The organism is Aeromonas media (assembly GCF_000819985.1).
Lineage (GTDB): Bacteria > Pseudomonadota > Gammaproteobacteria > Enterobacterales > Aeromonadaceae > Aeromonas > Aeromonas media.
The window spans coordinates 1-57,186 of sequence record NZ_CDBZ01000066.1 but is presented as its reverse complement, the minus strand read 5'-3'; the positions used below and the strand labels follow the sequence as shown (position 1 = coordinate 57,186).

The window sequence follows — 57,186 nt, the reverse complement described above, 5'->3', positions numbered from 1 at the left end:
GTGGCGGTCGGCGCCACGTCGTCCGCTTCGTTCGGATCGATAAAGCCGGAGATGATGTCGGACAGACGCAGTTGCTCGGCTTCGTACTTGTCGTACTGTTCGAGCAGGTAAGTGATGGCTTCAGGGTACTCGGCAACGGAGCTTTGTACCTGATTGATACCGTCCTCGATCCGTTTGGCGATGTCGATTTCGCCTTCACGGGTCAGCAGTTCGACGGTACCCATTTCCCGCATGTACATGCGGACGGGATCGGTCGTGCGACCAATCTCAGATTCAACAGATGCCAGAGCTTGGGCCGCTGCTTCGGCAGCGTCCTCATCGGCGGTACCACCTTCGGCCATGATCAGATCATCGGCGTCCGGGGCGTTTTCCACTACCTGGATACCCATATCGTTGATCATCTGGATGATGTCTTCGATCTGGTCAGAGTCGACAATGTCTTGCGGGAGGTGATCGTTCACCTCGGCATAGGTCAGGTAGCCCTGTTCTTTACCTTTGGCAACGAGGAGTTTAAGCTGAGACTGCGGGGTTTGCTCCATAGAACTCATCCGGTTGGTGTTGCTAGGTTGCGCGTACAGTGCGCTGCTGCGCAAATAGCCAATTCTAATAGAAAACCGCCAGACATGCTATGTCTGGTTGCGGCGTCGGTCATGAGAAACCCCTGCCCGCAGTATTGTCGGGGCCAGGCGGTTATAAAATGTTTGCTTTTAATCCCGTCGATTCGGGCAACGGTATTCATATTGGGACTAATCACTCAAATATCAAGCCCCGCTCTCATTTCTTTTCTCAATCTGTACCTCTCTGATCAGCATCATCAGCTCCTGTGTTTCCTCAGAGCTTAGCCTTTCCTGAGCCACCTTGGCCTGCAATTCTTCGATTCGTTGCTTCAGAAACTGGTTGATGAAACCGACGAAGGTATCCTGCAATTCTCCCAGAATATCCGGCTCCTGGTCGAGCTTGATCTCTTCAAACAGGTCGTGCATGGCCAATTGAGCCAGGATTTCCCCCTCCTTGGTGCCACGCCAGTGCTCCAGCAAGATGCCGGTCGTGATCCCTGGCTGAGTCAGGATCTGCTGATGCAACTGCAACAGGAACTTGATGCCCTGCACCCGCAGTCCAGCCAGTTCCGGCATGGCCGGCAGTTCGGCCGTCACCGCCGGATATTGCACCATCAGAGCCAGTGCCCGGCGAATGGGGGTCAGCTTGGCGGCCTTGGGCTTGCTGACTTCGCCCTTGGGCTGGCTATTGCGGGCAAACAGCTCGGCGATCCGCTGCTTGTTCTCCCCCCAACGCATCATGCTGGAGAGCCGGGTGATCAATCCTTCCCGGGTAAAGCCCTCCGGCACGCGACGGATCAGTTCGGCAGCCTTGTTGGCCACTTCAAACTTGCCCGCCTCACCAGAGAGGGCGGCATCACGCCCGAGACGCTCGAACATGAAATCGGCGAAGGGCTGGGCCTCGTCCAGCAAGGCCTCAAACCCCTCCTTGCCAATCTGGCGCACTAGCGAATCCGGATCTTCTCCATCGGGCAGGAACACGAACTTGAGTTCGCGCCCGTCCTGCAGATGGGAGAGTGCGTTGTCCAGCGCCCGCCAGGCCGCCTCACGGCCGGCGTTGTCACCGTCGTAACAGCAGACCACCTCGGCCGTGGTCCGAAACAGGGTGTGGATATGGTCGCTGGTGGTGGCGGTGCCCAGGGCGGCCACCGCATAGTCGATGTCGTACTGACCGAGCGCCACCACATCCATGTAGCCCTCCACCACCAGGATCCGGCGAGGATCCTTGTGTGCCTGCTTCACCTCGTAGAGGCCGAACAGTTCACGCCCCTTGTGGAAGATGGGGGTTTCCGGGGAGTTGAGGTACTTGGGAGTGCCGTCCCCCAGCACCCGGCCACCGAAGCCGATGACCCGGCCCCGCTTGTCACGGATGGGAAACATGATGCGATCGCGGAAGCGATCATAGCTGCCTGGGCCGCTGTCGCGGGGGATCAACATGCCACCGGAGATAAGCAACTGCTCGTGATCCCGGCTGGCGCCAAAGCGCCGACGCACCTGATCCCAGTCTCCCGGGGCATAGCCTATGTTGAAGCGCTTGACCACTTCACCGGTCAGACCACGCCCCTTAAGGTATTCCACCGCCTGCGGCGCGTTCTTGAGATTGCTCTCATAGAAGCGGGCAATCTGGTTCATCAGCTCGAACAGATCCTTGCTGACGGCAGGCTGAGAGCTTGCAGAGCCGCCCAGACTCTGCTCGCGGGGTACCTGCATGCCTTGCATGCTGGCGAGCTCTTCGATGGCGTCCGGGAATTCGAGTCCGTCGTACTCCATGACAAAGCCGATGGCATTGCCGTGAGCACCGCAACCGAAGCAGTGGTAGAACTGCTTCTCCTGACTGACGGTGAAAGAGGGGCTTTTTTCGTTATGAAAAGGACAACAAGCCTGATAGTTCTTGCCAGCCTTCTTCAGCCGCACTCGCGAGTCGATCAGCTCGACTATGTCTGTGCGTACGAGCAGATCATCGATAAAGGATTGTGGGATCCTGCCTGCCATAACCGTCCTGTTTCACTGCAGAGAAAATAAAAAAGCCGCGCATTCACAGGGAAGCACGGCTTCTTTCGACTAACAAGAGAAATGCCTGTTACGCCAAGCGGGTTTTCACCTGAGCACTGACGGCGCCGACATCGGCACGCCCCTGAATTTTCGGCTTCAAGACAGCCATGACTTTACCCATATCCGCCATGACGGCAGCCCCACTTTCGGTGATGGCTTGCTCGATCAACACGGCAATTTCCTCTGCGGTCAGCTGTTGCGGCAGGAATTCCTGCAGCACCAGAATCTCGGCGGACTCTTTGTCGGCAAGATCCTGACGACCGGCAGCTTCAAATTGGCTGATGGAATCGCGGCGCTGTTTGACCATCTTGGTCACGACAGCGAGGATATCCTCATCATTGAGCTCGACACGGGTATCGACTTCACGCTGCTTGATTTCTGCCATCAACAAACGGATCGCTCCCAAGCGAGCCTTGTCTTTGGCCAGCATGGCAAGTTTTTGTTGATCCTTGAGTTGATCCTTCAGAGACACGGCATGCTCCCCCGATTAGTACAGGCGGATACGACGTGCGTTTTCGCGGGACAGCTTCTTGGCGTGACGCTTGACGGCAGACGCTTTGGCACGCTTGCGAATGGTAGTCGGCTTCTCGTAGAACTCACGGCTACGAACTTCAGACAGGATACCGGCCTTTTCGCAAGAACGCTTGAAGCGACGCAGAGCAACGTCAAACGGCTCATTTTCACGGACTTTGATTACTGGCATGTGCCTTTCACCTCAGTGATATATGGTTAGCTGACCTTCAATCGATCAGCATGTCTTAAAATGGTGCGAAATTATACTCTGGACAGGGAATGAAAGTAAACCCGCAGAGATCGCTCTGGTTTAAAAAACCCGCGAAGGTTACCATAGCCGTCTCATTTTAGCAGTGAAATTTTTTAGCAATGCGTGTATTGGGCATAGAGACATCCTGTGACGAAACCGGGATCGCGATCTTCGACGATCAAAAAGGGATCCTTTCCCACCAGTTGTACAGCCAGGTCAAGCTGCATGCGGACTACGGTGGCGTCGTCCCCGAGCTCGCCAGCCGGGATCACGTCCGCAAGACGATCCCCTTGATCCAGGCAGCATTGCAAGAGGCGGGACTGGGTAAAGATGACATCGACGGCATCGCCTACACTGCGGGACCGGGTCTGGTTGGCGCCATCCTGGTGGGGGCCACCATAGGCCGCTCCCTCGCCATGGCCTGGGGTAAACCCGCCGTGGCGGTGCACCATATGGAGGGCCACCTGCTGGCTCCCATGCTGGAGGAGCGGGCCCCCGAGTTCCCCTTCGTGGCGCTGCTGGTCTCCGGCGGTCACTCCATGCTGGTGCGGGTCGACGGCATAGGTAGTTATCAACTACTGGGAGAATCCATCGACGATGCCGCTGGCGAGGCCTTCGACAAGACAGCCAAGTTGATGGGACTGGACTACCCGGGCGGCCCTCTGCTCTCCCGTCTGGCCGAGAAAGGCACCACGGGACGCTTCACCTTCCCCCGCCCCATGACGGACAGACCCGGGCTCGACATGAGCTTCTCCGGCCTCAAGACCTTTGCCGCCAACACCATAGCCGCCAATGGTGACGATGAGCAGACCCGTGCCGACATCGCCCGGGCGTTTGAGGATGCTGTGGTCGACACTCTGGCCATCAAGTGCCGCCGCGCCTTGAAAGAGACCGGGCTCAAGCGCCTAGTCGTGGCCGGGGGCGTCAGCGCCAACCGTCATCTGCGCGCCCAGCTGGCCGAGCTGATGGAGAGTCTCAAGGGCGAGGTGTTCTATCCGCGCACCGAGTATTGCACCGACAACGGCGCCATGATCGCCTATGCCGGCATGCAACGCCTCAAGACGGGCGTGTTCGAGCCGCTGGTCGTCAAGGCGGTGCCGCGCTGGCCGCTGGATACCCTGGATCCCGTGTGATCCCAAGGATCCTCTCGCAATGAAAAAGGGGCCTCTGGCCCCTTTGTTGTGACTGTCCTCGGCATAACAGCCGTCAGCTAGTTCGGATCAATTGGTTCTAAACAGGGCCTCGATGGAGAGCCCCTGTCCCAGCAGGATCTCCCGCAGGCGGCGCAACCCCTCGACCTGGATCTGGCGCACCCGCTCCCGGGTCAGGCCAATCTCGGCCCCCACGTCTTCGAGCGTCGCTGGCTCATAACCGAGCAGGCCGAAGCGGCGAGCCAGTACCTCACGCTGCTTGGGATTCAGCTCTTCCAGCCAGTGGACTATGCTGCTGCGCATGTCATCTTCCTGGGACTCCAGCTCTGGCCCCATGCCTCGCTCATCGGACAGGACATCGAGCAGGGCCTTGTCGCGATCGCCGCCGATGGGAGTATCCACCGAGGTGATCTTTTCGTTGAGCTTGAGCATGCGGTTCACATCGTCGACCGAGCGATCCAGCGCGAAGGCGATGTCTTCGGCGGTGGGTTCATGGTCTAGGCGGTGGGAGAGTTCGCGCGCGGTGCGCAGGTAGACGTTCAGCTCCTTCACCACATGGATCGGCAGCCGGATGGTGCGGGTCTGGTTCATGATGGCCCGCTCTATGGTCTGGCGGATCCACCAGGTGGCATAGGTGGAGAAACGGAAGCCGCGCTCCGGGTCGAACTTCTCGACCGCGCGGATGAGACCGAGGTTGCCCTCTTCGATGAGATCCAGCAGCACCAGGCCGCGGTTGTTGTAGCGCCGGGCAATCTTGACCACCAGGCGCAGGTTGGATTCGATCATGCGCTTGCGCGCGGCTTTGTCACCGCGCAGGGCACGACGGGCGTAGTAGACTTCCTCTTCAGCGGTGAGCAGGGGGGAGAAGCCGATCTCCCCCAGATAGAGCTGGGTGGCGTCCATCACCTTGTTCAGTTCCGGCACCATGAGCTCATCGGAGATGATCTCCTCAGCCTCGGCGGCAACCTCCTGAACCTCTTCTTCCTCCTGGGCCTCCAGCTCTTCGTCGAACTCTAACTCTGCATCCTGCATTACCAGTTGTTCTTGGCTCATGATATGTCTCCCTGACCTGAACCAGAGTAAGACCTAGCTCTCTGGGTTAACGCTTTGGCAAATAGCCCATAGGGTTGATTGACTTGCCTTTGTACCGGATTTCAAAGTGCAAGCGCACATCCGGCGCATCCGTGCTACCCATGTTGGCGATGACGGCTCCGCCTTTGACGGAGTCTCCCTCCCTGACCCTCAGCTCGTCGTTGTGGGCGTAAGCAGAGAGGTAGTCATCGTTGTGCTTGAGAATAATCAGCTTGCCGTAACCCCTGAGTGCACTACCCGCGTAGACCACTTTGCCGCCGCTGGCGGCGTAAACGGGTTGACCCTTCTGGCCGGAGATGTCGATGCCCTTGTTGCCCTGTTCCGCAACGGAGAAGCCTTCAACGACCCGTCCTTTCGCTGGCCAATGCCAGGAGAGAGTTGACTGGGAACTGATGTTTTTTTGTTCTTTCGCCTGAGCGTATGCTGTTGACGGTGCAGGAGCAATCGTTTTCTGAGCAATAAACGGTGTGGTCGTACCTGCCGGTGCTGTCGCCATGGGTTTTGGTCCAGAGCTGGTCACCGACGGTGTGGTCGCCGCTACCATCTGGCCGCCTGCCGCCGCACTCGAGCCTACGTTGAGTACCTGGCCAACATGGAGTGAATAGGGTGCCTGCAGGTTGTTGCGCTGTGCCAGAGTCTGATTGGACACATTGAACTGGCGGCCTATGCTGCTCAGGGTATCGCCACGACGCACCTCATAGGTACCGTTGCCGCTGGTGACAGGGCGGCTCATTGCCATGCCTGTGCTGACCACAGCGCCGGAAGAGCCATCCAGCCTGAGCTGCTGGCCCGGATAGATGTTGTAGGGGGGGCTGATCCCGTTGAGGCTGACCAGGGACGCGACATCCATGCCCGAACGGAATGCGATGGAGTACAGGGTATCCCCCTTCACCACTGTGTAACTGCCACCCTGCATGCCCGAATTGGCCATGTTTTGACGAGTCGGGATGGTCGAGGCAATGGGGTCATTGCCCAGACTCTGTACCGGGGCAGCAGTCTTGCTGGAAGAGCAGGCAAGCAGTAGCCATGACAATACGATGACACTGCTTCCTTGCCAAACACGCGAACGCATAGTGGATCCTTAACGACTAAACCAGAAATAGGCCGTAATGGCCAAACCAATACAGAGCCAGCCGAGCACATCCACATAGTGCATCAGCTTGCGCTCCATCTTCTCACCCCCCCATCGCATCAGACCCGCTACCAGGAAAAATCGCATGCCTCGGCCGATCAGCGAGGTCAGGATAAAGGGCAGCAGTGCCATGTGGAGCAAGCCTGCAGTAACGGTAAACACCTTGTAGGGGATCGGCGTGAAACTGGCAATAAAAATCACCCAGATCCCCCACTGCGCAAACCACTGCTCGGCCAGCGCAATCTTGTCTTCATAGCCAACCGAGATCACCAGCGGCTGGACCACGGGTTCCCACAGGGCATAGCCAAGGGCATAACCAAACAGCGCCCCCAGCACCGAGAAGAGGGTTGCCAACCCGGCGTAGTGCCACGCCTTGTGCGGCTTGGCGAGCGCCATGGGGGCCAGCATCACGTCCACCGGAATAGGCCAGAACACCGACTCGATAAAGGCGGTGATGGAGAGATACCAGGGGGCGTGCTTGTGACGGGCCCACTGCATCACCAGTACGTACAAACGGGAAAACAACTTCACTCCACATCTCCGTCAATCAGGGGAACAAAACGCACCGGCTCCAGGATCCGGCTGGTCAGCTGGGAGCCGGATCGCTCGATCAGCTGCAGAGTCTGCTGGCTATCCCCCACCGGCAGCACCAGACGCCCGCCTTCGGCCAGCTGATCGGTCAGGGCCTTGGGCACCTCGCTCGCCGCGGCCGTCACCAGGATGGCATCGAACGGTCCCTTGTTGGGCCAGCCCAGCCAGCCGTTGCCGTGCTTGGCCGAGACATTGTGCAGGTCGAGCTGGCGCAGCCGGCGCCGGGCCTGGAACTGCAACGACTTGATCCGCTCCACCGTGTAGACATGCTCCACCAGGTGGGCCAGCACTGCGGTCTGATAGCCGGAGCCAGTGCCGATCTCCAGCACATGGGCCGGATCGTTCTGGATCAGCAACTCTGTCATCCGCGCCACTATGTAGGGCTGGGAGATGGTCTGGCCATGGCCGATGGGCAGGGCCGTATTGTCCCAGGCCTTGTGAGCCATGGCTTCATCCACAAACAGCTGGCGCGGCACTTTCGCAATCGCCGCGAGCACGCGGAAATCACGAATGTCCTGGGCAATCAGTTGATTCAACAGGCGCTGTACTATCACAACGTCATCCCTGCAGATCCAGCCAGGCACCCAGACTCGCCAGACTGTCATAGGCAGTCATGTCGATGGTCAATGGGGTGATGGAGACATAACCCTGCTCGATGGCGGCGAAATCAGTGCCGTCTCCCGCATCCTGCTGGCTGCCGGGGGGGCCTATCCAGTAGATGGGCTGGCCACGGGGATCCTCGCTGCGGATCACCGACTCGGCGGGATGGCGGTTGCCAAGGCGGGTCACCCTGATCCCCTTGATCTGTTCGAGGGGCAGGTCCGGCACGTTGACGTTGAGGATCTGATCGGCAGGCAGGGGATGTTTCATCAGCCCCTTCACCAGCAAGGCCGCATAGTGGGCCGCCGTGGCGAAGTGGGTCTTGCCCACCAGGGAGATGGCGATGGAGGGGAAGCCAAGGTGGCGTCCCTCGGTGGCCGCAGCGACCGTGCCCGAGTAGATGACATCATCCCCCAGGTTGGCGCCGTGGTTTATTCCGGCCACCACCATGTCCGGCTCCGGGCGCACCAGCTCGTTGACCGCCAGGTGCACGCAGTCGGTCGGGGTGCCCTTCACCGCATAACTCTCGCGGCCATTAAAGCCGGTTTCGCCAAGGCGCGTAACCCGCAGCGGCACTTCCAGCGTCAGGGAGTGACTCGCGCCGCTGCGGTTGCGATCCGGCGCCACCACAATGACTTCGCCGCAGGCAGTCAGCGCCTCGCTGAGGGCACGAATGCCCTCGGCATGTACTCCATCGTCATTACTGACCAGAATTCGCATCGGTTGGGTTCCTGAAACCGTGATCGGCCTCTTCGGCCTGCATTAACTCGCGCACCACGCTGGTGGCAAAGGCACCGGCCGGCAGGAAGAAGGAGAGGGTCAGCACCTCGCCATCCTGCTGCCAGCTCATCTGCTCCGGCTTGAGCAGCAGTGGACGCCTGTCCTGATCCAGTCCGGCCTTCTCCAGTCCGTCACACCATTCGGCGTAAGGGGCCAGCACTGCCTGTTCAAACTCGGCGGCGGCACCCTGGCTCGCCAGTCGGCCACGGCCCCACTGGGGGGCGGTGAGCTGCACGTCGCCGGAGGCGAGGCGCGCCTCCAGCTCGGGAGTCAGCACCTCTTCACTGAAGATGGAGTGGCTGCCCCTCAGCATCACACAGTCACCGGCCAGCAGCTGGTGTGCCAGCCCCTGTTCGATGCGGGCGCTGACAATGGCGTTGAACAGCATGCTGCGGGCGGCGGAGAGATAGAGGGAGCGCTTGTTGCGATCCTTGATCCGCTTGCCGGCAAACATCGCCTTGGCCGCGTCCAGGTTGTTGCCATCCCGGCCAAAGCGCTGCTCGCCGTAGTAATTGGGCACGCCCTGAGTGGCGATGGCCTGCAGCCGGGCTTCCAGATCGCCTGCCTGTTCCAGACCGGTGAGGCGCAGGGTGAAGTGGTTGCCCTTGAGGTAGCCAACTCGCAACTTCTTGTTGTGGCGCTTGGCCTGCAGGATCTGGATGCTGTCGCTCTGGATGACAGAGAGATCCGGTTCGCCCTTGCCCGGCAGATGAATGCCGAACCACTGCTCGGTCACCGCGTGGCGATCCTTGAGACCCGCCCAGGTCACCGCATTGCGGTTGACACCGGCCGCATCGGCCAGCAGGCCCGCGACCCAGGCGGTGTTCTCGCCGGTTTTGCGCACCCGCACGAAGATGTGCTCCCCTTCCCCGCAGGGTTCGAAGCCGAGATCTTCATTCACCACGAAGTCGGCGGCCTCGGCCTTGAGGATACCGCGGGCGACCGGCGCCCCGTGCAGATAGCTCAGCTGTTCCAGCATCATTGTTTCACCAGTAAGACGACGGCTTCGGTGGCGATCCCTTCCTTGCGCCCCGTAAACCCGAGTTGTTCTGTGGTGGTCGCCTTGACATTCACCCGGTTCAAATCACATTGCAGATCGGCCGCCAGCACGGCGCACATAGCCCCGATATGTGGCGCCATCTTGGGAGCCTGGGCGATGATGGTCACATCCAGGTTGCCGATGGCATAGCCCGCCTGCTGTACCCGGGCAAAGACGTCCCGCAGCAGGATGCGGCTGTCGATCCCCTTGAACTCGGCGGCGGTATCGGGGAAGTGACGGCCGATGTCACCGGCGCCTATGGCCCCCAGCAGGGCATCGCTCACCGCATGCAGCACGACGTCACCGTCGGAGTGGGCCAGCAGGCCCTGCTCATAGGGTACCGGGACGCCACCCAGCATGCAGGGGCCAACCCCGCCAAACTTGTGCACGTCAAAACCATGTCCAATTCGCATCATGCCTGATCCCCCCTCAATACACAGAAATCTGTCTCATCAAAACCATGTCCAATGCGGATCATGCGGGCCCCTCTGCGGGTCAATCGGGTCGCACCTGCTGGCGCGCACTCTGTTGTTGTAAAAAGAGCTCGGCCAGGGAGAGATCTTCCGGGCGGGTCACCTTGATGTTGTCGGCACGCCCCTCCACCATCTTCACGGTAAAACCGGCGCGCTCCATGGCGGAGGCTTCGTCTGTGATGAGGGCCCCCAAGGCCAGCCCCTCCTCCAGCGCCCGCTTCAGGGTGCCGGTGGGAAACATCTGCGGCGTCAGGGCATGCCAAAGCTGTTCGCGCTCGACGGTAGCCACTATGTTGCCAGCCCCGTCTGTGCGTTTCATGGTGTCGCGCACCCGGCTACCGAGGATGGCGCCATCGCACGCCATGGCACTGGCTATCAGGGCATCGAGATCCCCCTGGGTCAGACAGGGGCGGGCGGCGTCATGCACCAGTACCCACTTCCCCTCTACCACATGCAGGGCGTTGAGCACCGAATAGGCACGCTCGCTCCCCCCTTCCACTCGCAGCACCCGCGGGTCGGCCGCCACGGCCAGTTGCTCGAACCACTCATCGTGCGGCGCCAGCGCCACTATCACCCGGGCTATGCCCGGATGGGACAGTAAACAGCCGAGCGTATGCTCCAGGATGGTCTTCCCTGCCAGTGTCAGGTACTGCTTGGGGCAGTCTGCTCCCATGCGGCTGCCGATACCGGCGGCCGGAACTATGGCGGTCAGCCCGCTGTGGCAATCAATCATCGTAGGGGACGCCGTCCGGCTCCGTTGCTTGGTCTTTGTCTTTGGGAATGATCCGGTAGAAGGTCTCGCCCTGCTTGATGTAGCCAAGATCGTTGCGCGACAGCTCCTCGATGGCCTCAAGGCCCGAGGTCAGATCGTCGATCTCCCGGTAAATCAGGTTGTTGCGGTCCTTGAGAACCAGATTGTCCTGCTGTTGCCGCTCGATGGCATTGGAGAGCTCCCGATAATCGGATAGGCCGTTTTTCCCCAGCCAGAAGTCATATTGCAGCCCTCCCAACAGGAGGAGCAGGATAAGAGTGAGTAGCCGCATGCACTGAGTCTCCTTCAAGCGGCCTAGTTTCCCATATTCGCAGGCAAGACAAAAGAAAGCCGGTGTGCCAGACGGGGCGGGGGACTAAAAAAGATGACGGGCCGAGCAGACGAGGGCCAAAAAACCGCGCAGTTCCCAGGACGGGCGGCCTTGGCGCCAGATTGGCGGCAACCATACGAAAACCGCCGCAGATCAGCGGCTGGCCTGACAATGGGGTGGCGACAGATACAAAAAAGCCCCGCCAGAGTGGCGGGGCTTTTCAACAGCTTAAGAATTGCAGGCAGTAATTACTGGCCTTTGACTTCTTTCAGACCGCGGAACGGAGCCTTGGCACCCAGGGCTTCTTCGATACGGATCAGCTGGTTGTACTTGGCAACACGGTCAGAACGGCTCATGGAACCGGTCTTGATCTGGCCAGCAGCGGTACCCACGGCCAGGTCGGCGATGGTCGCGTCTTCGGTCTCACCGGAGCGGTGGGAGATGACGGCGGTGTAGCCAGCGTCCTTGGCCATCTTGATGGCAGCCAGAGTTTCGGTCAGGGAACCGATCTGGTTGAACTTGATCAGGATGGAGTTGGCGATGCCGTTGTCGATACCGCGCTTCAGGATCTTGGTGTTGGTTACGAACAGGTCGTCACCCACGATCTGGATTTTCTTACCCAGTTCAGCAGTCTGGTAGGCGAAGCCTTCCCAGTCTGATTCGTCCAGGCCATCTTCGATGGAGACGATCGGGAACTTAGTGGTCAGGTCTGCCAGGTAGTCGGAGAACTCGTTGGAGGTGAAGATACGACCTTCGCCCTTCAGGTTGTACTCTTTCTTCTCTGCGTCATAGAACTCGGAAGCAGCGCAGTCCATGGCCAGGGTGATGTCGGTGCCCAGCTTGTAACCGGCAGCGGCAACGGCTTCGGCGATCACTTCCAGCGCTTCGGCGTTAGATTTCAGGTTAGGAGCGAAACCGCCTTCGTCGCCCACTGCAGTGGCGTAGCCCTTGGACTTCAGTACCTTGGCCAGGTTGTGGAAGACCTCGGCACCCATGCGGATGGCTTCTTTCAGGGTCTTGGCGCCAACCGGCTGGATCATGAACTCCTGGATATCGACGTTGTTGTCGGCGTGCTCACCACCGTTGATGATGTTCATCATGGGCAGCGGCATGGAGTAGACACCCGGGGTGCCGTTCAACTCGGCGATGTGGGCGTACAGCGGCAGGCCCTTGGCAGCAGCAGCGGCTTTGGCGTTAGCCAGGGAAACGGCCAGGATGGCGTTGGCGCCGAACTTGGATTTGTTCTCGGTACCGTCGAGGTCGATCATGATTTGGTCAATAGCGGCCTGGTCCTTGGCATCTTTACCCAGCAGAGCCTGAGCGATCGGGCCGTTTACGGCTTCGATGGCTTTCAGCACGCCTTTACCCAGGAAACGGCTCTTGTCGCCGTCACGCAGTTCCAGCGCTTCGCGGGAACCGGTGGACGCGCCAGACGGAGCGGCTGCCATACCAACAAAACCACCTTCCAGGTGAACTTCGGCCTCAACGGTCGGGTTACCACGGGAGTCGATGATTTCACGACCGATCACTTTAACGATCTTGGACATGTGTATTTCCTCAGGTTTCGTAAAAAAACAACAAAAATATGCCAAAAAAAGCGGCTGCGGCACAGAGCCCCAACCGCATTTATTTTCAATTACTTCAAATTACGCTTCTGATACTCGCCTGCCGCCTTAACAAAACCGGCGAACAGGGCGTGGCCATCACGGGGAGTCGAGGTGAACTCCGGGTGGAACTGCGCAGCCACGAACCAAGGGTGATCCGGAATCTCGATAATTTCCACCAGCTTCTTGTCGGCGGAAAGACCGGTCACCTTCAAACCGGCCGCTTCGATCTGCGGCAGCAGCTTGTTGTTCACCTCGTAACGGTGACGGTGACGCTCGTAAATGGTCGGGCTGCCGTACATCTGGCGCACCTTGGAGCCTTCCACCAGGTGGCAGAGCTGGGAACCCAGACGCATGGTGCCGCCCAGGTCAGACTTCTCGGTACGGGTCTCGACGTTGCCCTCTTCATCCACCCACTCGGTGATGAGGCCGACAACCGGATAGGCGCAATCTTTCTTGAATTCGGAGGAGTGAGCACCGGTCATGCCCGCTACGTTGCGAGCAAATTCGATCATGGCAACCTGCATGCCGAGACAGATACCCAAGTAAGGGATCTTGTTCTCACGGGCATACTGGGCGGCCAGGATCTTGCCTTCCACGCCACGCTCACCGAAGCCACCCGGCACCAGGATCGCGTCCAGACCTTCCAGCAGCTCGGAGCCACGGGTCTCGATGTCCTGGGAGTCGATGTACTTGATGTTGACGGAAAGACGCGTCTTCAGGCCGCCGTGCTTGAGTGCTTCGTTGACGGACTTGTAGGCATCCGGCAGGGATACATACTTGCCGACCATGCCGATGGTCACTTCTGCAGTCGGGTTGGCTTCTTCGTAGACCACCTGTTCCCACTCGGACAAGTCGGCTTCCTTGCACTCCAGGCCGAAACGGGCGATGAAGTAGTCATCCAGATTTTGGGACTTGAGCAGGGCCGGGATCTTGTAGATGGAGTCGACGTCCTTCATGGAGATGACGGCGCGCTCCGGCACGTTGCAGAACAGGGCGATCTTGGCACGCTCGTTGGCCGGGATGGCGCGATCGGAGCGGCAGATAAGCACATCCGGCTGGATCCCGATGGAGAGCAGCTCTTTGACGGAGTGCTGGGTCGGCTTGGTCTTCACTTCGCCGGCGGCGGCCAGATAAGGCACCAGGGTCAGGTGCATAAACATGGCATTGTCGCGGCTCACTTCGGCAGCCAGCTGACGAATGGCTTCGAGGAACGGCAGGGACTCGATGTCGCCCACTGTGCCGCCCACTTCGACGATGGCCACCTGATGGCCTTCGGCGCCGGCAATCACCCGCTCTTTGATGGCGTTGGTGATGTGCGGGATGACCTGGATGGTGGCGCCCAGATAGTCCCCACGACGCTCTTTGCGCAGCACGTCGGCATAGATGCGGCCGGTGGTGAAGTTGTTGCGACGGGTCATCTTGGTGCGGATGAAACGCTCGTAATGGCCCAGATCCAGATCGGTCTCAGCCCCGTCCTCGGTTACGAACACTTCACCGTGCTGGGTCGGGCTCATGGTGCCCGGATCCACGTTGATATAGGGGTCCAGTTTCATGATGGTCACATCCAGACCACGGGCTTCCAGAATGGCTGCCAGAGAAGCTGCGGCAATGCCTTTGCCGAGGGATGAAACAACGCCACCAGTTACAAAAATATATTTTGTCGTCATGCTGAACCTGAAAGAAGTTTAGGGAATTTTAAGGGGTGCTTCGGGGATGAAGCAGGACGGGGAAACAGTATACCAAAACCCCCTCTCCCAAACAATGAACAAAAATCTATCAGGCTCGCCGCTCCCTCGTCTTGCGCCAAATCAACTTTGCTCGGTTTCCTTGGCCCGGCACCAGGCTGCATCCAGCTTCTCCAGGGTGCAATCCGTCATTTTCAGCCCTTCCGCTGCAATAAACTGCTCAACCTGACGAAAACGTCGTTCGAACTTGGCGTTCGCACCCCGCAGCACCTGCTCGGGATCCTTGCCCAGATGGCGCACCAGGTTGACGGTGGCAAACAGCAGATCACCGAGCTCGTCGCTTACCCGTGCCTCGTCCACATCGACCATCAGCGCTTCTTCCATCACCTCCTCAATCTCCTCGTGGATCTTGTCCACTACCGGCCCGAGCGTCTTCCAGTCGAAACCGACGGTGGCGCAGCGCTTCTGGATCTTGGCGGCCCGGGTCAGGGCCGGCAGCGAGAGGGGGATGTCATCGAGCACGCTCTCTTTATCCAGCGCGGCCCGCTCCTTGGCCTTCTCCGCCTCCCAGTTCACCTTGACCGCCTGCTCGTCACCGAGGTCCGCATCGGAGAACACATGGGGGTGGCGGCGAATGAGTTTCTCGCTCACCGCATCGACTATGTCGGCAAAATCAAACAGTCCCTGCTCCTTGCCAAGCTGGGCGTAGAAGACCACCTGGAACAGCAGATCCCCGAGTTCCCCCTTCAATCCATCCCAATCCTGAGTCTCGATGGCATCGGCCACCTCGTAGGCCTCTTCCAGGGTGTGGGGCACTATGGTCTGGAAGCTCTGCTTGAGATCCCAGGGGCAACCCCCGTCCGGGGAGCGCAGTTGAGCCATGATGTCGAGCAATTGAGGGAGGTCGTAACGTTGGGACATGGGATCTTCGCTTTCGATTCGTTCAAGAAGGGTCATAAAGCACAACCGGCCACGGGGGCCGGTCACTATTTATCGGGTATCAGAGGCGCTTGGCACTGATCACGTCGTTGAGCTGGCTGAGCTTGGCCAAGGCCCGGTTGAAGGCGTTGATGTTGTAGATCTCCAGCTCCATGTCGATCTCGGCAGTCTGCTCGCGCACGTTGGAGCGCGAGCGCACCCCCATGACGTTGATCTTCTCGTTGGCCAGCACGGTCGTGATGTCACGCAGCAGGCCGGATCTGTCGTTGGAGAGGATGCGGATGGTGAGGCCATAACCGCCGGAGTAGTTTTCCCCCCAGACCGCATCGATCAGTCGCTCCGGGTTGCGGCGCGACAGCTCTTTCAGCTGTTCGCAATCCTCCCGGTGGATGGAGACGCCACGACCCATGGTGATGAAACCCTGGATGGAGTCCCCCGGGATGGGCTGACAGCAACGGGCGATGTGGGTCATCAGATTGCCGACCCCTTCCACTACGATGTGATCCTTGGCCTTGGGGCGGAAGGGCGCATTGGCCTTCTGCTCCAGCTTCTCCAGCAGGCGGCGGTCTTCTTCCTCCGCCGTCGGCTTGTTGTAACGAGTGTCGAGGTAGTTGAGCAGCTGGTTGATGCGGATGTCGCCGCTGCCGATGCCGGCCAACAGATCTTCCAGCTCCTCCGCATGGAAGCGCTCCAGCACCACCTTGTCCACCTTGGAGAGCGTCAGGTTGTGCCTGTCCAGCTCCTTCTCCAGCAGCTCCTTGCCGGCGGCGATGTTCTTGTCCCGATCCAGCTTTCTGAACCAGGTCGCCACCTTGGCCCGCGCCCGGCTGGAGCGCAGGAAGCCTGCATTGGGGTTCATCCAGTCGCGGCTCGGGTTCGGCTCCTTCTGGGTGATCACCTCCACCTGATCACCGGTCTGCAGCGTGTAGGTAAAGGGCACTATGCGGCCATCCACCTTGGTCCCGATGCAGCGGTGGCCGATCATGCTGTGAACGTGATAGGCAAAATCGAGCGGGGTAGCCCCCGCCGGCAGGTCGATGACGTCCCCCTTGGGGGTGAACACATAGACTCTGTCCTCGAACACCTGACTGCGCAGATCGTCCAGCAGGGAGCCGCTCTCGGAGAGATCCTCCTGCCAGGCGAGCAGCTTGCGCAGCCACTCGATCTTGTCTTCGAAGGTACTGGTCTTGGCTGCAGCCTGGGCCCCTTCCTTGTAGCGCCAGTGCGCCGCCACGCCGAGTTCGGCATCCTGATGCATCTGCTCGGTGCGGATCTGGATCTCCACCGTCTTCCCCTCCTCCCCCACCACCACTGTGTGGATGGACTGGTAGCCGTTGGGCTTGGGGTTGGCGACATAGTCGTCAAATTCGCGGGGAATATGATGGAAATGGGTGTGGACGATGCCGAGCGCCGCGTAACAATCCTGCAGCCGCTTGGTGATCACCCGCACCGCACGCACGTCGAACAGCTCGTTGAACTCGAGGTGTTTCTTCTGCATCTTGCGCCAGATGCTGTAGATGTGTTTCGGGCGGCCGTAGACTTCGGCCTCGACGCCGGCCTCGGCAAGCGCATCGCGCAAGGACTGTACGAACTCGCGGATGTAGCGCTCTCGATCGAGTCGTTTCTCATCGAGCTGCTTGGCGATCTGCTTGTAGGTATCCGGGTGCAGGTAACGGAAGGCGAGATCTTCGAGCTCCCACTTGAGCTGACCTATGCCGAGGCGGTTGGCAAGGGGCGCATAGATGTTGGTGATCTCCTGGGCCATCAGCACCCGGGTCTCTTCATCCGCCAGCTTGGCTTCCCGCAGGCAGGCGATCCGCTCCGCCAGCTTGATGACGACAGCGCGCACATCCTCCACCATGGCGAGCAACATGCGGCGCACGTTGTCCACCTGCTCCGGGGAGGTCTCGCTGCGGTGCAGGGTCTGCAGAGAGCGGATGGCCTCCATCTCCAGCACCCCTTCCACCAGCTTGGCGATCTTGGGACCGAAGTCCTCGTTCACCTTCTCCTGCTTGATGAGGCCGGCTTCGACGAAGGGATAGAGAATGGCCGATTTGAGGGTGGCGAGATCCATGCTGAGCATCAGCAGTATGCCCACCATCTCGACGCCACGCACCAGCAGGCGGTTGGTGAGCGCCTCGTCGCCAAGCGTCAGACAGTACTGGTAGACGGTTCGCAGTTGATTCTTGTCGCTTTCACTCAGGGTAAGGGAACTGACCCACTCCTCCAGAGTGAAATTGTCTTTCAAATGAATTTCGCGCACCGCAACCATGGTATCAATCCTTAAAATTGTGGGGCCGAAAGCCGATGCTTTCTGCCATCCCCTCATCAGCTGATGACTGCCTCAAATGGGGATGCGCGGGAGAGTTTTCAAGGCATGTTGCCGATCCCGGCAACAGGTTTCTCTCGCACATCAGGCCCATTTTTGCAGATCTAGATTACCCTAATCACCCCTGCGCAAACAGCGCTACCGGCATCGTAAGGCCGACAAAACGCAGCACCGGCAATCCGAAAACAGCCTGCTCAATCCCGTTCAAACAGCGCCATGGACTCCAGATGACCGGTGTGGGGGAACATGTCCAGCATCCCCAGGCGAGCCAGTCGATAACCCCCCTTCACCAGCACTTGGCTGTCCCGGGCCAGGGTGACAGGGTTACAGGAAACATAGACCACCCGCTTGGGCGAAAGTGCCGCCACGTGGCTCATGACTTCCAGCGCCCCGGGCCGGGCCGGATCCAGCAACACCAGATCGAAGCCTTCCCGCGCCCAGGACATGCCGACGATGTCGCCGCTCAAATCCGCCTTGTAGAAACGGGCGTTGTCGATGCCGTTGCGACGGGCGTTCTCCTCGGCACGGGCCACCATGGCAAGCTCCCCCTCGACCCCCACCACTTCACGGGCCTGACGGGCCAGCGGCAGGGTGAAGTTGCCGATGCCGCAGAAGAGATCCAGCACCTTGTCGTCCTTGGTCGCCCCCAGCCACGCCAGCGCCTGGGTCACCATGCTCTGGTTGATGGGGCCGTTGACCTGAATGAAGTCGCCAGGGGCGAATGCAAGAGACAGGCCATCGAGGGTGTAGCTCGGCTGAAATTGTTGGCGCAGGGGTTCAATGCGCTCATCCGCCGCCTGCAGATAGAGGTCTATCCCCTGGGCCTCGGCAAATGCCACCAGCAGGGCGCGATCCGCCTCGTTGGGGCGACCAGTGTGGCGCAGCAACATCATGATGCCCTGTTCGGCCTGGATGAGCTCCGCATGCCCCAGCTCGCGCTGGCTCTTCAAGCGATTGAGGCACTCGCGCAGGGGGGTGATGAGGGCAGAGAGGGGATCGGCCAGCACGGGGCAGCCCGCCACCTCCACCAGGTCATTGGATTGACGGCGACGGAAACCCACCCGGGTGCAGCGACCGTTCTTGTCAAACTTGATGGCGAGACGGCAGACCCGGCGGTAGGCGCGGGACTCCCCTTTGAGCACGGGCTCGAGCGCCGGCGCCTTGATGTTGCCAAGGCGCTCGAACAAGCTGACCAGCCCGGCCTCCTTGACCGCCTGCTGATCCGCTTCGCCGAGGTGCTGGGCACTGCAACCGCCGCACTCGCGATAATGGGGGCAGAAGGGATCGATGCGATTGGCCGCCGGGGTCACTATCTGTTGCAGGGCGGCGTGGGCATAGTGCTTCTTGTCATCGACGATGCGAGCCTTGATCAGCTCACCGGGGAGTGCCCCTTCGACGAAGATGGCCTTGCCCTGATGACGGCCGACACCGACACAGTGGTGGTCCAGACTGTCTATCGTAAATTCAATACGTTGGGGCTGGGTGGATTTCTTTTGGGGCTTGAAAAACTGGGCCATAAAACTTGGTGCCTATAGGTGGCTATGTCATGATTGTGGAATCTGCAGCAGGCCATTGTCCCACAAGAATAATAGTATGACCAAATGCGGCCTGAGGGCCCGAGCTGCGGCCTCTGCCCCATTGCCCAATCTGACCATAAGTGGCCCATTGATATGACAGGATACGGCCTGAGCGCCCTTACGGTGACATCGACTGTATTGCCAGCCCTCCCCCTGCGCCCACAGGCCCCCGGGGCCATGGTCTTCATCATGTTTGCCGGCGGTTTATCAGCATGACCAAGTACGGCCTCAGAGCCCGTGTACTGGCATTTACCATATTGCCAACCCTGATCATCGGCGGCCTGATCGCCGGTTACTTTACCTTCCACCGCTACCATCAGCTGGAAAACAACCTGATCGATCAGGGCATCAACATCATAGAGCCCCTAGCCATCGCCAGTGAATACGGCATGACCCAGCACAGTCGCGAATCCCTCAAGCGGCTGATAGGGCTGACCCATCGCAAGAACTCCCCCTTTATCAAGTCCATCGCCGTCTTCACCCAGGACAACCAGCTGTTCGTCACCTCCAACTACCACAGGGACTTCAGCCAGCTGCGCCTGCCGGACGGCAGCGCCATCCCGGCCCTGACCAGCGTCACCTTCAACGGCGATGACATCATATTGCGCACCCCCATCCAGGCCGAGACCAGCCTGGACGGCTTCCCCCTGCCGAGCGACCTGGAGCCGCCGGTCATCGGCTACATCTCCATGCAGCTCGCCACCGACAGGGCCATAGTCCTGCAATATCGCGACGCCTTCTTCGCGGTGATCATAGTGCTCATCGGCCTCGCCATCAGTACCCTGTTCGGCTTCCGTCTGGTCAAGAGCGTGACCCAGCCCATCACCGATATGGTGCAGGCGGTGCACAGGATCAGGGAGGGGCGCCTCGATACCCGGGTCAGCGGTCAGCTCACCGGCGAGCTGGACATGCTGAAGAACGGCATCAACGCCATGGCCAAGGCGCTCTCCGAATACCATGAGGAGATGCAGCAGAACATCGATCAAGCGACCTCGGATCTGCGAGAGACGCTTGAACAAATAGAGATCCAGAACGTCGAGCTCGACATGGCGAAGAAACGGGCGCAAGAGGCGGCACGGGTCAAATCCGAGTTTCTGGCCAACATGTCCCACGAGCTGCGCACCCCGCTCAACGGCGTCATCGGCTTCACCCGCCAGCTGCTCAAGACCAGCCTGACCCCGAGCCAGACCGACTACATGCAGACCATAGAGAAGTCGGCGCGCAACCTGCTTGGCATCATCAACGACATCCTCGACTTCTCCAAGCTGGAGGCGGGCAAGCTGCAGCTCGAGCATATACCGTTCAGCCTGCGAGACACCCTCAACGAAACCATGCACCTGCTGGGGCCGAGTGCCCACGACAAACAGCTCGAGCTCTCCTTGCAGGTGGACGCCGCCGTGCCGGACTACCTCACCGGCGACCCCATGCGCCTGCAACAGGTGCTGACCAACCTCGCCGGCAACGCCATCAAGTTCACCGAGCGCGGCAACGTCGATGTGCGCGTCGAACAGACCGGGGCCCCCAACGGCAGCAAGGTACGCCTGCGGGTCCTCATCCGCGATACCGGCATCGGCATCTCGGAAGAGCAGCAACGCCAGCTGTTCCAGGCCTTCAATCAGGCCGACTCCTCCATCTCCCGCCGCTATGGTGGCACCGGGCTTGGCCTCGTCATCACCCAGAAACTGGTGCAGCAGATGGGAGGCCAGATCCGCTTCGAATCCGAGCTTGGCAAGGGCTCCGTCTTCTCCTTCAACCTGGAGCTGGATGTCTCTCCCCTGCCCCAGACCGAGCGGCTGCCGCTGGATCGCATCCTGGGCAAGCGGGTCTGGCTGCTGGAGCCGGATCCCTTCACTCACGCCTCCCTGCTCGCCCTGCTGGCCGAATGGCAGCTGGACGTGCAGTCCCTGACCATGACCGACGACTGGCCGGAGATGGGCAGCCAGGACATGGTGATCATCGGCAGCAGCACACTGCACACCCCACAACAGGTGATCACCCGCCTCGATGGCCTCAGCGGGCAACAGAACACCATAGTGCTGCTCAGCAGCCACGAGCCGGCGCTCTATGACGCCATGCTGGCCCATGGCGCCGCCCACTGCCTCTCCAAGCCCATCAACCACCGCAAGCTGCTGCACGCCCTGCTCTCTCCCGAGGCGGCCAGGCGTACGCCGCTGCCCGCGCCAACTCCCCACCGGGTACAGGCCGTCAAGGTGCTGGCGGTGGATGACAACGCCGCCAACCTCAAGCTCATCGCCGCCATGCTCAAGGAGATGGTGACCGAGGTTGTGGTGTGCAAGAACGGCAAGGAGGCGGTCAACCTGGCCCAGAGCCAGCCGTTCGACATCATCTTCATGGATATACAGATGCCCATCATGGATGGCATCAGCGCCACCCAGGCGATCCGCCATCACTCCCTCAACACCGAGACCCCCATAGTCGCGGTCACCGCCCATGCCATCCCAGGGGAGCGGGAGCGGCTGATCCGCCAGGGCATGGACGACTACCTGGCCAAGCCCATCGACGAGGGCATGCTGGCGCAGCTCATCACCGACTTCGCCCACAGGCGCCACCAGAACCAGGGGGATCAGCAGATAGACTGGACCCTGGCGGTGCGCCAGGCGGCGGGCAAGCCGGAGCTCGCCAAGGAGATGCTGACCATGCTGCTGGCCAGCTTCGACGAGGTGGAGCCCATGCTGGACGAGGCGCTGGCGGGCGGGGTGGAGGATGCCGAGGTGCTGGCCCAGCTCCATCGCCTCAACGGCGGCTGCGCCTACTCGGGGGTGCCCGGCCTGCAACGCCTGCTCTCCCAGCTCGAGCAGCAGTTGCGCGACGGCATACCCGTCAGCGAGCTCGAACCCGAGCTGCTGGAGCTGCAAGATGCCCTGGAGCAGGTGCGGCGGGAGGCCCCCCGCTATCTCTCCCTGGCCGAGTGAGGCGCTTTTTCTGACTGCGGGGCCCGCAGATGGTAAAATCGCGCCGTTTCCACAGGAGTCAACATGACCAACAACGATATTCTGCGCCGCCTGCGCTACGCCCTCACCATCAGCAACGATCAGATGGTCGAGATGTTTGCCAAGGGCAACCTGACCGTCGATCACGCCCAGCTCCACAGCTGGTTGCTGAAAGAGGCCGCGGAAGGGGAAGAGCAGGAAGCAGGCTATGCCGCCTGCCCGGACTCGGCCCTGAGCCAGTTCCTCGACGGCTTCATCGCCGTGCGTCGCGGTGTGCGGGAAAATGCCCCGCCCCAGGTGATCCCGAACCGGATCAACAACAACCTGATCCTGCGCAAGCTGCGCATCGGCCTCGACTACAAGGAAGAAGACATGCTGGGCACCCTCAAGCTCGCCAACTTCAACCTCTCCAAGTCCGAGCTGAGCGCCCTGTTCCGCGCCAAGGATCACAAGCACTACCAGGATTGCGGGGATCAGATCCTGCGCAACTTCCTCATCGGCCTCACCGCCAAGTACAGGTCAGAGCCATGAGCCCGCGCGCGCACGTCACCCTCAGACAGCGCGCCTGAGCCATGGGCCAGCGCACCTGCCCCCCGTCATTCCGCCTGGGCGGCAGGCCGCGCTGGCCATCCCTTGTTTCCCCCTTGCCAGACAGATGCCGCACCATACTGCTGTCACTCTGCCTGCTGCTGGGGCTCGGCGCCTGCCAACCGGCGCCTTATCAGCTCTCCACCCGTCATGTCAGTGCCAACCAGAATGAGCGCATCGCTTTTCTGATCCTCCACTACACCGACGAGGACGACGCCCGCTCCCTGCGCCTGCTGACCAAACCCGAACACAAGGTGAGTGCCCACTACCTGATCCCCCGCGACACCGAGCAACGCCCGCTCCCCGTTTACCAGCTGGTGCCCGACAGCCAACGTGCCTGGCACGCCGGTCGCAGCCGCTGGCATCAGTATGCCGGGCTCAACGCCAGCTCGCTGGGCATTGAGATAGTCAATCTGGGTTATCCCACGGAAGACGAATCCCTGCCTGCCCACCTGAGGCGCTGGCAACCCTATACCCGGGCCCAGATCGCCGCTCTCGGCGCTCTGGCCCGGGAGCTGGTCGATCGCTACCAGATCCCCCCCACCCAGGTGCTGGCCCACAGCGATATAGCCCCCGAACGCAAGCAGGATCCCGGCCCCCACTTCCCCTGGCGCGAGCTGGCCCTTCACCATGGCGTCGGCGCCTGGCCAGACGAGGCCAGAGTGGCCGAACTGCGCCAGGCGCCACTCCCCCTCTGGGATGCGCAGCAATGGCAGCAACAGCTCGCCCGCTACGGCTATGGGGTAGCGCCAAGCGGCGCCTGGGATGAGCAGAGCCGCGCCGCCATGCGTGCATTCCAGCTCCATTTCCGCCCCGCCTTGATCACCGGGGAGCCGGATGCCGAGTGCCAGGCCATCCTTATGGCCCTGCTGGAGCGCTACTTCCCCGAGCCGGGCTGAGCCCCCTTCCCCGAAAACAACAAGGGACGCCGAGGCGTCCCTTGTTTATGCGATGCAGGCAGACCGACATCAGATCCCCTGACGGGCTTCCTGCATCAGCAGGCGCATGTCACTGACCGCCTTGGCCAGACCGTCGAAGGCGGCACGGCCTATGATGGCGTGGCCGATATTGAGCTCATAGAGCTCGGGAATGGCAGCGATGGCCTTGACGTTGTGGTAGTGCAGGCCGTGGCCGGCATTGACCTTAAGCCCCTTGCCAGCGGCATAGGAGGCGCCGGCAGCGATGCGCTTGAACTCGGCGTTGCGCTCCGCATCCGTGGTGGCATCGGCATAGCGACCGGTGTGGATCTCGATGAAGGGGGCACCACTCTCGGCGGCCGCATCTATCTGGATGGGGTCGGCGTCGATGAAGAGCGACACCTGGGCACCGACGGCCGCAAGGCGGGTCACCGCATCGGTGATCTTGTCGAGCTGACCGGCCACATCCAGGCCGCCCTCGGTGGTCACCTCGGTGCGCTTCTCCGGTACCAGGCAGACGAACTGGGGCTTGATACGGCAGGCGATGCCGATCATCTCCTCTGTTACCGCCATCTCCAGGTTCATCCTGGTCTGGATGGTCTGGCGCAGTATCTCCACGTCGCGGTCGGTGATGTGGCGGCGATCTTCGCGCAGGTGCACTGTAATGCCATCGGCACCGGCCTGCTCGGCCACGAAGGCGGCCTGGACAGGATCGGGATACTGGGTGCCGCGGGCGTTGCGCAGAGTGGCGATATGGTCGATGTTCACACCCAGATAGATTTCACTCATTGAGGACTCCTTGAAACTCTTCATCTGTTGACTGCGCGGCTACCGCGCGAATATCCGTATATCAGCTCGTAGGTTCGATTAGCGCAGCGTAATCGGACGTCGGTAACATTCTTACCGTGTCGGGTAACGCCTCAGAGCGGTTAACCCAAGCTATTCCGGCGTTTTAAAAACAACTCCCGGCTCTTTAACTGGCGTTTACCCAGATAGGGCTGCAACGCCAGCCTGCTGAAACGTTTAGCCGCCTGCAGCAAGGGAGGGGTATCGAAGCGCCCCTCGGCGAAGGCCAGCAGGTGGGCGCCGAGGAACAGGGTACGGGGATCCGGCGCCCGCTCGCAAGCGACAAAGCCGAGCTCCCGCTCGAAGCCGTAGAGCAGCTCGGGCTGGATCGGGGAGTCGTCGTCGGCGGCATATTCGAAGTCCACCGCATAGCCAAGCGCCTGCAACAGCAGAAACTCGAAGCGGCGCAGGGGCAGCTCTGGCGTCTCGCCGTCCGCCAGCGCCATCAGGGCACGGGCATAGGCATCAAACACCTCGGGAAAGGGGGTATGGGCTTCGAGCAGGTAGTAGACCAGCTCGTTGAGATAGAGACCGTAGAAGAGGCGATCGCCACCGAGTCGCAGGGAGTGATCCGGGCATTCGACCTGGGCGAGGTTCTTGAGATCACCCTTGCCACGCCAGCTCATGGTGAGCAGGGTGAAGGGTTGCAGCAGCCCCTTCAGAGGGGAGCGTGGCCCGCGAGAACCGCGAGCCACCAGGGTAAATCGGCCGCTATCCTGGGTGAAGACCTCGACCAGCTGACTGGTCTCCCGATAGGGCCGACTGTGGATGACGAAAGCCGGGTTCAGCAATCAGCCAGCGCCACTTAATCGTCACCGTAGCCAAGACTGCGCAGGGCGCGCTCGTCATCGGCCCAGCCGGACTTGACCTTGACCCACAGCTCCAGGTGCACCTTGTTCTGGAACAGCCGCTCCATGTCGAGGCGCGCTTCGGTACCTATGGTCTTGATCTTCTCGCCCTTGTTGCCGATGACCATCTTCTTCTGGCCATCGCGCTCCACCAGGATGAGGCCGTGGATGTGGTAGAGACCGTTCTCTTCCACCTTGAAGCGCTCGATCTCCACCGTCACCGAGTAGGGCAGCTCCTCGCCGGTGAAACGCATCAGCTTCTCGCGGATGATCTCTGAGGCCATGAAGCGGGACGAGCGGTCGGTCACGTAATCTTCCGGGAAGAAGAAGTTGTTCTCCGGCAGCAGATCCTTGGCCCACTCGCGGATCTTCTCCACGTTGGTGCCCTTCTCGGCACTGATGGGCAGTATGTGGGCAAAGTTCATCTGCTGGCCCAGCCACTCCAGGTGGGGCAGCAAGTCTTCTTTCTCTTTGACGTTGTCTACCTTGTTGACCGCCAGCACCACGGGGCAAGGCAGATGGCGCAACTTGCCGAGCACCATCTCGTCGTCCTTGGTCCAGTGGGTACCGTCGACCATGAAGACCACCATGGCCACATCACCCAGGGAACTGGTGGCGGCGCGGTTCATCAGGCGGTTGATGGCCCGCTTTTCTTCGATGTGCAGACCCGGGGTATCCACATAGATGGTCTGATGGTTATCCTCGGTGTCTATCCCCAAAATCCGGTGACGGGTGGTCTGGGGTTTCTTCGAGGTGATGCTGACCTTCTGGCCAAGCAGCTTGTTGAGCAGGGTGGACTTGCCCACATTGGGGCGGCCCACGATGGCGACAAAGCCGCAGTAAGTCGTATCTGTCATGACAGTTTTTCCAGTGCCTGTTGTGTTGAAAGACCGCGGCCTCTTGCATCAATAGCAGTCATGACAGTCTTTCCAGTGCTTGCTGCGCCGCAGCCTGTTCGGCCTTGCGGCGGCTGGTGCCGACCCCGACCAGCGGACCATCCAGGCCATCCACGTCACACTGGACGGTGAACTCCTGGTTGTGGGCTTCGCCCTTGACGTTGGTCACTGTGTAGGTCGGCAGGGATTTGCGGCTTCCCTGCAAAATTTCCTGCAGCCGGGTCTTGGGATCCTTCTGCTCTATGCCTGGTTTTATCTCGTCCAGGCGGCTGGCGTACCAGCCGAGCAACAAAGTCCGCACCCGCTCCAGATCGGTATCCAGATAGACGGCGCCGATCACCGCCTCGACAGTGTCGGCCAGGATAGACTCGCGACGGAACCCGCCGCTTTTCAGCTCGCCGGGCCCCAGGATCAGGTGATCCCCGAGGTCGAACTCCCGGCCGAGTTCGGCCAGGGTCTTCTCCCGCACCAGGGTGGCGCGCATCCGGCTGAGATCCCCTTCCGCCGCTTGCGGAAAGCGGTGGAAGAGGTCATCGGCAATCACCAGACTCAGGATGGAGTCCCCCAGAAATTCCAGTCGCTCGTTGTGACGGGAACCGGCGCTGCGGTGGGTCAGCGCCCGGGTCAGCAGCTCTTGATCCTGAAAGACATGCCCGAGACGGGACTGCAGTCTGTTCATCTTGATATTCATTTACTTGATTCCGCCAATGCGGTTGAAGCGCACACCGGTCGGCACCCAGCTTGGCAAGCTGGATCCTTCCTCGCGCTCAAATTCGAAACTGATCCAGATGGCAACCGCCTTGCCCACCAGGTTCTGCTCGGGCACGAAGCCCCAGAAACGACTGTCGGTACTGTTGTCGCGGTTGTCACCCATCACGAAATAGTGGCCTTCCGGCACCACCCACTCATCCGGGTAGGTACCGGGCTGGCGATAGTAGCGATCCACCAGGTCCGGCATCAGGGGGTTGCGCAGGGTCTCGTGAGAAACTGTGCCCAGCTGCTCGGTGTAGCGATCCAGCGGGATCCCCATCTGGCTGAACTCCCCCCGTTGCTCGAACTTGACGTCGAGCTTCTTGAAGCCCGGGCACGTTTTCCCTTCCTGCTCCTCGCACTTGGGCCGGATCATCAGCTCCTTGTTGCGATAGATCACCCGATCGCCGGGCATGCCGACCACCCGCTTGATGTAGTCCACCCGGGTATCCAGCGGATACTTGAACACCACCACATCGCCACGCTCGGGAGAACCTGTCTCGAGGAACTTGGTGTTGGTCACGGGATCACGCAGGCCGTAGGCGAACTTCTCCACCAGGATGAAGTCGCCCACCAGCAGGGTGGGCATCATGGAACCAGAGGGGATCTGGAACGGCTCGAAGATGAAGGAACGCAGGATCAGCACCAGCGCGATGACCGGGAAGACACCGCCGGTCTGCTCGATCCAGACCGGCATGGGAGCCACCTTGGCCAGCGTCTTCTCATCGATGTTCGAGCCGGCGTTGGCACGGGCAGCCGCAATCTTGGCTGCCCGTTGCTTGGACCAGACCAGCTTGTCGACTGTCCAGATGATGCCGGTCAGCAGAGTGACTATGGCCAGGATCAGGGAAAAGGTGCTTGCCATCTATTAATCCTTTCCGACGTGGAGAATGGCGAGGAAGGCCTCTTGCGGCACGTCGACACGGCCCAGGGACTTCATCCGCTTCTTGCCTTCTTTCTGCTTGTTCAGCAGCTTTTTCTTCCGGCTCACGTCACCGCCGTAGCACTTGGCGGTCACGTCCTTGCGCAGGGCCTTGACCGTGCTGCGGGCGATGATCTGGTTGCCGATGGACGCCTGAATGGCGATGTCGAACATCTGGCGCGGGATCAGCTCACGCATCTTCTCAACCACCTGGCGACCGCGATACTGGGCGTTCTCCTTGTGGGTGATGATGGCCAGGGCATCGACGCGCTCACCGTTGATCATGATGTCGAGGCGGACCATCTCGGAGGTTTCGAAGCGCTTGAAGCCGTAATCCAGGGAGGCGTAGCCGCGACTGGTGGATTTCAGGCGGTCGAAGAAGTCGAGCACCACTTCCGCCATCGGGATCTCGTAGGTCAGCGCCACCTGCTTGCCGTGATAGACCATGTTGGTCTGCACGCCACGCTTCTCGATACAGAGGGTGATCACGTTGCCCATGTACTCCTGCGGCAACAAGATGTTGCACTCGGCGATGGGCTCGCGCATCTCTTTGATATTGTTGACCGGAGGCATAGCCGCCGGGCTGTCGATGTGGATGGTCTCGCCGTTGTTCAGCTCGATTTCATACACTACGGTCGGTGCCGTGGTGATGAGATCCAGATCGTATTCCCGCTCCAGACGCTCCTGGATGATCTCCATGTGCAGCATGCCGAGGAAGCCACAACGGAAGCCGAAGCCCAGTGCGGTGGAGCTTTCCGGCTCGAAGAACAGGGAGGCATCGTTCAGGGAGAGCTTGTCCAGCGCATCGCGGAACGACTCGTAGTCATCGCTGGAGATGGGGAACAGACCCGCATAGACCTGCGGCTTCACCTTCTTGAAGCCGGCCAGCGCCTTGTCGGCACCGTTCTTGGCCTGCGTCAGGGTATCGCCCACAGGGGCGCCGTGGATGTCCTTGATGCCGCAGACGACCCAACCTACCTCGCCACAACCCAGGCCCATGGTGTCCACTTGCTTGGGGGTGAAGATACCGATGCGATCCACGCCCCACACCTGACCGGTGCTCATCACCTTGATCTTGTCGTTCTTCTTGAGCGAACCGTTCTTGATACGCACCAGGGAGACGACGCCCAGGTAGGAGTCGAACCAGGAGTCGATGATCAGCGCCTGCAGCGGGGCATCCGGATCACCTTCCGGTGACGGGATACGGGCCACTATCTCTTCCAGCACCAGATCGACACCCAGGCCGGTCTTGGCGGAGCAACGCACCGCATCGATGGCGTCTATGCCGACTATGTCCTCGATCTCTTCCGCAACCCGCTCGGGTTCTGCGGCAGGCAGATCGATCTTGTTCAGGATGGGCACCACTTCCAGCTCCATCTCCATGGCGGTGTAGCAGTTGGCCAGAGTCTGTGCCTCAACCCCCTGACCGGCATCCACCACCAGCAGAGCCCCTTCACAGGCCGCCAGGGAGCGAGAAACCTCGTAGGAGAAATCCACGTGGCCCGGGGTGTCGATAAAGTTCAGCTGATAGGTGTTACCGTCTTGTGCCTGGTAGTTCAGGGTCACACTCTGTGCTTTGATGGTAATGCCGCGCTCGCGCTCCAGATCCATGGAGTCAAGCACCTGAGCCTGCATCTCGCGGTCGGACAGGCCGCCACAAGTCTGGATCAGACGGTCCGACAGGGTCGATTTACCGTGGTCGATGTGCGCAATAATCGAAAAGTTACGAATGTGTTTCATCGAGCAAGAATCACTCAAAATTAAGTTAGGGTCGGATATGAGGGCAGGATTTTACTGGATAACCAGGTCGACGGCCAATCTTTAGTCGGCGGGCACCAGAAATAGCGCCTTGTCTGGCGGGCCCTCGGCACCAAAACGGCGGCGACGGAGCCAGAAAAGGGTAACGCCGCTCAGGAGAGGTGACGGGTATTGAGTACCACGCCGAGCATGCGGGGACCATATTCCCCTTGCTCGAGCCGGGCAGAAAAGTAACGAACCAGTAAAAATCCGATGGTGCCACCGAGCAAGCAACTGAGGATGGTGACGCCCTCCCCCGCCGACAGCAGCGGCGCCAACCAGAGCTGGCCGAGCAGGGCACCGAGTAGCAGGCAGAACAGCGGCAGCACATAAACCAGGGCCGCGCCGCGCAGGATACTCGCCTGGGGAATGCCAAGCCTGATTTGCTGACCGACCAGAACCTCGGCGGTCAGCGCCACCCGCAGTCGCTGCGACTTCAGGGGAAAGGCCTTGGCGACTGTGCCGGTACCGCAATTGGACTGCTGGTGGCAGCCGCTGCAGGCTGAACGCCGTTCACACTCCACCCAGGCAAAAGCCCCCTCGACGGCCACCACGGTTGCCAGCTCTTCGCTCATGTTACTCACAAGATGACTCCAGACGAACGGCTATGGACTTACCCGATCTCAGCACGGTCGTCCCGGTTCGGCAAGTGGCCGCATGCCACCTCACTGAACCGCCTCGTTGCGGGCCAGCGGCTGCACCGACTCGGCGATGCGCTTGGCCGTCTCGGTAGGGACTTCCCCGACCACGGTGATCTCCACGCCGACCTCGTTGACGAAGCTCACCAGTGAAGTGGCCCCCTGGCGGATCAATTGCTGACGCACCGCCTGCTTGGGATCGACCCGGGAGACATAGACGGAGAGATCCACCACGCCGTCCGACAGCATCATGTAGTCCACCGGCAGGCTGGTGCTGACCAGCTGGTGCCTGTCCTGAGAGAGCACCTTGAATCCACCCGGCAGCCAGGTCAGGTGCCAGTTCAGGGTCTGCTGGGGAGCGGGATAGGCGTCTTCCAATGCCAGCACATCGGGCAGCTTGCTGCGGGCCAAGGTGACAAGCCAGGGCGCGGGCGCCGGCTGCCTGTCCAGATCTACCCCCAGCACCTGCTCCACCAGGTTGCCTTCCTTGTCCACCATGTCCACCCGCAGCAGCAGATGACTCTGCTCATCGACCCAGAGTACAAAGCCGTACTTGTCCGCCTCCTTGGGCACCAGTCTCACGACTTGCGCCACCAGACCGGCCACCCGGCTACGACCGGCCAGCACGGGGTCATAGCTTTCCAGCACCCGGGGCAGCGGCATCCTCACCAGACTCGACCATACGCCAGGAAAACGCGCCCCCTTCAGTGTGTAGGGTTCGTGGGTGTTCTCGAAGAAGGTGTATTCATTCTGGCGTTGCAGGTACTCCACCGCCTTGCCGTCGAGGTAGCTCAGATGAGCAACCTCCTTGCCATCGATCACCCCGTGACTGAAACGAATGGGCTCGAGGCGTCCCTGACGGGCCTTGACCATGGACAACTCAAAATTTTGTTGCGAAACGGCACTCTGCATCTGCTGCAACAAGGCCTCGGCCGACAGATCGTCGGCCGAGGCCTTGGCACAAATCAGCAGGAGAGAGGCCAGCAGAATGAGGCTGGACTGGCGCACGGTCTGATCCCTAAAGATGCGTTATTCCTGAATCTGCTTGTCTTGCAGCAGACGCTGTTGCAATTGATGGTCTCGCAGGAAGGCGTTGATACGCTCGCGCTGCTCCTGCATCTGTTGCTCGTTCAAGCCTTGCTGGCGAGGAGTGGCGCGGTTGCCCTCCTGGGGATAGTGCACACTCACTGGCGTCGCACTGCCACCGACCGGTATGGTGTTGAGCACAGGGTTGGCCGGCATGCCGTCGCTGCCCTGGTACTGCTGCACCCCGAAGATGACGGCGGCGGCCACCGATGCGGCAATGGCGTACTGCCCCATCTGTTGGCCAAACCGGCGGACCAGAGGTATTACCTTGCCAGCAGGCTTCACCTGAGGCATAACAGGTTGCACCAGCTTGGGCGCCAGTATGACGGGTTCATCTTCCAGTGCCAGCATGATGCTGTCACTGAGATCCAGTTGCAGATTGACCGGCAGGTCTCCCCGCATGGCATCACCGATCAGATGGTAACGAGCCCAGGTATCTTGCAGAGCGGGATCCGTTCCCAGCTCGTTCAGAACCTCCATGTCGCTGAGGTCACCATCCATCAGGGCTGAAAGTTGCTCTTTATTTGCCATAAGTTTGCCTGTCTTTCCCCAGTTTAATTCTCGATCAGAGGTTGCAGCTTTTTATCGATTGCTTCCCTCGCCCGAAAGATACGGGATCTCACCGTACCCACAGGGCAATCCATGATCTCCGCAATCTCTTCGTAGCTCAGCCCTTCCATTTCACGAAGGGTGATCGCTGTTCTCAAGTCTTCTGGCAAGGCTTCTATGGCGGCAAACACGGTACGCTTGATCTCGTCGGTCAGCGCCAGATTTTCCGGGGTGGCCACTTCTTGCAGGGCTTCACCACCACCATAATATTCAGCCTCGTCCGCTTCGACATCACTGCTGGGCGGTCTGCGCCCCTGTGAGGTCAGGTAATTTTTGGCCGTGTTGACGGCGATCCGATACAACCAAGTGTAAAACGCACTCTCGCCACGGAATGTCGGCAACGCCCGGTAAGCCTTGATAAAGGCCTCCTGCGCCACATCCGGCACATCGCCCGGATTGTTGACATACCTGGCCACCAGGTTGACCACCTTATGCTGGTATTTTCTTACCAACAGGTTGAATGCATTTTTATCGCCACGCTGGACCCGTTCAACCAGCTGTTCGTCCAGTAGATTCTGGTCGCTCATCAGAGCCGTAAAACCCCCATCAGGTTATCGTTCTTCTTTTCCGGCCCCTTCTAAGCGCACAAGTTCAGACAGGAGGAATCAGAGAAAGTTCGCTTGCATTGAAAAAAATGTGATGCAGGCTGCATCACAACCCCCCTTGGGCTACCATGGGGCCAGTTCTTAATCCAGGCCAATGATACTTATGAAAGCAAGTGTTGAATACCTTTGCGACGTACTGATCATTGGCAGCGGTGCCGCCGGTCTGTCCCTCGCGTTGCGATTGGCAGACCAGGCCAAAGTCCTGGTTCTGAGCAAGGGGCCCATCAGTGAAGGGGCCACTCTCTATGCGCAAGGAGGCATCGCTGCCGTGTTCGACGAGACCGACAGCATCGAATCCCATGTGAGCGACACGCTCAACGCTGGCGCCGGGCTGTGTGACCCGGCCGTGGTGGAGTTCACCGCCCGCAACGCCCGCGACTCCATCCAGTGGCTGATCCAGCAAGGTGTCCCCTTCGATCAGGAGGAGGATGCCGAGGGGGAATCCCACTATCACCTGACCCGGGAAGGGGGTCACAGCCATCGCCGCATCTTCCACGCGGCGGACGCCACCGGCAAAGCGGTGCAGCTCACCCTGATCGATCAGGTACGCGCCCACCCCAACATCCAGTTGATGGAGCGCTTCAACGCAGTCGATCTCATTACCACCCGCAAGCTGGACCTGCCAGGCAACCGGGTACTCGGCGCCTACGTCTGGAATCGCAACGTCGAGCAGGTCGAGGTGATCCGCGCCCGCTTCGTGGCACTGGCCACCGGCGGCGCCTCCAAGGTGTATCAGTACACCTCAAACCCGGACGTGAGCTCGGGGGACGGCATCGCCATGGCGTGGCGCGCTGGCTGTCGGGTGGCGAACCTGGAGTTCAACCAGTTCCATCCCACCAGCCTGTTCCATCCCGATGACCCCAACTTCCTGCTGACCGAAGCGTTGCGCGGGGAAGGGGCCTATCTGCGCCGTCCCGATGGCAGCCGCTTCATGCCAGACTTCGACGAGCGGGCCGAGCTGGCACCCCGTGATATCGTCGCCCGCGCCATCGACCACGAGATGAAGCGACTCGGGGCCGACTGCATGTATCTGGACATCAGCCACAAACCGGCCGACTTCATCATCAAGCACTTCCCGACCATTTATGAGCGCTGTCTCGCGGTGGGCATCGACATCACCAAGGAGGCGATGCCCATAGTACCGGCGGCCCACTACACCTGTGGCGGCGTGATGATCGACAACAACGGCCAGACCGACATCCCCGGCCTCTACGCCATCGGCGAGGTGACCTACACCGGGCTGCACGGCGCCAACCGCATGGCCTCCAACTCCCTGCTGGAATGCGTGGTCTACGCCCATCAGGCGGGGGCCGACATCCTGGCCAAGCTCCCGACCAGCGTGGAACCACCCCATCTACCCGCCTGGGACGAGAGTCAGGTGGATGACTCGGACGAACAAGTGGTGATCCAGCACAACTGGCACGAGTTGCGGCTGATGATGTGGGATTACGTGGGGATAGTGCGCACCAACAAACGGCTGGCGCGCGCCAAGCGCCGCATCGACCTGCTCAAGCAGGAGGTGCAGGAGTACTACGCCAACTTCCGCGTCTCCAACAACCTGCTGGAGCTGCGCAACCTGTTGCAGGTGGCCGAGCTCATCGTCAACTGTGCCCTGGAGCGCAAGGAGTCCCGCGGGTTGCACTACAACCTCGACTACCCGGACATGCAAGCAAACCCCAAGCCGACAGTGCTGACGCCGGATCGGGAGTGAATGACTCCCACCACCGTCAATCAGATGACCCCGCCCCGGCGGGGTCATCTGTTATGGGGTGAATCTGGCGGTTTGGGCAGGGCGAGGTGGATGGCGCGGGCCAGGGCGCGGTAATGCTCGGGTGCCAGGGCGTCGGAGAAGAGCCAGAGGCGGCGCTCGGCGCCCTCTTCTGTCTGCAACCTCAGCCAGAGCACACCGGGCAGGATACGGCTGCGGTCATCCAGCCGATGACGTCGGCCTTGCCACTCCAGCCACTCTCCGTCCCAGCAGAGCGCATCGCCCCTCTGCATGACGGGGCGCCAGGCCAGCCAGAGCCCCAGCAACCAGCAGGGGAGAAACAGCCCCCATTGCCAGCCATGGATCAGAGCGGCAACCGGCCAGAGCAACAGCAGAAACAGGGCAAGCAGCAGCATGCGCTGCCGCCGGGAGGGGATGACGGGCATCAGGACCCGCATCAGGAATCAACTCAGACGATCATGACGGGCCTGATTGCGTTCCAGGATCAGGGGGATCATGGCGGCGAAATCGGGATCGCTCGGCACACCATGGCCCATGCTCCAGCGGAACAGTTCGGGATCCTCGCACTCCAGCAGGCGGATGAAGGTCTGCTGCTGTGCTTCGCTCAGGGAGTCGAACTCGTGCTCGAAAAAGGGCATAAATATCACATCCAGCTCGAGCATGCCGCGACGGCAGGCCCACTTCAGGCGGGACTTTTCAATTGGGCTCAACATGGAACTCTCCTTACAAAGACCCGGGGATGGTAGCAGCTGGATTTTCCGGCTGACAAACATTCCTTACGTCTTTACCATGCAGGTCACATACTTTCTGTCTCTGGAATACCATCGTGAGCCTGCCGACCCCTGTTCTTCCTGCCGAGCCAACCCTGTTTCCCCTGACCGATCTGGCCATCACCCGCCTCACCGGCAATGATCGCGTGAAATATCTGCAAGGCCAGGTCACCTGCGACGTCAATACCCTGCAACCGGGCCAAAGCACCCTCGGCGGCCATTGCGACCCCAAGGGCAAGCTGTGGAGCGATTTTCGCCTGCTCTGCCTCGATGAAAGCCTGCTGCTGCTGACCAAGCCGTCGGTGCTGGCGCGCCAGTTGCCCGAACTCAAGAAGTTTGCGGTGTTCGCCAAGGTCGAGATCGGCGAGTTCCAGGGCCAGGCGATCGGTCTGGCCGGTCAGGGTACGGATGCCTGGATCGCGGCGCAATACGGCCTTCAGGAAACCGGCCTTGTCGAGGGGGGCATGGCGGTCAGGGTGGAAGCCGAACGATGGTTGCTGGTGAGCGAACAACCGCTCGATATCGGCTTGCCCGTCGGACAGGAATCACTCTGGTGGGGTCTGGATATCAAGGCCGGCATCCCGCACCTGGAGGCGGTTCATCAGGGTGAGTACATTCCCCAGATGCTGAACCTGCAGGCCCTGGACGGCATCAGCTTCACCAAGGGCTGCTACATGGGACAGGAGATAGTGGCGCGCGCGAAGTACCGTGGTGCCAACAACCGCGCCCTCTTCGTGCTGGCCGGGCAGGCCAGTGGCCCCGTTGCCAGCGGCGATACCCTGGAGATCCAGCTCGGTGACAACTGGCGGCGCAGCGGCATGGTGCTGAACGCCTGGCAGCAGGATGGCCAGCTGTGGCTCACCGCCGTGCTGCCAAAAGACACCGAGGCCGATGCCAGTTTCCGCCTCAAGCAGGAGGAAGGCTCCCGCCTTGCCCTGCAACCCCTGCCCTACTCCCTGACCGAGTAAGGTCGGCTAACGAGGTACCCGCGCCAGCAGGGCCTCCTTCAGCCAGCGCCCCGCCTGCCCGAGCGGGCGGGCGCGATACCACTGCAACTCCAGTTCCAGCTCGGCCTGGGGAATGAAATCCGGCTTGAGTACCACCAGCTCCCCTCGCGCCAGCGGCCGGTGCAGCAGAAACTCGGGCACCGCAGACCAGCCCAGCCCCAGCTTGACCAGCTCCAGGATCCCGAGATCCCCCTCGACCCACCACACCTGGGACGAGAGGCGAAAGCGATGGCGCTCCGTGCCCTCCCGCCGCCCCGTCACCATCAGCTGGCGGGCCCCTTGCAGGTCGCTCTCGTGCAGCGGTGTCTTGTGGGCCAGGGGATGATCCGGGGAGACCACCAGGGGCATGGCGACGCTCCCCAGGGAGCGGGAAACCAGCTCCCGCTCGGGGTGCGCCTTCTGGTAGCTGATGCCGAGCTGGGCCCGCCCGCTCTTGAGCAGCTCGGTCACATCTTCCATCAGCGGGAACAGCAGCTCCAGCTCCACCGCCGGGTAGCGGCCGGCGAACGCCTCCAGCAGGGCCCCCAGCCAGGGCAGGTGGGAGTCATCGTCGATGGCGAGCGTCAGGCGCGACTCTATGCCGCTGGCCAGCTCCCCGGCAATGGCCTGCAGCCGCTCACTCTGGGCCAGCAGCACCCCCGCCTCCTGACTGATGCGGGCCCCCGCCTCGGTCAGCACCGGGTAGCGGCCGCTGCGATCGAACAACTCGAGGCCGAGGTCGATCTCCAGGTTGGCAATGGCGGTGCTCACCACCGACTGCGCCTTGCCCAGCCGGCGCGCCGCCGCCGAGAAAGATCCCGTCTCAGCCGCCGCCAGCAACGCCTTGAATTGTTCCAGTGAAGGGGTCATCCGTCTGCTCCTGCTCTGCTCTTGGACCTAGCTCTATCTATTTTAACGATAGATACCAACATGAACCTATCGAATAATAGCGATACATTGGTCGCCATCCACAGAAAGAGATAGATAGAGAGACAGATGATGCGTAATACCCGTGACCGCCTGCGCCACGCCATCGGCTTCGAATTGATTGGCCTGCTGATCGCCGCCCCCCTGGCAAGCTGGGTCACCGGCGTCGGTCTCAACCACATGGGCCCGCTTGCCCTGTTCTTCTCGGTAGTCGCCACCGTCTGGAACTATGTCTACAACATCGGGGTGGACAGGTTGCTGCTACGCCTGCAGGGCCATACCCACAAGAGCCTGTGGCAGCGGGTGCTGCATACCTTGGGTTTCGAGGGGGGCTTGCTGGTCGTCGCACTGCCGGTAATGTCCTGGTGGCTCGACATCGGTCTGCTGGAGGCGCTGCTGCTGGATCTGGGCTTCGTGCTGTTCTACCTGGTCTATGCCTTCATTTACAACTGGAGCTATGACAAGGTGTTCCCCATCCCGGGCCAGGGGGCGCAACGGGTCACGGGTTAACAGAGGAAGGGAATAAAACGAGGCACCATCATGCGGCTGGCATGATGGTGCTGATCTGGAGCCTCAGAAGACAGGCATTCAGGCTTGCGCCTTTACCTCGTCGGCGGGCGTCTCGATCTGGGCCGATTCCTGGTTCAGCATGGCCTCAAGGTCGCTCTGATATTGGTTCAGCATGCGCTGTGCCGCGACCATGTCCCCCTTGTGCAGACGCTCGAACAGATGGTGCTGCACCACACCGTTGAGGTACTCCACCGTGATGGGTTGCTCCAGGGCGGACAGCAGCTCCTCTTTCTCCAGTTCAGCATTGATTTCATCGACACTGGTACGCAGCAGACCGGCCAGTTGCACCAACATGCGGCGTTCGCCTTCACGCAACAGGCTCAACATGCGGTTTCTCTGCTGCTCATTCTGTTGGGTCATACATTTCCTTACGTAGAGTGGGAACAAGCCCGCTCATTCTGCCCTGTCCTTTTCACAGCGTCTATCTCGGGCGCATCACTAATTGAGCGTCCCGCCAGCCGGGCGCGGACCGGGTGCTATTTGCCCCTTTGCCCGGTATAGTAACCGCTGTTCCAGAGGGCCAGAGCGCCCCCGTTGATGAGACTGCCAACCCCATGACCGACGCCATTCTGGTGCTCTGCACCTGCCCTGATGAAGCCAGTGCAGACCTCCTCTGCGAGCACCTCCTCACCCAGCGCCTCGCCGCCTGCATCAACCAGTTACCGGGAGTAAACTCCGTCTATCGCTGGCAGGGGAAAATTGAGCGCGCACGTGAAATCCAGCTCATCATCAAATCCAGGGCCTCGCTGTTCGAGCCCTTGCGTCAGTGCATTCTGGCCCACCACCCTTACCAGGTGCCGGAGATCCTGGCGCTCCCCGCAAGCCAGGGTCATCAACCCTATCTCGACTGGTTGACACAGGAGACCTCATGACACTGTTTCACCTGCTTTCCCCCCTGCTGCTCCTGCTGAGCCTGCTCGCGGTCCCCGTCCAGGCCAGCAGCCAGGATCTGCTCAGCAGTCTCGGCATCGAGACCAATGCCCAGCCCAAATTTCTGAAAGTCGACGAGGCCTTCGCCCTCGAGAGCGAGCAGCAAGGAAACAAGCTGCTGCTGACCCTGCGCCTCGCCGACGGTTACTATCTCTATCGCCACAGCATCGGCGTCAAGGGGGACAACCTCGCCTTCGAGGCGCCCGTGCTGCCTGCAGGCACCGAACATGAGGATGACTTCTTCGGCAAGACCCGGGTCTTCTATCAGGAGCTGAAGATCCCCGTCACCCTGACCGAGGTGGGGGGCTCCGCCAGCCTCAAGATAAGCTATCAGGGTTGCACCGAGGGTCTCTGCTATCCGCCCACCGACAAGCTGATCCCCGTGCAGCCTCTCACTGCCACCAGTGACGCCGCCGGGCAGGCCGGCCCCGCTGACGCCATCAAAGCGCCAGCCAGCAGCCAGCAGGATCGACTGGCGGCCGCCCTCGGCAGCCAGGGCTTCTGGCTCAGCATCGCCGCCTTCTTTGCGCTCGGGCTGGGGCTGGCATTCACCCCCTGCGTCTTCCCCATGTACCCCATTTTGACCGGCATCATCGCCGGTGCCGGTCAGCACCTCTCCACCCGCCGCGCCTTCCTGCTCTCCTTCGTCTATGTGCAGGGGATGGCGGTCACCTACACCCTGCTCGGGCTGGTCGTCGCCTCGGCCGGCTTGAAGTTCCAGGCCGCGCTGCAGCACCCCTATGTGCTGATCGGCCTCTCCATCATGTTCGTGCTGCTGGCGCTCTCCATGTTCGGGCTCTATACCCTGCAACTGCCGAGTAGCCTGCAGACCCGGCTGTCAGGCCTCTCCAACCGCCAACAGGGTGGATCCGTGGTAGGGGTTGCCATCATGGGGATGATCTCCGGCCTGGTCTGCTCCCCCTGCACCACGGCGCCGCTCTCGGGGGCGCTTATTTACGTAGCCCAGAGCGGCGATCTCTGGCTTGGCGGCGCGGCGCTCTATGCCCTGTCGCTGGGGATGGGTCTGCCGCTGCTGCTGCTCGGCACCTCGGGGGGCAAGTTGCTGCCCAAGGCGGGCGCCTGGATGGATGTGATCAAGCAACTCTTTGGTTTTGCACTGCTGGCGGTGCCCATACTGCTGCTGTCACGGCTCTTGAGCGAGCAGATCGCCACCCTGCTCTGGCTCGGCTGGGCGCTGGTGCTGTGTGCCTATCTCTATCACCACAACCAGCATCGCGCCCACTCGCTCGGCAAGAGTCTCGGCGGCTTCGTGCTGTTGCTGGTGATGATGACTCTGGTGGTGGTGGGCAAGGACCTGCTGCTGCCCGAGCCTGGCGTCAAGGCCAGCACCGGGATCCAGGCTCCTCAATTCATCCGCATCAAGACCCTGGATGACCTCAAGACCCGACTCGAGGCCGCCCGCGGCAAGCCGGTGCTACTGGATCTCTACGCCGACTGGTGCGTCGCCTGCAAGGAGTTCGAGCACAAGACCTTCAGCGATCCCGAGGTGCAATCGCGCTTTGCTGACATGGTGCTGCTGCAGGCGGATGTCACCGCCAACGACGATGCGGATGTGGCGCTGCTCAACGGGCTGAACGTGCTGGGGCTACCGACCCTGATCTTCTTCGATCGCGATGGCAACGAGGTAAGCGGTCAGCGGGTGACCGGCTTTATGGGGCCCGCCGAGTTCCTCGGCCAGCTGGACAAGCTGCGCTGAATCATGGCGGTCTGCTTTAGCTCGCGGGCCGCCCTCTCCACTGCGCGTTGATTTTTCTGACCATCCCTTGTATATGACAGGCGCCATGGCAAAATTTTCCCTTTCCCGTCTCGCATCATCCGGAGTTTTGATGAAAAAGTGGTTCATCCCCCTGCTGGCCTGCTGGCTCTATGGCTGCAACTCAGGTCCAGGTGAAGAGGCGATCCAGAGCCAGGTCACCGCCAGGCTGCAGGCCGAGACAGACGCTAACCTGTTCGAGATCAGCGACTTCGCCGTGCTCGACAAGGAGGAGCGGATGGAGGGGGTCTATCTCGTCAGGGTGAGCTACCGGCTCCACTTCAAGCAGGGGCTGGATCAGCTGCAGGTACTGCACGACGAGGATCTGGTCTATGACAGGGTCGGCCCCTTCCAGCAGGAGATGGCGCTGATGGAGCTGGAGCGCAAATACGGCGAATTCGAGGCAGGCCAGGCCCTGGCGCAGGAGAGCCAGGTCTGGATGATGAAGACAGAGCAGGGCTGGCAACTGGCAGAACCGGCGCAGCAGGGATAAGCGCCCTCCTCCCTGCCGCCAGCCCTCCCCCTTAGACTTACAGCAGATCCTTCATCCGGTGCCACAGCATCCCGAGCGCCAGCAAGGGGGAGCGCAGGGCAGGTCCGCCGGGGAAGGTCATGTGGGGCACGCTACTGAAGAGATCGAAGCCCCGGCTCTCCCCCCTGATCGCCTCGGCCACCAGCTTGGCGGCCATGTGAGTGGCATTGAGGCCGTGCCCCGAGTAAGCCTGGGCATAGAACACATTGGGATGCTCCTTGAGGCGCCCGATCTGAGGCAGCCGGTTGGCGCCTATGCCTATCATGCCCCCCCACTGAAACTCGATGGCGGTGCCCGCGAGCTCAGGGAAGACCCGCAGCAGCTTGGGCAGCATAAACGCCTTGATGTCCCTGGGATCACGCCCCGAGTAGTTGCAGGCCCCGCCAAACAGCAGGCGACCATCGGCCGACAACCGGTAGTAGTCGAGCGCCACGTTCTGATCGCACACAGCCATGTTTTGCGGCAGCAGCCGCTGGCGCAGCCGTTTCTCCAGCACCTGGGTGGCGAGTATGTAGGAGCCCGCCGGCAGCACCTTGCCCCCCAGTTCGGGATTGAGCTCATTGAGGTAGGCGTTGCAGCCGATCACCAGGTAGTTGGCGCGGCAGCGGCCGTGGGCCGTGGTCACCTCGACCCGTTCGCCATACTCGATGTGGGTCACCCTGGAGTGCTCGAACAGGGCGACGCCCAGGCTGGCTGCCGCACGGGCCTCGCCGAGCGCCAGGTTGAGGGGGTGCAGGTGGCCTGAGCCCATGTCGATCATGCCGCCGATATAGCGATCCGACCCCACCACTGACCTTATCTCCCCCTTGGGGACCAGCCTGAGTTCATGCCGGTAACCCAGGCTGGCCAAGTGCTCGGCATCCTCCTCAAATCCCTTGAGGTGGCGTGACTTGGTGGCGAGGTCGCAGTAGCCCCAGATCAGATCGCAGTCGATGTTGAACCGCGCGACCCGCTCGCGCACCAGCTGCACCGCCTCCAGCCCCATCAGGTCCAGCTCGCGCACCCCTTGCTCGCCTATCCAGCGGGCAAACTGGCTGGTGTCGTGGCCGATGCCGCGAATGAGCTGGCCGCCGTTGCGCCCAGAGGCGCCCCAGCCGATGCGGTTGGCCTCCAGCAGCACCACCTTGTAACCGGCCTCGGCCAGGTTGATGGCGGTGTTGAGGCCGGTGAAACCGCCGCCTATGATGCAGACGTCGGCATCCAGCTCACCGCTGAGCTCGGGCCACTGCCTATGGTCGTTGCGGGTGGCCGCATAATAGGAGGCCACGTGCTCCTGGTGTCCGTTGTGTCTTCCTGTCTGCATGCTCAGCATCCTGCCTTGGTTGCATTTGTTTACTAAATTAAACGCAGTGTCATCGATAATACCCAGCCCAGGGTCACCATTCCAGCCTCCGTGGATCACAGAAATGTAAAAGGTGTCCCGAAGGACACCTTTTTAGGGGCCAGCCGAGGGCCCAAAATGAAAGAGGCGCCCCGCAGGGCGCCTCTTCAGCAATCAAGATACGGTAACGAATTACAGTACGTTGATGGCGTTCAGGTCGGAGAAGGCTTTCTCCAGACGGGCGATCATGGAAGTCTGACCGGCACGCAGCCATACGCGCGGATCGTAGAACTTCTTGTTCGGCTTGTCGGCGCCTTCCGGGTTGCCCAGCTGGCCTTGCAGGTAGGCTTCGTTGGTCTTGTAGAAGTTCAACAGACCTTCCCAGGTAGCCCACTGGGTGTCGGTGTCGATGTTCATCTTCACGACGCCGTAGGAGATGGATTCGCGGATCTCTTCCAGGGTGGAACCTGAGCCACCGTGGAACACGAAGTCCAGGGACTTGGCCGGCAGACCGAACTTCTCGGAAACGTATTTCTGGGAAGCGTCCAGGATGGACGGGGTCAGCTTGACGTTACCCGGCTTGTAAACACCGTGCACGTTGCCGAAGGAGGCAGCGATGGTGAAACGCGGGCTGATCTTGGACAGACGCTCGTAGGCGTAAGCCACATCTTCCGGCTGGGTGTACAGGGCGGATTGATCCATGTGGCTGTTGTCCACACCGTCTTCTTCGCCACCGGTGCAACCCAGTTCCAGCTCCAGAGTCATGTTCATCTTGGCCATGCGAGTCAGGTACTCGCAGCAGATGTCGATGTTCTCTTCCAGAGACTCTTCGGACAGATCCAGCATGTGGGAGGAGAACAGCGGCTTGCCGGTCTCGGCAAAGTGCTTCTCGCCCGCTTCCAGCAGACCGTCGATCCACGGCAGCAGCTTCTTGGCGGCGTGGTCGGTGTGCAGGATTACCGGTACACCGTAGGCTTCGGCAACGGCGTGCACGTGCTTGGCACCGGAGATGGCACCGATGATGGCAGCCTGCTGGCCTTCCAGCTTCAGACCCTTGCCGGCGGTGAACACGGCACCACCGTTGGAGAACTGAACGATGACCGGGGCTTTGACCTTGGCGGCAGCTTCCAGCACGGCGTTGACGGAGTCGGTACCGACGCAGTTCACGGCAGGCAGAGCAAAGCCGTTCTCTTTAGCGATGGCGAACACTTTCTGAACGTCATCACCAGTGATCACGCCGGGTTTTACGAAGTCGAAAATTTTCTTAGACATGTTTAATCGTCCTGTTCTCGTATGCCGTTAATAAAAAATGGGGGGTTCATCATGAACCGGCACAGCGGCCACATGATAAACGAAACGGGAGGCTTTTGCCCCCCGTCCCGGGTCAATTAGGCTTTGGCGCGCTCTTCGAGAATCGCGACAGCCGGCAGTACCTTGCCTTCTACGAACTCCAGGAAGGCGCCGCCGCCGGTGGAGATGTAGGAGACCTTGTCGGCGATGCCGAACTTGTCGATGGCGGCCAGGGTGTCACCACCGCCAGCGATGGAGAAGGCCGGGGAAGCGGCGATAGCTTCGGCGATCACCTTGGTGCCTTCGGCGAACTGGTCGAACTCGAACACACCGACCGGGCCGTTCCACAGGATGGTCTTGGCGTTCATGATGATGTCGGCCAGGGCCTTGGCAGAGTCAGGGCCGATGTCGAAGATCATGTCGCCATCGGTCACATCGCTAACAGACTTGATGGTGGCCGGGGTGGACTCGGAGAATTCGGTACCCACGACGACGTCTGTGGTCACCGGAATGTTGGTCTCGGCAGCCAGCTTCTTGGCGGTGTCGATCAGGTCGTGCTCGCACAGGGACTTGCCGACGTTGTGACCGGCAGCGGCGATGAAGGTGTTGGCGATGCCACCACCAACCACCAGCTGGTCAGCGATCTTGGAGAGGGATTCCAGCACGGTCAGCTTGGTGGAGACCTTGGAGCCGCCAACGATGGCAACCATGGGGCGCTCGGGCTTCAGCATGGCCTTGCCCAGGGCGTCCAGTTCACCCGCCAGCAGCGGACCGGCACAGGCAACCGGGGCGAACTGGGCCACACCGTAGGTGGAACCTTCGGCACGGTGAGCAGTACCGAACGCATCCATTACAAAGACGTCACACAGGGCGGCGTATTTTTTGGCCAGCTCTTCGGTGTTCTTCTTCTCGCCTTTGTTGAAACGGCAGTTTTCCAGCACAACCAGCTCACCGGCGGCGACTTCTACGCCATCCAGGTAATCCTTGGCCAGGCGGACCGGGCAGGACAGAGCGTCTTTCAGATAGTTGACTACCGGGGCCAGGGAGAATTCTTCGTTGTATTCACCCTCGGTCGGACGACCCAGGTGGGAGGTGATCATCAGCTTGGCGCCCTTTTCCAGAGCCAGCTTGATGGTCGGCAGCGTCGCCACGATACGTGCATCGGAAGTGACCTTGCCGTCTTTTACCGGCACGTTCAGGTCAGCACGGATCAGAACGCGTTTACCCGCCAGATCCAGGTCGGTCATCTTGATAACAGACATATTCAGTCCTCTATATATTTTCAGGTAATGTTAAAAAAACAGTAACCTTGCGCCCGGTGCAGACTCTCAGCCTGCGGCCATCATGGCCCGGGTGGTATCCAGCATGCGGTTGGCGAAGCCCCATTCGTTATCACACCACATCAACATCTTGACGAGGTTGGCATCGCTCACCCGGGTCTGGGTACCATCAATGATGCAGGAGTGTGCATCATGATTAAAGTCTACGGAGACCAGCGGCTCTTCCGTGTAGTCCAGGATACCCTGTAATGTACCTCTGGATGCCCGTTGCAGGGCTTGATTTACGTCACTAACTGTCACTTTTTTACGAACAGTAATGCTCAGATCCATGGCGGTGACGTTGATGGTCGGCACCCGTACCGCGATCGCCTCGAACTTGCCGGCGAAGTGAGGAAGGATTCGCTCCAACCCCTTTGCCAGCTTGGTATCCACCGGGATGATGGACTGGCTGGCGGCCCGGGTTCGACGCAAGTCGCTGTGATAGGCATCGATGACTTGCTGATCGTGCATGGCCGAATGAATTGTCGTAATAGTACCACAATTTATCTCGAATTCTCGATGCAATGTTTCGATGACGGGCACCACGCAGTTGGTGGTACAGGAGGCATTGGAGACGATCCGCTCCCGCCCCGTCAGCACCTGATGGTTCACCCCGTAGACTATGGTGGCATCCACATCTGCATCCGCTGGATGGGAGAACAAGACCTTGCCCGCTCCCGCCCCCAGATGCAATTCGGCATCGGCCCGGGAGCCGAATACCCCGGTGCAGTCCAGCACCACATCCACCCCCAGCGCCCGCCAGGGTAGCCGCGACGGATCCTGCTCGGCGAACAGGGAGATGAGATCCTCCCCCACCAGCATGCTGTTGCCCGCGAGCTGCACCGGATAGCCGAACCGGCCGTGGCTGGTGTCGAAGCGGGTCAGATGCACCATGGCCTCCGGGGCCGCCAGTTCGTTGATGGCGACTATCTTAAGCTGGTTATCGCGGCCGCTCTCGTAGAGGGCGCGCAACACGTTGCGGCCGATGCGCCCGTATCCGTTGATGGCAATCTTGATCATGAAAAATCTGTGTCCTTACCTGCGACAAAGTGACGGGTCCCTGACTGGTTCACGACAGCAGGGCCTCCTTGAAGACGCCTCTGGCCAGCAGCGCGGCCCCGAACACCCCGGCACTGTCTCCCAGGGCCGGCGCTATGATGGGGGTGGCGAAGCGGGGGTTGAAGAGGAATGGCAGTACCGTCTGCCGACCGACGCTGTAGAGGCTCTGCACGTTGCCCACCCCGCCACCGATGACGATGACGTCCGGATCCAGAATGTTGACCACGTTGGCCAAGGCCTGGCCGAACAGCAGGTGCAGCCGGTCCATGGTGAGTCTGGCGACGTGATCGTGGGCACTGGCCGCCACTATCTGGGCCAGTGACAGATGGCGCTTGGCCTTGGCCTCATACCAGGCCTCCAGCGCCGGGCCGCTGATGAAGGTCTCGACGCAGCCGCGCTTGCCGCAGTAGCACTCGGGGCCGTCGGGAGAGAGCACGTTGTGGCCCCACTCACCGGCAATGCCGTGATGGCCGTTGAGGATCTGGCCGTTGATGACGATGCCGGAGCCCACCCCTGTGCCCATGATGATACCGAACACCACCTTGGCATCGGGATGGTGCTGGCGCACCGCCCCCAGATGGGTTTCCGCCAGGGCGAAGCAGTTGGCGTCGTTGGCGATCAGCACAGGAATGCCGAGCCTGCGCTCCAGATCTTCCTTGAACGGCTTGCCGTTGAGCTCTGTGGTGTTGCAGTTCTTCATCAGCCCGGTCTGGGGATCCCGCGCCCCCGGGGTGCCCATGCCGAGGATGGCGGGACGCTGGCCGAGCCGCTCGGCGCACTCGTCCACCAGTTTGGCGATCTGGCCTATCATGTGCTCGTAACCGCCACGGCGCTCGGTGGGGATGCGATGGCGCAGCAGCACCTCGTCACCCTCGAGTACCACGCACTCGCACTTGGTTCCGCCAAGATCGATTCCCCAGTCCCATGCACTCTTGCCCATCCTGCCTCCTGCCATGTTCGACGACGCCCTCACACGGTCGTCAGGAGGTGCACTCGCCCATCCTGTCCGCGACCCTGTTCAGTGGTGGTGCAGTGTAACCCGAGCGGTGACCAGGATGCAGCCCCCGCGAGGCCGGGCAGCAAAACGGGGCCCGCAGGCCCCGTTCTCATCGTGCTGTCTGCCGCGCTCAGCGGCCGTGGTACTGAGCCGACAGCTCGTGCACCGCATTCACAAACACCCCGGCGTGCTCCGGGTCCACATCCTGATGGATGCCGTGACCCAGATTGAAGACGTGGCCGTTGCCGCTGCCAAAGCCCGCCAAAATGGTGGCGACCTCTTCGCGGATACGCGCAGGCGCGGCGTAAAGCATGGAGGGATCCATGTTGCCCTGCAGCGCCACCTTGTCACCGACCCGGCGCTTGGCATCCGCGATGTCTGTGGTCCAGTCCAGTCCCAGCGCATCGCAGCCGGTGGCGGCGATCTGTTCCAGCCACTGGCCGCCATTCTTGGTGAACAGGGTGACCGGCACGCGGCGCCCCTCATTCTCGCGGATCAGGCCATCGACAATCTTGTGCATGTACTGCAGGGAGAAGTCGCAGTAATCGCGGGGGGTCAGCACGCCGCCCCAGGTGTCGAACACCATGACGGACTGGGCACCCGCCTTGATCTGGGCGTTGAGGTAGCTGATCACGCTGTCCGCCAGCTTGTCCAGCAGCAGGTGCAGGGTCTGCGGCTCTGCATACATCATCTGCTTGATCTTGGTGAAGGCCTTGGAGCTGCCCCCCTCCACCATGTAGGTGGCCAGGGTCCAGGGGCTGCCGGAGAAGCCGATCAGCGGCACTTCGCCCTTGAGCTCGCGGCGAATGGTGCGCACCGCGTTCATCACGTAACCCAGCTCGTCTTCCGGATCCGGGATGGGCAGCGCCTGCACGTCGGCCATGGACTTGATGGGGCGCTCGAAGCGCGGGCCTTCCCCGTGCTCGAAGTAGAGGCCCAGCCCCATGGCGTCGGGCACGGTCAGGATATCGGAGAAGAGGATGGCGGCATCGAGGGGATAGCGGCGCAGCGGCTGCAGGGTGACTTCACAGGCCAGCTCGGCGTTGCGGCACAGGGACATGAAGTCCCCCGCGACGGCGCGGGTCGCCTTGTATTCCGGCAGGTAGCGGCCAGCCTGACGCATCATCCACACCGGGGTCATGTCCACATCCTGGCGCAGCAGGGCACGCAGGTATCGATCGTTCTTCAGCTCTTTCATCCCAGTTCCTGAGTTCATATCCAGCATAAAATGGCGGATATGATACCACTTTGTGCGAGGCTGAGGGCGGCACAAACGCGCCGCAGGGTCGCCGGAGTGCAAAGATGTGAGGGGGCGCAAACCAAGGCCCCGCTTTTCAGGGCCTCGCCCTCACCACTTCTCTGCGAGGCTCTGCTCGATCAGCCGCCGCGCTATGGTGCCGTGGGGGGGCAGCCGTGGCAGTTGGTCCGCCTCGAAGAAGTCGGCGGCCACCAGCTCGTCGTCCTGCACCTTGATCTCGCCGCTCTGGTAGTCGGCGGTGAAGCCCATCATCAGGCTGTGGGGGAAGGGCCAGGGCTGGCTCGCCACGTAGCGCACGTTGCACACCCGGATGCCGCTCTCCTCGAACACCTCCCGCGCCACGCACTGCTCCAGGTTCTCCCCCGCCTCCACGAAGCCCGCCAGCACCGTATACATGGGATCCTCCGCCTGATAGTGACGGCGATGGGCCGCCAGCAGGATAGCCGGGCCCTTGCGCACCGCCACTATGATACAGGGGGAGATGCGCGGGTAGACGACGTGACCATGCCGGCACATCTGTGCCCACTCCCTCGCCTTGGGGGTCATGGGGGCGCCACATTCGCCGCAGAAGCGATGGGTGCGGCGGAAGGTGGCCAACTGCCAGGCGCGACCGGCGAGGCGAAACCCCTCCTCGTCCCCCGCCACCATCAGCTGGCGCAGCCCCGCCAGGGGAGGGCTCTCGGCATCCGGCCCCAGATCCAGCAGATAACAGGGCAGCCCGTCCCACTCATCAAAAGACTCAAAATGGGCGGAGTGCAGATGGGCGGGCAGGCAGGCCCTGGGGCCCTGGGGGATCTGCCCCCGTTCATCCAGCAGGACGAGGTGATCGCCCCCCAGCACGAACCAGCGGGCCTGTTCGGTTGATGACATATGTTGAAGGCTCTTGTTGAGAAGGGTGCGCAGGGCACGGGTCTTGGGCTCATCTTACGGCCGCAGAGGCCCCCTGGCGACCCCTGACATGGTCTATGCGCCCCCATGAAAAAAGGCCGCCGTGGCGACCTTTCTCTTGGCGATCGCCCGGGCGATCAGTTCATCCAGCGCTCGCTGCTCTTGCGACGACGGGGCAGCATGGGGAGGAGAATGCCGAGCAGTATGCCGCCGAGCACCATGGCACCACCGCGGATGAACCAGTCCATCTGCATGTCGTGCTCCTGGTTGTCATAGCTCTGAGTCAGGGCGTCGTTCTGCTCCTTGAGGCTGCTCATCTCTGTGCTCTGGCTGGCGAGCTGGGCCTTCAGGCTGGCGATCTCCTTGCTTTGCTCGGTGATCTGGCCATCCTTCTCGGCGAAGCGTCGCTCGTTGTCGCCATTGAGGTTCAGCAGACGGGCCCTGGCCTCATCCAGCTCTTTCTGAACCTGGGGAAGGCGCTCGCGCAGGCTGATCTCCGCCTGCAGCTCGCTGTTCTTGATCCAGCCTTCACGACCACGGCCGTCCACCACCTGGGTGAAACCGGCGTCGTTGTTCACCGCCTTGACCTCCAGCGGCTCACCAGCCTTGACGCTGCCGAGGATCCGGTACTGGGTGCCAGGACCGTTGTGGATATAGGTAAAGATGTTGTCTGAGACATAACGGGTATCGGCCAGTACCTGTTGGGCACACAAGCAGATCAAGATCCCGAGAAGGGCGCGCATGGTCGATCGATTCTCTTCGTTGAATTAGGTTGCAGGCCGAATGTTAAGCCGCCAGCGGGTCAAAGGACAAGCAAAGAAAAGCGGCGCCCCCCTGACTGAGAGGCGTCTCACCGTCTCTCCCGTTTGCCACGCGACCATTCCAGACGCCGCAGGCTACTTCTGTTGCAATGCCCTCACCTCGGCACGCAGGGCCTTCAGCTCCTGCAACAGTTGCGCCTGCTGCTCGCTCTGCTGGCGTCGCCACAGGGTGGTGTCGTCGTTGGTCTTGCCGGGATGCACGAACAGGCTGGCCATGAAACCGCTGAGGGCGCCAAACAGACCCACACCAAACAGGATGAGCAGGCTGGCGACGAAGCGCCCCTCCTCGGTCTTGGGTACCAGATCCCCGTAACCCACGGTCGACAGCGTCACAAGCGTCCACCAGAAGGCGTCATAGGGGGTCTGGATCAGGCTGCCTGGCTGGCCCGTCTCCAGCCAGTACATGACGCCGGAGCCCACCCCCAGCAGCAGGAAGAACAGGAACAGAATGCCGGACAAGGTGGTTTCGTTGCGCTCCCGGCGAAACATGCCCAGCAGGTCCGGCCTGTCTCGCAGCAGCTGATAGACCCGCCACAGCTGGATCAGCCGCGCCCAGCGCAGCTGTTCCACCATGGGCAGGCTGCCCGGCAGATAGAACCAGTTGGCCTTGAAGAAGGCCATCCGATTGGGGGCCCGCACCCAGCCGTAGGCGAAGTGGGCGAGGAAGAAATAGCAGATCAGGCTATCGACGTCATAGAAGAGTTGCAGGGTCTGCGGACTCCACTCACTGTGGCCCCACCAGCGGGCGCAGACCAGAGAAACGGAGATCACCGACAGAAACGCCATCAGCAGATCCATGGCGCGCAGGTGAGTTAAGTGATGTCGCATACAATTTCCTACTTTAGGCACGGTGCGAATTAATAAAAAGGAAGATAATGCCGATATTCCTGAGGACAAAGGAAAACCGGCCATTAAGAAGGAGAAAGATTATGCAGTTAAACTCGCTGGAGAGGCGAATGAGCAACATCCGGTTGGTGCCCAAGGTGGTGCTGCTCATGGTGTTCAGCACGCTGCTCTTGCTGGCCAAGCTCTGGTTCGATGCCAGCAACCTGGAAGCCACCCTGCTCGGCGAGGGCATAGACGCCACCAAGGCGAATGCCATTGCCGATCGTCTGCTCTGGACCGGTCTGATGGAGACGGCGCTGATGGGGGTCGTCTTCGTGGTGCTGCTGCTGACCGGCTCCCGGCTCATGGTCAAGCAGGTGCATTATCTGGTGGGCCTGCTGGAGCGCTTCGCCCGCAAGGATCTCAGCCACAGCGTGCTGCTCAAGTCCCGGGACGAGTTCGGGGACATCGCCAAGGCGGTCGCCCATTCCCAGGATAACCTCAAGGAGGTGTTCGGCACCCAGCGCGCCGCCTGCAAGGAGCTCAATGACATCGCCTCCCAGGTGACGCTTTGCATGGAGGAGGCGAACGAGGCGATCAACGAGGAGTTCACCCAGATAGAACAGCTCGCCAGCGCCATGAGCCAGATGGTGGGCGCCATTCGCGAGGTGGCCAACCATGCGGAACAGGCCTCCCACGCCACCTTCGATGCCAGCGCCCTGGCCGAGGAGGGCAGCCGCTGTGTGGCCGCCACCGTCAGCACCATAGACACCCTCTCCGGCAACATCCAGCGCTCCTCTGCCGTGGTCAACGAGGTGGAGCACGGGGTCGATCGCATCGGCTCAGTGGTGGACACCATCCGCAGCATCTCGGAGCAGACCAACCTGTTGGCTCTGAACGCCGCCATCGAGGCCGCCCGCGCCGGCGAGGCGGGGCGTGGCTTCGCCGTGGTCGCCTCCGAGGTGCGCGAACTCGCGAACCGGGCCCAGGCCGCCACCGTCGAGATCCAGAAGATGATCGAGCAGTTGCAGGGCAATGCCCGCCAGGCCGTCGGCCTGATGGCCGAGAGCGTTCAGCAGGCGGACAAGGGGGTGGCGCAGGTGACCCAGGCCGGCGATCAGCTCGCCACCATAGTGCAGCGGGTGCAGGGGGTGGCCGACATGAACCGCCAGATCGCCGCCGCCTCCGAGCAGCAGAGCTCGGTGGCCGAAGAGATGAACGCCAACCTGGAGCAGGTCAAACAGGTGGTGGAAGGCTCCGTGGTGGTGCTGCGGGAGCTGAAAGATGCCTCCGAACTGGTGGAGCACCACAGCCAGACGCTGGACAATCATATCCAGGCCTTCAAGCTGGCCTGAGGCCGTGATTTGAGTAAACTGGAAGGCCCCGCGAGGGGCCTTTTTCATTTCATCTCATGTCACGGCAAGGAGCCAGGATGCAGCACACCCAATCCCCACTGGAGATCAGCGACGACAAGGGACGCCTCGATGTCCCGCTCATTCACCGTTTCCTGTCCGAGGAGGCCTACTGGAGCCTCGGCATTCCCCTCTCCACGGTGCAACGGGCCATCAATCATTCCCTCTGCTTCGGCGGCTATGTCGACGGCCAGCAGGTGGCCTTCGCCCGGGTCATCACAGACAAAGCCACCTTCGGCTATCTGTCCGATGTATTCGTGCTGCCCGCCCATCGCGGTCAGGGCCACAGCAAGGCGCTGATCGCCGCCATCCTGGCCCATCCCGCCTTGCAGGGGCTGCGCCGCCTCATGCTTGCCACCTCGGATGCCCAGGGGCTCTATGCCGGTTTTGGCTTCGCGCCGCCCCGCGCCCCTGGCAGCCTGATGGAAAAATACGACCCCGAGATCTATCAGCGCCCCTGAGCCTGCGCCGGCGGCCCATTTTCCCCGCCGGCTCATGCTTCTCTCTCCCGGGCTGTGACGCAGGCGCGGGACAATGCTAGATTGGCTGCCGGTGTTTTCATTCCCTCTGCAGACCCGTTAATCACAAGGACGGCAACCGTGGCCCAGCATTCCTCTTCTCTTCCCCCATCTCCGGCATCCCTCTCTGCTCTGTCACCCTTGCTGCAGGATCAGGCCGGGCGCCAGTGGCAGCGGCTGCTGGCGCTGGCGCCCGACTATGGCGATTTGCCCGCGATGGAGCAGCAGACCCTGCTGACCCTGTTTGGCCTCTCGGATTTCGTCGCAGACTCCCTCATCAAGCAGCCGGAGCTGCTGGCACAGACCCTGACCTCCGGGGATCTGGCGCTGTCCGAGCGCTGGCCCGCCTACGAGGGCGATCTGGCGGCCCTGCTCGCCGAGGTCCATGACGAGGAGGCGCTCAAGCGAGTGCTGCGCCAGTTCAGACGCAGCCGCATGCTGGTGATCGCCTGGCGCGAGCTGCTGGGTCAGGCCGAGGTGGAAGAGAGTTTCATCCATCTCACCAGGCTCGCGGACGCGCTGATCTGCGGCGCCCGGGACTGGCTCTACGCCAGACAGTGCGCCGAGCTTGGCACCCCCATGGACGGCAACGGCGACCCTCAGCCCCTGCTCATCCTCGGCATGGGCAAGCTGGGGGGCGGCGAGCTGAACTTCTCCTCGGACATCGACCTCATCTTCACCTTCCCGGAGAACGGCTACACGGTCGGCGGGCGGCGCGAACTCGCCAACCAGCAGTTCTTCATCAAGCTGGGCCAGCGCCTGATCAACGCCCTGCACCAGCCCACTCAGGATGGTCAGGTGTTCAGAGTCGACATGCGGCTGCGCCCCTTCGGCGAGGCGGGGCCGCTCGCCATCTCCTTCGCCGCCATGGAGGATTACTACCAGCACCATGGCCGCAACTGGGAGCGCTACGCCATGGTCAAGGCGCGGGTGCTGGGGCCCCAGTGCGAACACGCCCAGGCCCTCACCGAGCTACTGCGCCCCTTCGTGTTCCGCCGCTACATCGACTTTGGCGTCATCGACGGCCTGCGCCAGATGAAGGCGATGATAGCCGCCGAGGTACGCCGCAAGGGGCTGGAGGGCAACATCAAGCTGGGGGCCGGCGGCATCCGCGAGGTGGAGTTCATCGCCCAGGCGCTGCAGCTCATCCGTGGCGGCCGCGAGCCCGCCCTGCGGGTGCGCCACCTGCCCGAAGCGCTGGCGGCCATCGCCCAAAGCGGCGCCCTCGATGAGGAGCGCTGCGCGCGCTTGCTCCAGGCTTATCGCTTCCTGCGCCGGGTCGAGAACATATTGCAGGAGATAGGGGATCAGCAGACCCAGACCCTGCCCACCGAGGAGCGGGATCGCCAGCGACTGATCGCCGCCACCGGCTTCGCCGACTGGGACGCCTTCATGACGCACCTCGACGAGGAGATGGCCATAGTCCATCAGGAGTTCGTCGCCGTGGTGGGGGAAGAGAAAGAAGCCCCCGCTCACCTGGAGCAGCTCTGGCTCGATCTCTGGCGCACCGAGCTCGACGCCGCCGAGCTGGAGCAACTGCTGACTGCACAAGGGGTGACCGAGCCTGCGCCGCTTTGCGCCGCTCTGCTGCGCTTCAAGGAGGAGTACAAGCGCCGCCAGGTCGGGCCCCAGGGGCGCATCGCCCTGGACTGGCTGATGCCTGAGCTGCTGCGACTGGTGGTGGCGAGCCGTGAGCCCGCCCGCCTGTTCGAGCGGGTCTGCACCCTGCTGACCCGCATCTTCACCCGCAGCGCCTACCTGCAACTGCTGGCGGAGAACCCCGCCGCCCTGCGCCAGCTGGTGCGCCTGTGCGACGAGAGCAACCTGGTGAGCGAGCAGCTCGCCCGCTACCCCATACTGCTGGACGAGCTGCTGGATCCCCAGCACCTCTACCACCCCACCCCGCTGGATCAGTACAAGCCCCAGCTGCGTCAGTTCCTGCTGCGCATCCCCGAAGAGGACGTGGAGCAGCAGATGGAGGCGCTACGCCAGTTCAAGCAGGTACAGCTGCTGCGCATAGTCGCCGCCGACATCGCCGGCGCCCTGCCGCTGATGAAGGTGAGCGACCACCTCACCTGGCTGGCGGAGGCCATCACCGAAGAGGTGGTCAATCAGGCCTGGGCCCAGATGAGCGAGCGCTACGGGGTACCCCCCGAGGTGGCACTGAGCGGCCAGCGCGGCTTCGCCGTGGTGGCCTACGGCAAGCTGGGCGGCATAGAGCTGGGTTACGGCTCGGATCTCGATCTCGTCTTCCTGCACGGCGGTGACCCCAACGGCTACACCGACGGGCGCAAGCCCATCGACAGCCGCCAGTTCTACCTGCGCCTGGCCCAGCGGATCCTGCACCTGTTCAGCACCCGCACCCCCTCGGGGATCCTCTACGAGATCGACATGCGGCTGCGCCCCTCCGGCGACGCCGGCCTGCTGGTCTCCTCTCTCGCCGCCTATGAGCAGTACCAGCAGCACGAGGCCTGGACCTGGGAGCATCAGGCCCTGGTGCGGGCCCGCCCCATCTATGGGGACGAGGGGGTCATCGCCGACTTTGCCCGCATCCGTCGCGCCGTGCTGGCCAAGGAGCGCGACCTCCCAACCCTGGCCCGCGAGGTGCGCGAGATGCGCCACAAGATGCGGGATCACCTGCTCAAGGCGGGCGAGGGGGAGTTCGATCTCAAGCAGTCCCCGGGCGGCATGGTGGACATAGAGTTCATCGCCCAGTACCTGGTGCTGGCCCACGCCTGTGGCGAGCCTGAGGCCCTGACCCGCTGGTCGGACAACGTGCGCATCTTCGACGAGTGCGTGATGGCGGGGGTATTGACCCTGGAGCAGGCGGAGGGGCTGAAACACGCCTATCTGGAGATCCGCAACCAGGGCCATCGCCTCAACCTCTCGGAGATCTCCCGCAAGGTGGGGGACGATCAGCTGCTGACCGAGCGGGGCCATGTGCTGGCGGTCTGGCAACAGCTGCTGGGGGAGTAAGGCTACCGCCGCATCGACAACAAGGGGCGCCACGGCGCCCCTTGTTGTATTAAGGCCCGCTCGAACAAGATCCCTCGATTTATTTCATATACAGCTCAATAGCGGTGAGCTGGATCCTGTTTCAGGTATTCATATCTTGGCATCGTATGGCGCTTTGCTGAATATGGGCAGAAACGTGGGAATCTGGGTCACAGGCATATCGTTAATCCAGAGAGGAGCATCTAACCCCAACTGAGCAGTACCAACACAGCGCGTCGATGCAGAGAGGAAATAATGGATTTTTCAGAACAGCTACAGAGCCTAGCCAAAAAAATCACTCAGCAGTCATCCATGATCGCAACCGAAGAGGCAACAAAGAACGCCTTTGTCATGCCATTTCTCAACCGCGTACTCGGTTATGATGTGTTCGACCCCACCGAAGTAATCCCCGAATTCACTGCAGACACGGGTATCAAGAAAGGCGAAAAAGTTGACTACGCCATTCTCAAAGATGGTCAGGTACAAATATTGGTGGAGTGTAAGAAATACAGTGAGAAGCTCTCTGCCAAGCATTCAGGACAACTATTCAGGTACTTTGCCGTCACCAATGCCCGGATCGGGATACTGACCAATGGTGCTCAATACGAGTTCTATACCGACCTTGATGCCCCAAACAAGATGGACGAGAAACCATTCCTAACGCTGGATCTGGAAGATATCGATGAGCACGTAGTACCCGAGGTGCTGAAGCTGACCAAGACCGCCTTCGATGTTGAATCCGTAGTAGATGCGGCGGGAGAGCTGAAATACCTCAGTCAAATCAAGAAATTGCTCGCCGAGCAATTTTCCTCACCAGAAGAAGACTTTGTGAAATTCTTTGCATCCCGTATTTATGACGGCGTTCTTACTGCACGAGTGAAACAGTCTTTTACCGACATCACCAAGAAAGCTCTCAGCCAGTTCCTCAATGACAGCATCAATGCCAGATTGAAGTCAGCGATAGGTAGCAGCGTCAATTCCTCAACAATTCAGCCCGTCTTTGACAGTAGTGGCTCAAACGATGGCAATGAGGCTGAGAATAATAATGAAGAAAAATCGAAGATCGACACCAGCATTGAGGAGGTTGAAGGCTTCAACGTCGTCAAAGCCATCCTGAGGCAGCGGTTTGATGTAACCAGGATAGCGGCCAGGGACACCCAGAGTTATTTTGGTATCTTGCTCGACGACAATAACCGCAAGCCTCTGTGCCGCTTACATTTCAATTCGAAGCAGAAATATCTTGGTTTATTTGATGCTGACAAGAAAGAAACCCGACATCCTATTGGCTCCGTTGATGAGATATTTACCTTTGCCGATCAGTTGCTGACTGCCACAGCCGTATACCCGTCATTCCGCACCTGATT

General features: G+C 61.1%; 55 protein-coding genes (1 of these 55 only partly in view). 14 read left to right on the top strand and 41 right to left on the bottom strand.

The window, feature by feature from the left end:
• The 4 genes from rpoD to rpsU all read right to left on the bottom strand — a co-directional run.
• Positions 1-578 carry the 5' end (the start) of an RNA polymerase sigma factor RpoD gene (gene rpoD / locus BN1127_RS05155; RefSeq protein WP_263685420.1) on the bottom strand. It extends 1,318 nt beyond the left edge of the window, so 578 of the gene's 1,896 nt are visible here — the first part of the coding sequence; its start codon is at positions 576-578; its stop codon lies beyond the left edge, outside the window.
• Positions 579-761: 183 nt separating this feature from the next.
• Positions 762-2,549 (bottom strand): DNA primase, encoded by a 1,788-nt coding sequence (gene dnaG / locus BN1127_RS05150; RefSeq protein WP_005331907.1) that lies wholly within the window; start codon positions 2,547-2,549, stop codon positions 762-764.
• A gap of 88 nt (positions 2,550-2,637) precedes the next feature.
• Positions 2,638-3,081, bottom strand: coding sequence for a GatB/YqeY domain-containing protein (locus BN1127_RS05145; protein ID WP_005331908.1), 444 nt, complete (start codon positions 3,079-3,081; stop codon positions 2,638-2,640).
• Between the two features lie 15 nt (positions 3,082-3,096).
• Positions 3,097-3,312: a 30S ribosomal protein S21 gene (gene rpsU / locus BN1127_RS21155; RefSeq protein WP_005309452.1), complete on the bottom strand. Its 216-nt coding sequence runs from the start codon at positions 3,310-3,312 to the stop codon at positions 3,097-3,099.
• 179 nt (positions 3,313-3,491) lie between these two features.
• Between rpsU and tsaD the strand changes: the two genes are divergently transcribed.
• Entirely contained in the window at positions 3,492-4,505 is a 1,014-nt protein-coding gene (gene tsaD, locus BN1127_RS05135; protein ID WP_005331910.1) for a tRNA (adenosine(37)-N6)-threonylcarbamoyltransferase complex transferase subunit TsaD, read from the top strand.
• A gap of 87 nt (positions 4,506-4,592) precedes the next feature.
• On the opposite strand, the gene rpoS is transcribed toward tsaD, so the two are convergent.
• The 14 genes from rpoS to rlmD form a co-directional block, all read right to left on the bottom strand.
• Positions 4,593-5,576, bottom strand: coding sequence for an RNA polymerase sigma factor RpoS (gene rpoS, locus BN1127_RS05130; RefSeq protein WP_005331913.1), 984 nt, complete (start codon positions 5,574-5,576; stop codon positions 4,593-4,595).
• A 46-nt stretch (positions 5,577-5,622) separates the two neighbouring features.
• Positions 5,623-6,687, bottom strand: coding sequence for a LysM peptidoglycan-binding domain-containing protein (locus tag BN1127_RS05125; RefSeq protein ID WP_041205045.1), 1,065 nt, complete (start codon positions 6,685-6,687; stop codon positions 5,623-5,625).
• Between the two features lie 9 nt (positions 6,688-6,696).
• Positions 6,697-7,278, bottom strand: a complete 582-nt coding sequence (locus tag BN1127_RS05120) for a YqaA family protein (protein WP_041205044.1) — start codon at positions 7,276-7,278, stop codon at positions 6,697-6,699.
• The gene (locus BN1127_RS05115) at positions 7,275-7,892 is read right to left on the bottom strand and encodes a protein-L-isoaspartate(D-aspartate) O-methyltransferase (RefSeq protein WP_005332743.1); all 618 of its coding nucleotides are present in this window, start codon (positions 7,890-7,892) and stop codon (positions 7,275-7,277) included. Before BN1127_RS05115 ends, BN1127_RS05120 begins: the two co-directional genes overlap by 4 nt.
• 4 nt (positions 7,893-7,896) lie before the next feature.
• Entirely contained in the window at positions 7,897-8,658 is a 762-nt protein-coding gene (gene surE / locus BN1127_RS05110) for a 5'/3'-nucleotidase SurE (RefSeq protein ID WP_042648740.1), read from the bottom strand.
• A complete protein-coding gene (gene truD / locus BN1127_RS05105; RefSeq protein WP_042648742.1) occupies positions 8,639-9,697 on the bottom strand; it encodes a tRNA pseudouridine(13) synthase TruD in 1,059 nt (352 codons plus the stop codon). Before truD ends, surE begins: the two co-directional genes overlap by 20 nt.
• A complete protein-coding gene (ispF, locus tag BN1127_RS05100) occupies positions 9,697-10,173 on the bottom strand; it encodes a 2-C-methyl-D-erythritol 2,4-cyclodiphosphate synthase (protein ID WP_042648739.1) in 477 nt (158 codons plus the stop codon). The genes truD and ispF overlap by 1 nt, the downstream gene beginning before the upstream one ends.
• A gap of 79 nt (positions 10,174-10,252) precedes the next feature.
• The gene (ispD, locus tag BN1127_RS05095; RefSeq protein WP_042648738.1) at positions 10,253-10,963 is read right to left on the bottom strand and encodes a 2-C-methyl-D-erythritol 4-phosphate cytidylyltransferase; all 711 of its coding nucleotides are present in this window, start codon (positions 10,961-10,963) and stop codon (positions 10,253-10,255) included.
• Complete coding sequence (ftsB, locus tag BN1127_RS05090; protein ID WP_025328246.1) at positions 10,956-11,273, bottom strand: cell division protein FtsB; 318 nt, start codon at positions 11,271-11,273, stop codon at positions 10,956-10,958. Before ftsB ends, ispD begins: the two co-directional genes overlap by 8 nt.
• A 287-nt stretch (positions 11,274-11,560) precedes the next feature.
• On the bottom strand, positions 11,561-12,859 hold the full coding sequence (gene eno, locus BN1127_RS05085; protein ID WP_025328247.1) for a phosphopyruvate hydratase: 1,299 nt from the start codon (positions 12,857-12,859) through the stop codon (positions 11,561-11,563).
• A gap of 89 nt (positions 12,860-12,948) precedes the next feature.
• Complete coding sequence (gene pyrG, locus BN1127_RS05080) at positions 12,949-14,586, bottom strand: glutamine hydrolyzing CTP synthase (RefSeq protein ID WP_005332766.1); 1,638 nt, start codon at positions 14,584-14,586, stop codon at positions 12,949-12,951.
• Positions 14,587-14,727: 141 nt separating this feature from the next.
• Positions 14,728-15,525, bottom strand: coding sequence for a nucleoside triphosphate pyrophosphohydrolase (gene mazG / locus BN1127_RS05075; RefSeq protein WP_042648737.1), 798 nt, complete (start codon positions 15,523-15,525; stop codon positions 14,728-14,730).
• A 79-nt stretch (positions 15,526-15,604) separates the two neighbouring features.
• Positions 15,605-17,815, bottom strand: a complete 2,211-nt coding sequence (gene relA, locus BN1127_RS05070) for a GTP diphosphokinase (protein WP_005332770.1) — start codon at positions 17,813-17,815, stop codon at positions 15,605-15,607.
• 251 nt (positions 17,816-18,066) lie between these two features.
• Positions 18,067-19,389, bottom strand: coding sequence for a 23S rRNA (uracil(1939)-C(5))-methyltransferase RlmD (gene rlmD / locus BN1127_RS05065; RefSeq protein WP_042648736.1), 1,323 nt, complete (start codon positions 19,387-19,389; stop codon positions 18,067-18,069).
• Between the two features lie 272 nt (positions 19,390-19,661).
• Here rlmD and barA point away from each other — a divergent pair, with 272 nt between their 5' ends.
• The 3 genes from barA to BN1127_RS05050 all read left to right on the top strand — a co-directional run bounded on the left by barA (position 19,662) and on the right by BN1127_RS05050 (position 23,887).
• Positions 19,662-22,382, top strand: a complete 2,721-nt coding sequence (gene barA, locus BN1127_RS05060) for a two-component sensor histidine kinase BarA (RefSeq protein WP_042648735.1) — start codon at positions 19,662-19,664, stop codon at positions 22,380-22,382.
• A gap of 63 nt (positions 22,383-22,445) precedes the next feature.
• On the top strand, positions 22,446-22,931 hold the full coding sequence (locus BN1127_RS05055) for a YehS family protein (RefSeq protein ID WP_025328253.1): 486 nt from the start codon (positions 22,446-22,448) through the stop codon (positions 22,929-22,931).
• 41 nt (positions 22,932-22,972) lie between these two features.
• Positions 22,973-23,887, top strand: a complete 915-nt coding sequence (locus BN1127_RS05050; RefSeq protein WP_082029971.1) for an N-acetylmuramoyl-L-alanine amidase — start codon at positions 22,973-22,975, stop codon at positions 23,885-23,887.
• A gap of 69 nt (positions 23,888-23,956) precedes the next feature.
• Here BN1127_RS05050 and pdxJ read toward each other — a convergent pair whose 3' ends face one another.
• The 10 genes from pdxJ to rpoE all read right to left on the bottom strand — a co-directional run bounded on the left by pdxJ (position 23,957) and on the right by rpoE (position 32,824).
• Complete coding sequence (pdxJ, locus tag BN1127_RS05045) at positions 23,957-24,694, bottom strand: pyridoxine 5'-phosphate synthase (RefSeq protein WP_042648733.1); 738 nt, start codon at positions 24,692-24,694, stop codon at positions 23,957-23,959.
• Between the two features lie 140 nt (positions 24,695-24,834).
• Positions 24,835-25,542, bottom strand: a complete 708-nt coding sequence (gene recO / locus BN1127_RS05040) for a DNA repair protein RecO (protein ID WP_042648732.1) — start codon at positions 25,540-25,542, stop codon at positions 24,835-24,837.
• Positions 25,543-25,556: 14 nt separating this feature from the next.
• Positions 25,557-26,456 carry a GTPase Era gene (era, locus tag BN1127_RS05035; protein ID WP_042648731.1) on the bottom strand — a complete coding sequence of 300 codons (900 nt, stop codon included), beginning with the start codon at positions 26,454-26,456 and terminating at the stop codon, positions 25,557-25,559.
• A 58-nt stretch (positions 26,457-26,514) separates the two neighbouring features.
• Positions 26,515-27,186, bottom strand: coding sequence for a ribonuclease III (gene rnc, locus BN1127_RS05030; protein ID WP_042648730.1), 672 nt, complete (start codon positions 27,184-27,186; stop codon positions 26,515-26,517).
• The gene (gene lepB, locus BN1127_RS05025) at positions 27,187-28,110 is read right to left on the bottom strand and encodes a signal peptidase I (RefSeq protein WP_042648729.1); all 924 of its coding nucleotides are present in this window, start codon (positions 28,108-28,110) and stop codon (positions 27,187-27,189) included.
• Between the two features lie 3 nt (positions 28,111-28,113).
• Positions 28,114-29,907, bottom strand: a complete 1,794-nt coding sequence (gene lepA, locus BN1127_RS05020) for a translation elongation factor 4 (RefSeq protein ID WP_042648728.1) — start codon at positions 29,905-29,907, stop codon at positions 28,114-28,116.
• A 170-nt stretch (positions 29,908-30,077) separates the two neighbouring features.
• Positions 30,078-30,539: a SoxR reducing system RseC family protein gene (locus tag BN1127_RS05015; protein WP_005332785.1), complete on the bottom strand. Its 462-nt coding sequence runs from the start codon at positions 30,537-30,539 to the stop codon at positions 30,078-30,080.
• 90 nt (positions 30,540-30,629) lie between these two features.
• Positions 30,630-31,610 (bottom strand): MucB/RseB C-terminal domain-containing protein, encoded by a 981-nt coding sequence (locus BN1127_RS05010; RefSeq protein WP_042648727.1) that lies wholly within the window; start codon positions 31,608-31,610, stop codon positions 30,630-30,632.
• 21 nt (positions 31,611-31,631) lie between these two features.
• Positions 31,632-32,219: an RseA family anti-sigma factor gene (locus tag BN1127_RS05005; protein ID WP_005332789.1), complete on the bottom strand. Its 588-nt coding sequence runs from the start codon at positions 32,217-32,219 to the stop codon at positions 31,632-31,634.
• Positions 32,220-32,242: 23 nt separating this feature from the next.
• Complete coding sequence (rpoE, locus tag BN1127_RS05000; RefSeq protein WP_005332791.1) at positions 32,243-32,824, bottom strand: RNA polymerase sigma factor RpoE; 582 nt, start codon at positions 32,822-32,824, stop codon at positions 32,243-32,245.
• A gap of 181 nt (positions 32,825-33,005) precedes the next feature.
• Between rpoE and nadB the strand changes: the two genes are divergently transcribed.
• Positions 33,006-34,613, top strand: a complete 1,608-nt coding sequence (gene nadB, locus BN1127_RS04995; protein ID WP_042648726.1) for an L-aspartate oxidase — start codon at positions 33,006-33,008, stop codon at positions 34,611-34,613.
• Between the two features lie 44 nt (positions 34,614-34,657).
• Here the strand turns inward: nadB and BN1127_RS04990 are convergent, their stop codons facing one another.
• Together BN1127_RS04990 and BN1127_RS04985 are read right to left on the bottom strand one after the other, a co-directional pair.
• A complete protein-coding gene (locus tag BN1127_RS04990; protein WP_082029972.1) occupies positions 34,658-35,056 on the bottom strand; it encodes a protein YgfX in 399 nt (132 codons plus the stop codon).
• Between the two features lie 18 nt (positions 35,057-35,074).
• On the bottom strand, positions 35,075-35,344 hold the full coding sequence (locus BN1127_RS04985; protein WP_041205030.1) for an FAD assembly factor SdhE: 270 nt from the start codon (positions 35,342-35,344) through the stop codon (positions 35,075-35,077).
• 119 nt (positions 35,345-35,463) lie between these two features.
• Between BN1127_RS04985 and ygfZ the strand changes: the two genes are divergently transcribed.
• Positions 35,464-36,369, top strand: a complete 906-nt coding sequence (gene ygfZ, locus BN1127_RS04980) for a tRNA-modifying protein YgfZ (protein WP_139750833.1) — start codon at positions 35,464-35,466, stop codon at positions 36,367-36,369.
• A 6-nt stretch (positions 36,370-36,375) separates the two neighbouring features.
• On the opposite strand, the gene BN1127_RS04975 is transcribed toward ygfZ, so the two are convergent.
• Positions 36,376-37,257, bottom strand: coding sequence for a LysR family transcriptional regulator (locus tag BN1127_RS04975; protein ID WP_042648724.1), 882 nt, complete (start codon positions 37,255-37,257; stop codon positions 36,376-36,378).
• A 129-nt stretch (positions 37,258-37,386) separates the two neighbouring features.
• On the opposite strand from BN1127_RS04975, the gene BN1127_RS04970 reads away from it, so the two are divergent.
• Positions 37,387-37,824 carry a PACE efflux transporter gene (locus BN1127_RS04970; protein ID WP_042648741.1) on the top strand — a complete coding sequence of 146 codons (438 nt, stop codon included), beginning with the start codon at positions 37,387-37,389 and terminating at the stop codon, positions 37,822-37,824.
• A gap of 78 nt (positions 37,825-37,902) precedes the next feature.
• Here BN1127_RS04970 and BN1127_RS04965 read toward each other — a convergent pair whose 3' ends face one another.
• Positions 37,903-38,244: a hypothetical protein gene (locus tag BN1127_RS04965; protein ID WP_041205027.1), complete on the bottom strand. Its 342-nt coding sequence runs from the start codon at positions 38,242-38,244 to the stop codon at positions 37,903-37,905.
• Positions 38,245-38,438: 194 nt separating this feature from the next.
• On the opposite strand from BN1127_RS04965, the gene cutA reads away from it, so the two are divergent.
• The 3 genes from cutA to BN1127_RS04950 all read left to right on the top strand — a co-directional run bounded on the left by cutA (position 38,439) and on the right by BN1127_RS04950 (position 41,081).
• Positions 38,439-38,756, top strand: coding sequence for a divalent-cation tolerance protein CutA (gene cutA / locus BN1127_RS04960; protein ID WP_005332803.1), 318 nt, complete (start codon positions 38,439-38,441; stop codon positions 38,754-38,756).
• On the top strand, positions 38,753-40,531 hold the full coding sequence (locus BN1127_RS04955) for a protein-disulfide reductase DsbD (protein WP_042648723.1): 1,779 nt from the start codon (positions 38,753-38,755) through the stop codon (positions 40,529-40,531). The genes cutA and BN1127_RS04955 overlap by 4 nt, the downstream gene beginning before the upstream one ends.
• A 130-nt stretch (positions 40,532-40,661) precedes the next feature.
• A complete protein-coding gene (locus tag BN1127_RS04950) occupies positions 40,662-41,081 on the top strand; it encodes a hypothetical protein (protein ID WP_041205025.1) in 420 nt (139 codons plus the stop codon).
• Between the two features lie 37 nt (positions 41,082-41,118).
• On the opposite strand, the gene BN1127_RS04945 is transcribed toward BN1127_RS04950, so the two are convergent.
• The 9 genes from BN1127_RS04945 to BN1127_RS04905 form a co-directional block, all read right to left on the bottom strand.
• The gene (locus tag BN1127_RS04945; protein ID WP_082029970.1) at positions 41,119-42,423 is read right to left on the bottom strand and encodes an NAD(P)/FAD-dependent oxidoreductase; all 1,305 of its coding nucleotides are present in this window, start codon (positions 42,421-42,423) and stop codon (positions 41,119-41,121) included.
• Positions 42,424-42,633: 210 nt separating this feature from the next.
• Positions 42,634-43,713, bottom strand: a complete 1,080-nt coding sequence (gene fbaA, locus BN1127_RS04940; protein WP_005332814.1) for a class II fructose-bisphosphate aldolase — start codon at positions 43,711-43,713, stop codon at positions 42,634-42,636.
• A 116-nt stretch (positions 43,714-43,829) separates the two neighbouring features.
• Complete coding sequence (locus BN1127_RS04935) at positions 43,830-44,993, bottom strand: phosphoglycerate kinase (RefSeq protein WP_042648721.1); 1,164 nt, start codon at positions 44,991-44,993, stop codon at positions 43,830-43,832.
• 66 nt (positions 44,994-45,059) lie between these two features.
• A complete protein-coding gene (gene epd / locus BN1127_RS04930) occupies positions 45,060-46,070 on the bottom strand; it encodes an erythrose-4-phosphate dehydrogenase (RefSeq protein ID WP_042648720.1) in 1,011 nt (336 codons plus the stop codon).
• 49 nt (positions 46,071-46,119) lie between these two features.
• Positions 46,120-47,049 (bottom strand): ROK family protein, encoded by a 930-nt coding sequence (locus BN1127_RS04925; RefSeq protein WP_042648719.1) that lies wholly within the window; start codon positions 47,047-47,049, stop codon positions 46,120-46,122.
• Between the two features lie 187 nt (positions 47,050-47,236).
• Complete coding sequence (gene hemE, locus BN1127_RS04920) at positions 47,237-48,304, bottom strand: uroporphyrinogen decarboxylase (protein ID WP_042648718.1); 1,068 nt, start codon at positions 48,302-48,304, stop codon at positions 47,237-47,239.
• A gap of 150 nt (positions 48,305-48,454) precedes the next feature.
• Entirely contained in the window at positions 48,455-49,234 is a 780-nt protein-coding gene (gene nudC / locus BN1127_RS04915; RefSeq protein WP_005332822.1) for an NAD(+) diphosphatase, read from the bottom strand.
• 155 nt (positions 49,235-49,389) lie between these two features.
• Positions 49,390-49,995 carry a TIGR04211 family SH3 domain-containing protein gene (locus BN1127_RS04910; protein ID WP_041205018.1) on the bottom strand — a complete coding sequence of 202 codons (606 nt, stop codon included), beginning with the start codon at positions 49,993-49,995 and terminating at the stop codon, positions 49,390-49,392.
• A gap of 153 nt (positions 49,996-50,148) precedes the next feature.
• A complete protein-coding gene (locus BN1127_RS04905; protein WP_042648717.1) occupies positions 50,149-50,970 on the bottom strand; it encodes a potassium channel family protein in 822 nt (273 codons plus the stop codon).
• A gap of 32 nt (positions 50,971-51,002) precedes the next feature.
• Between BN1127_RS04905 and BN1127_RS04900 the strand changes: the two genes are divergently transcribed.
• The 4 genes from BN1127_RS04900 (at position 51,003) to BN1127_RS04885 (ending at position 57,184) form a co-directional block, all read left to right on the top strand.
• Positions 51,003-52,253 carry a methyl-accepting chemotaxis protein gene (locus tag BN1127_RS04900; protein ID WP_042648716.1) on the top strand — a complete coding sequence of 417 codons (1,251 nt, stop codon included), beginning with the start codon at positions 51,003-51,005 and terminating at the stop codon, positions 52,251-52,253.
• Positions 52,254-52,330: 77 nt separating this feature from the next.
• On the top strand, positions 52,331-52,771 hold the full coding sequence (locus tag BN1127_RS04895) for a GNAT family N-acetyltransferase (protein ID WP_042648715.1): 441 nt from the start codon (positions 52,331-52,333) through the stop codon (positions 52,769-52,771).
• A gap of 138 nt (positions 52,772-52,909) precedes the next feature.
• Positions 52,910-55,804, top strand: a complete 2,895-nt coding sequence (gene glnE / locus BN1127_RS04890; RefSeq protein ID WP_042648714.1) for a bifunctional [glutamate--ammonia ligase]-adenylyl-L-tyrosine phosphorylase/[glutamate--ammonia-ligase] adenylyltransferase — start codon at positions 52,910-52,912, stop codon at positions 55,802-55,804.
• 273 nt (positions 55,805-56,077) lie between these two features.
• Positions 56,078-57,184 carry a type I restriction endonuclease gene (locus tag BN1127_RS04885; RefSeq protein WP_042648713.1) on the top strand — a complete coding sequence of 369 codons (1,107 nt, stop codon included), beginning with the start codon at positions 56,078-56,080 and terminating at the stop codon, positions 57,182-57,184.
• The last annotated feature ends 2 nt before the right edge of the window (positions 57,185-57,186 follow it).

Bases quoted from the DNA above. Each gene is read 5' to 3' on its own strand.
- ispD (WP_042648738.1), bottom strand. From the start codon at position 10,963: ATGATTGATTGCCACAGCGGGCTGACCGCCATAGTTCCGGCCGCCGGT.
- ispF (WP_042648739.1), bottom strand. From the start codon at position 10,173: ATGATGCGAATTGGACATGGTTTTGACGTGCACAAGTTTGGCGGGGTT.
- pdxJ (WP_042648733.1), bottom strand. From the start codon at position 24,694: ATGAGTGAAATCTATCTGGGTGTGAACATCGACCATATCGCCACTCTG.
- hemE (WP_042648718.1), bottom strand. From the start codon at position 48,304: ATGAAAGAGCTGAAGAACGATCGATACCTGCGTGCCCTGCTGCGCCAG.
- nadB (WP_042648726.1), top strand. From the start codon at position 33,006: ATGAAAGCAAGTGTTGAATACCTTTGCGACGTACTGATCATTGGCAGC.
- BN1127_RS05050 (WP_082029971.1), top strand. From the start codon at position 22,973: ATGGGCCAGCGCACCTGCCCCCCGTCATTCCGCCTGGGCGGCAGGCCG.
- rpoE (WP_005332791.1), bottom strand. From the start codon at position 32,824: ATGAGCGACCAGAATCTACTGGACGAACAGCTGGTTGAACGGGTCCAG.
- rpoS (WP_005331913.1), bottom strand. From the start codon at position 5,576: ATGAGCCAAGAACAACTGGTAATGCAGGATGCAGAGTTAGAGTTCGAC.
- epd (WP_042648720.1), bottom strand. From the start codon at position 46,070: ATGATCAAGATTGCCATCAACGGATACGGGCGCATCGGCCGCAACGTG.
- BN1127_RS04895 (WP_042648715.1), top strand. From the start codon at position 52,331: ATGCAGCACACCCAATCCCCACTGGAGATCAGCGACGACAAGGGACGC.
- fbaA (WP_005332814.1), bottom strand. From the start codon at position 43,713: ATGTCTAAGAAAATTTTCGACTTCGTAAAACCCGGCGTGATCACTGGT.
- surE (WP_042648740.1), bottom strand. From the start codon at position 8,658: ATGCGAATTCTGGTCAGTAATGACGATGGAGTACATGCCGAGGGCATT.
- pyrG (WP_005332766.1), bottom strand. From the start codon at position 14,586: ATGACGACAAAATATATTTTTGTAACTGGTGGCGTTGTTTCATCCCTC.
- dnaG (WP_005331907.1), bottom strand. From the start codon at position 2,549: ATGGCAGGCAGGATCCCACAATCCTTTATCGATGATCTGCTCGTACGC.
- relA (WP_005332770.1), bottom strand. From the start codon at position 17,815: ATGGTTGCGGTGCGCGAAATTCATTTGAAAGACAATTTCACTCTGGAG.
- BN1127_RS04925 (WP_042648719.1), bottom strand. From the start codon at position 47,049: ATGGGCAAGAGTGCATGGGACTGGGGAATCGATCTTGGCGGAACCAAG.
- BN1127_RS05015 (WP_005332785.1), bottom strand. From the start codon at position 30,539: ATGAGCGAAGAGCTGGCAACCGTGGTGGCCGTCGAGGGGGCTTTTGCC.
- cutA (WP_005332803.1), top strand. From the start codon at position 38,439: ATGACCGACGCCATTCTGGTGCTCTGCACCTGCCCTGATGAAGCCAGT.
- tsaD (WP_005331910.1), top strand. From the start codon at position 3,492: ATGCGTGTATTGGGCATAGAGACATCCTGTGACGAAACCGGGATCGCG.
- BN1127_RS04955 (WP_042648723.1), top strand. From the start codon at position 38,753: ATGACACTGTTTCACCTGCTTTCCCCCCTGCTGCTCCTGCTGAGCCTG.
- BN1127_RS04985 (WP_041205030.1), bottom strand. From the start codon at position 35,344: ATGTTGAGCCCAATTGAAAAGTCCCGCCTGAAGTGGGCCTGCCGTCGC.
- BN1127_RS04975 (WP_042648724.1), bottom strand. From the start codon at position 37,257: ATGACCCCTTCACTGGAACAATTCAAGGCGTTGCTGGCGGCGGCTGAG.
- BN1127_RS04965 (WP_041205027.1), bottom strand. From the start codon at position 38,244: ATGACCCAACAGAATGAGCAGCAGAGAAACCGCATGTTGAGCCTGTTG.
- BN1127_RS04900 (WP_042648716.1), top strand. From the start codon at position 51,003: ATGCAGTTAAACTCGCTGGAGAGGCGAATGAGCAACATCCGGTTGGTG.
- BN1127_RS04945 (WP_082029970.1), bottom strand. From the start codon at position 42,423: ATGCAGACAGGAAGACACAACGGACACCAGGAGCACGTGGCCTCCTAT.
- BN1127_RS05125 (WP_041205045.1), bottom strand. From the start codon at position 6,687: ATGCGTTCGCGTGTTTGGCAAGGAAGCAGTGTCATCGTATTGTCATGG.
- BN1127_RS05005 (WP_005332789.1), bottom strand. From the start codon at position 32,219: ATGGCAAATAAAGAGCAACTTTCAGCCCTGATGGATGGTGACCTCAGC.
- lepB (WP_042648729.1), bottom strand. From the start codon at position 28,110: ATGGCAAGCACCTTTTCCCTGATCCTGGCCATAGTCACTCTGCTGACC.
- era (WP_042648731.1), bottom strand. From the start codon at position 26,456: ATGACAGATACGACTTACTGCGGCTTTGTCGCCATCGTGGGCCGCCCC.
- BN1127_RS04970 (WP_042648741.1), top strand. From the start codon at position 37,387: ATGCGTAATACCCGTGACCGCCTGCGCCACGCCATCGGCTTCGAATTG.
- BN1127_RS04950 (WP_041205025.1), top strand. From the start codon at position 40,662: ATGAAAAAGTGGTTCATCCCCCTGCTGGCCTGCTGGCTCTATGGCTGC.
- BN1127_RS04935 (WP_042648721.1), bottom strand. From the start codon at position 44,993: ATGTCTGTTATCAAGATGACCGACCTGGATCTGGCGGGTAAACGCGTT.
- BN1127_RS05055 (WP_025328253.1), top strand. From the start codon at position 22,446: ATGACCAACAACGATATTCTGCGCCGCCTGCGCTACGCCCTCACCATC.
- lepA (WP_042648728.1), bottom strand. From the start codon at position 29,907: ATGAAACACATTCGTAACTTTTCGATTATTGCGCACATCGACCACGGT.
- ftsB (WP_025328246.1), bottom strand. From the start codon at position 11,273: ATGCGGCTACTCACTCTTATCCTGCTCCTCCTGTTGGGAGGGCTGCAA.
- BN1127_RS04910 (WP_041205018.1), bottom strand. From the start codon at position 49,995: ATGCGCGCCCTTCTCGGGATCTTGATCTGCTTGTGTGCCCAACAGGTA.
- rnc (WP_042648730.1), bottom strand. From the start codon at position 27,186: ATGAATATCAAGATGAACAGACTGCAGTCCCGTCTCGGGCATGTCTTT.
- truD (WP_042648742.1), bottom strand. From the start codon at position 9,697: ATGCTGGAACAGCTGAGCTATCTGCACGGGGCGCCGGTCGCCCGCGGT.
- BN1127_RS04990 (WP_082029972.1), bottom strand. From the start codon at position 35,056: ATGCCCGTCATCCCCTCCCGGCGGCAGCGCATGCTGCTGCTTGCCCTG.
- BN1127_RS04885 (WP_042648713.1), top strand. From the start codon at position 56,078: ATGGATTTTTCAGAACAGCTACAGAGCCTAGCCAAAAAAATCACTCAG.
- eno (WP_025328247.1), bottom strand. From the start codon at position 12,859: ATGTCCAAGATCGTTAAAGTGATCGGTCGTGAAATCATCGACTCCCGT.
- nudC (WP_005332822.1), bottom strand. From the start codon at position 49,234: ATGTCATCAACCGAACAGGCCCGCTGGTTCGTGCTGGGGGGCGATCAC.
- rlmD (WP_042648736.1), bottom strand. From the start codon at position 19,389: ATGGCCCAGTTTTTCAAGCCCCAAAAGAAATCCACCCAGCCCCAACGT.
- barA (WP_042648735.1), top strand. From the start codon at position 19,662: ATGACCAAGTACGGCCTCAGAGCCCGTGTACTGGCATTTACCATATTG.
- rpsU (WP_005309452.1), bottom strand. From the start codon at position 3,312: ATGCCAGTAATCAAAGTCCGTGAAAATGAGCCGTTTGACGTTGCTCTG.
- mazG (WP_042648737.1), bottom strand. From the start codon at position 15,525: ATGTCCCAACGTTACGACCTCCCTCAATTGCTCGACATCATGGCTCAA.